This is a genomic window from Tardiphaga sp. OK246 (assembly GCF_900188215.1).
In the GTDB taxonomy this organism is placed as follows: domain Bacteria; phylum Pseudomonadota; class Alphaproteobacteria; order Rhizobiales; family Xanthobacteraceae; genus Tardiphaga; species Tardiphaga robiniae.
In genome coordinates this window covers 110,721-168,391 of record NZ_FZOX01000008.1, presented here as the reverse complement: position 1 = coordinate 168,391, position 57,671 = coordinate 110,721, and the positions used below count along the sequence as shown (strand labels likewise).

At 61.9% G+C, this 57,671-nt stretch carries 47 protein-coding genes (2 of these 47 cut by a window edge); 20 read left to right on the top strand and 27 right to left on the bottom strand.

The features are described 5' to 3' along the window. The 5 genes from CHC01_RS28600 to CHC01_RS28580 form a co-directional block, all read left to right on the top strand. A protein-coding gene (locus CHC01_RS28600; protein WP_089267848.1) for a TadG family pilus assembly protein crosses the window boundary here: on the top strand, positions 1-1,651 show its 3' portion. 8 nt of this gene lie to the left of the window's left edge; only the last 1,651 of its 1,659 coding nucleotides appear in the window; its start codon lies beyond the left edge, outside the window; the stop codon is at positions 1,649-1,651. 52 nt (positions 1,652-1,703) lie between these two features. Then, entirely contained in the window at positions 1,704-2,087 is a 384-nt protein-coding gene (locus tag CHC01_RS28595; protein WP_089267728.1) for a ribbon-helix-helix domain-containing protein, read from the top strand. Between the two features lie 114 nt (positions 2,088-2,201). Continuing rightward, positions 2,202-3,869, top strand: a complete 1,668-nt coding sequence (locus CHC01_RS28590; RefSeq protein ID WP_089267727.1) for a methyl-accepting chemotaxis protein — start codon at positions 2,202-2,204, stop codon at positions 3,867-3,869. A 55-nt stretch (positions 3,870-3,924) separates the two neighbouring features. Next, positions 3,925-4,554, top strand: coding sequence for an NUDIX hydrolase (locus tag CHC01_RS28585; RefSeq protein ID WP_089267726.1), 630 nt, complete (start codon positions 3,925-3,927; stop codon positions 4,552-4,554). 242 nt (positions 4,555-4,796) lie between these two features. Then, complete coding sequence (locus CHC01_RS28580; RefSeq protein WP_244558567.1) at positions 4,797-5,933, top strand: D-(-)-3-hydroxybutyrate oligomer hydrolase; 1,137 nt, start codon at positions 4,797-4,799, stop codon at positions 5,931-5,933. A gap of 56 nt (positions 5,934-5,989) precedes the next feature. On the opposite strand, the gene CHC01_RS28575 is transcribed toward CHC01_RS28580, so the two are convergent. The 5 genes from CHC01_RS28575 to CHC01_RS28555 all read right to left on the bottom strand — a co-directional run bounded on the left by CHC01_RS28575 (position 5,990) and on the right by CHC01_RS28555 (position 13,071). Beyond that, on the bottom strand, positions 5,990-6,775 hold the full coding sequence (locus tag CHC01_RS28575; RefSeq protein WP_089267724.1) for a DUF4167 domain-containing protein: 786 nt from the start codon (positions 6,773-6,775) through the stop codon (positions 5,990-5,992). Between the two features lie 478 nt (positions 6,776-7,253). Further along, entirely contained in the window at positions 7,254-8,144 is an 891-nt protein-coding gene (prmC, locus tag CHC01_RS28570; RefSeq protein WP_089267723.1) for a peptide chain release factor N(5)-glutamine methyltransferase, read from the bottom strand. Then, positions 8,141-9,226, bottom strand: coding sequence for a peptide chain release factor 1 (gene prfA, locus CHC01_RS28565; protein WP_089267722.1), 1,086 nt, complete (start codon positions 9,224-9,226; stop codon positions 8,141-8,143). The genes prmC and prfA overlap by 4 nt, the downstream gene beginning before the upstream one ends. Before the next feature lie 57 nt (positions 9,227-9,283). Beyond that, positions 9,284-11,551, bottom strand: a complete 2,268-nt coding sequence (gene ptsP / locus CHC01_RS28560) for a phosphoenolpyruvate--protein phosphotransferase (protein ID WP_089267721.1) — start codon at positions 11,549-11,551, stop codon at positions 9,284-9,286. A 266-nt stretch (positions 11,552-11,817) separates the two neighbouring features. After that, a complete protein-coding gene (locus CHC01_RS28555; RefSeq protein ID WP_089267720.1) occupies positions 11,818-13,071 on the bottom strand; it encodes an aspartate kinase in 1,254 nt (417 codons plus the stop codon). Between the two features lie 155 nt (positions 13,072-13,226). On the opposite strand from CHC01_RS28555, the gene CHC01_RS28550 reads away from it, so the two are divergent. Further along, positions 13,227-13,694, top strand: coding sequence for a PH domain-containing protein (locus CHC01_RS28550; RefSeq protein WP_089267719.1), 468 nt, complete (start codon positions 13,227-13,229; stop codon positions 13,692-13,694). A 15-nt stretch (positions 13,695-13,709) separates the two neighbouring features. After that, positions 13,710-14,468, top strand: a complete 759-nt coding sequence (gene ubiG, locus CHC01_RS28545) for a bifunctional 2-polyprenyl-6-hydroxyphenol methylase/3-demethylubiquinol 3-O-methyltransferase UbiG (RefSeq protein WP_089267718.1) — start codon at positions 13,710-13,712, stop codon at positions 14,466-14,468. A gap of 37 nt (positions 14,469-14,505) precedes the next feature. On the opposite strand, the gene CHC01_RS28540 is transcribed toward ubiG, so the two are convergent. Beyond that, positions 14,506-15,339, bottom strand: a complete 834-nt coding sequence (locus CHC01_RS28540) for an MBL fold metallo-hydrolase (RefSeq protein ID WP_089267717.1) — start codon at positions 15,337-15,339, stop codon at positions 14,506-14,508. A gap of 309 nt (positions 15,340-15,648) precedes the next feature. On the opposite strand from CHC01_RS28540, the gene CHC01_RS28535 reads away from it, so the two are divergent. The 6 genes from CHC01_RS28535 to CHC01_RS28505 all read left to right on the top strand — a co-directional run bounded on the left by CHC01_RS28535 (position 15,649) and on the right by CHC01_RS28505 (position 27,222). Then, complete coding sequence (locus tag CHC01_RS28535; RefSeq protein ID WP_141137192.1) at positions 15,649-16,482, top strand: LytTR family transcriptional regulator DNA-binding domain-containing protein; 834 nt, start codon at positions 15,649-15,651, stop codon at positions 16,480-16,482. Positions 16,483-16,760: 278 nt separating this feature from the next. Next, positions 16,761-22,913, top strand: coding sequence for an autotransporter-associated beta strand repeat-containing protein (locus CHC01_RS33355; RefSeq protein WP_210421720.1), 6,153 nt, complete (start codon positions 16,761-16,763; stop codon positions 22,911-22,913). A gap of 110 nt (positions 22,914-23,023) precedes the next feature. Beyond that, positions 23,024-23,923: an EamA family transporter gene (locus CHC01_RS28520; RefSeq protein WP_089267713.1), complete on the top strand. Its 900-nt coding sequence runs from the start codon at positions 23,024-23,026 to the stop codon at positions 23,921-23,923. A 91-nt stretch (positions 23,924-24,014) separates the two neighbouring features. Then, positions 24,015-24,776, top strand: a complete 762-nt coding sequence (locus tag CHC01_RS28515) for a thermonuclease family protein (RefSeq protein WP_176454735.1) — start codon at positions 24,015-24,017, stop codon at positions 24,774-24,776. Positions 24,777-24,895: 119 nt separating this feature from the next. Beyond that, on the top strand, positions 24,896-25,846 hold the full coding sequence (locus tag CHC01_RS28510) for an AAA family ATPase (protein ID WP_089267847.1): 951 nt from the start codon (positions 24,896-24,898) through the stop codon (positions 25,844-25,846). Positions 25,847-25,848: 2 nt separating this feature from the next. After that, a complete protein-coding gene (locus tag CHC01_RS28505) occupies positions 25,849-27,222 on the top strand; it encodes a vWA domain-containing protein (protein WP_089267711.1) in 1,374 nt (457 codons plus the stop codon). 9 nt (positions 27,223-27,231) lie between these two features. Here CHC01_RS28505 and CHC01_RS28500 read toward each other — a convergent pair whose 3' ends face one another. Both CHC01_RS28500 and CHC01_RS28495 read right to left on the bottom strand, forming a co-directional pair. After that, on the bottom strand, positions 27,232-28,974 hold the full coding sequence (locus CHC01_RS28500) for a cytochrome c biogenesis protein DipZ (protein ID WP_089267846.1): 1,743 nt from the start codon (positions 28,972-28,974) through the stop codon (positions 27,232-27,234). Positions 28,975-29,088: 114 nt separating this feature from the next. Beyond that, positions 29,089-29,511 (bottom strand): organic hydroperoxide resistance protein, encoded by a 423-nt coding sequence (locus CHC01_RS28495; RefSeq protein ID WP_089267710.1) that lies wholly within the window; start codon positions 29,509-29,511, stop codon positions 29,089-29,091. A 150-nt stretch (positions 29,512-29,661) separates the two neighbouring features. Here CHC01_RS28495 and CHC01_RS28490 point away from each other — a divergent pair, with 150 nt between their 5' ends. The 3 genes from CHC01_RS28490 to CHC01_RS28480 all read left to right on the top strand — a co-directional run bounded on the left by CHC01_RS28490 (position 29,662) and on the right by CHC01_RS28480 (position 33,095). Beyond that, entirely contained in the window at positions 29,662-30,132 is a 471-nt protein-coding gene (locus CHC01_RS28490) for a MarR family winged helix-turn-helix transcriptional regulator (protein WP_089267709.1), read from the top strand. A 93-nt stretch (positions 30,133-30,225) separates the two neighbouring features. Further along, the gene (locus CHC01_RS28485) at positions 30,226-31,437 is read left to right on the top strand and encodes an amidohydrolase family protein (RefSeq protein ID WP_089267708.1); all 1,212 of its coding nucleotides are present in this window, start codon (positions 30,226-30,228) and stop codon (positions 31,435-31,437) included. Between the two features lie 68 nt (positions 31,438-31,505). Next, a complete protein-coding gene (locus tag CHC01_RS28480) occupies positions 31,506-33,095 on the top strand; it encodes a gamma-glutamyltransferase family protein (RefSeq protein ID WP_089267707.1) in 1,590 nt (529 codons plus the stop codon). On the opposite strand, the gene CHC01_RS28475 is transcribed toward CHC01_RS28480, so the two are convergent. The 10 genes from CHC01_RS28475 to CHC01_RS28430 all read right to left on the bottom strand — a co-directional run bounded on the left by CHC01_RS28475 (position 33,096) and on the right by CHC01_RS28430 (position 43,729). After that, a complete protein-coding gene (locus CHC01_RS28475; protein WP_089267706.1) occupies positions 33,096-34,688 on the bottom strand; it encodes a class I adenylate-forming enzyme family protein in 1,593 nt (530 codons plus the stop codon). It abuts the gene before it with no gap. A 144-nt stretch (positions 34,689-34,832) separates the two neighbouring features. Next, complete coding sequence (gene dmeF, locus CHC01_RS28470; protein WP_089267705.1) at positions 34,833-35,753, bottom strand: CDF family Co(II)/Ni(II) efflux transporter DmeF; 921 nt, start codon at positions 35,751-35,753, stop codon at positions 34,833-34,835. A gap of 11 nt (positions 35,754-35,764) precedes the next feature. Beyond that, complete coding sequence (locus tag CHC01_RS28465) at positions 35,765-36,040, bottom strand: metal/formaldehyde-sensitive transcriptional repressor (protein WP_089267704.1); 276 nt, start codon at positions 36,038-36,040, stop codon at positions 35,765-35,767. A gap of 97 nt (positions 36,041-36,137) precedes the next feature. Next, entirely contained in the window at positions 36,138-37,673 is a 1,536-nt protein-coding gene (locus CHC01_RS28460; protein WP_089267703.1) for a SpoVR family protein, read from the bottom strand. Then, positions 37,670-38,941 carry a YeaH/YhbH family protein gene (locus CHC01_RS28455; protein WP_170849644.1) on the bottom strand — a complete coding sequence of 424 codons (1,272 nt, stop codon included), beginning with the start codon at positions 38,939-38,941 and terminating at the stop codon, positions 37,670-37,672. The genes CHC01_RS28460 and CHC01_RS28455 overlap by 4 nt, the downstream gene beginning before the upstream one ends. Before the next feature lie 25 nt (positions 38,942-38,966). Then, on the bottom strand, positions 38,967-40,910 hold the full coding sequence (locus tag CHC01_RS28450; protein WP_089267701.1) for a PrkA family serine protein kinase: 1,944 nt from the start codon (positions 40,908-40,910) through the stop codon (positions 38,967-38,969). A gap of 352 nt (positions 40,911-41,262) precedes the next feature. Continuing rightward, positions 41,263-41,721: a DUF1178 family protein gene (locus CHC01_RS28445; protein WP_089267700.1), complete on the bottom strand. Its 459-nt coding sequence runs from the start codon at positions 41,719-41,721 to the stop codon at positions 41,263-41,265. Next, positions 41,718-42,617 carry a carbon-nitrogen hydrolase family protein gene (locus CHC01_RS28440; protein ID WP_089267699.1) on the bottom strand — a complete coding sequence of 300 codons (900 nt, stop codon included), beginning with the start codon at positions 42,615-42,617 and terminating at the stop codon, positions 41,718-41,720. The genes CHC01_RS28445 and CHC01_RS28440 overlap by 4 nt, the downstream gene beginning before the upstream one ends. Further along, on the bottom strand, positions 42,614-42,889 hold the full coding sequence (grxC, locus tag CHC01_RS28435) for a glutaredoxin 3 (protein WP_068729362.1): 276 nt from the start codon (positions 42,887-42,889) through the stop codon (positions 42,614-42,616). The genes CHC01_RS28440 and grxC overlap by 4 nt, the downstream gene beginning before the upstream one ends. 30 nt (positions 42,890-42,919) lie before the next feature. Then, on the bottom strand, positions 42,920-43,729 hold the full coding sequence (locus CHC01_RS28430; protein ID WP_089267698.1) for a ComF family protein: 810 nt from the start codon (positions 43,727-43,729) through the stop codon (positions 42,920-42,922). A 77-nt stretch (positions 43,730-43,806) separates the two neighbouring features. Between CHC01_RS28430 and CHC01_RS28425 the strand changes: the two genes are divergently transcribed. Beyond that, positions 43,807-44,655: a methyltransferase domain-containing protein gene (locus CHC01_RS28425; RefSeq protein WP_089267697.1), complete on the top strand. Its 849-nt coding sequence runs from the start codon at positions 43,807-43,809 to the stop codon at positions 44,653-44,655. Here CHC01_RS28425 and CHC01_RS28420 read toward each other — a convergent pair. From CHC01_RS28420 to CHC01_RS28405, 4 genes are all read right to left on the bottom strand, one after another. After that, positions 44,652-45,050, bottom strand: a complete 399-nt coding sequence (locus CHC01_RS28420; RefSeq protein WP_176454734.1) for a (deoxy)nucleoside triphosphate pyrophosphohydrolase — start codon at positions 45,048-45,050, stop codon at positions 44,652-44,654. The genes CHC01_RS28425 and CHC01_RS28420 overlap by 4 nt on opposite strands. A 15-nt stretch (positions 45,051-45,065) precedes the next feature. After that, a complete protein-coding gene (locus CHC01_RS28415) occupies positions 45,066-45,560 on the bottom strand; it encodes a hypothetical protein (protein ID WP_089267695.1) in 495 nt (164 codons plus the stop codon). Then, a complete protein-coding gene (argJ, locus tag CHC01_RS28410; protein ID WP_089267694.1) occupies positions 45,557-46,804 on the bottom strand; it encodes a bifunctional glutamate N-acetyltransferase/amino-acid acetyltransferase ArgJ in 1,248 nt (415 codons plus the stop codon). The genes CHC01_RS28415 and argJ overlap by 4 nt, the downstream gene beginning before the upstream one ends. 148 nt (positions 46,805-46,952) lie before the next feature. Beyond that, entirely contained in the window at positions 46,953-47,255 is a 303-nt protein-coding gene (locus CHC01_RS28405; RefSeq protein WP_176454733.1) for a hypothetical protein, read from the bottom strand. Between the two features lie 200 nt (positions 47,256-47,455). Here CHC01_RS28405 and CHC01_RS28400 point away from each other — a divergent pair, with 200 nt between their 5' ends. Next, positions 47,456-47,932, top strand: coding sequence for a hypothetical protein (locus CHC01_RS28400; RefSeq protein ID WP_089267692.1), 477 nt, complete (start codon positions 47,456-47,458; stop codon positions 47,930-47,932). A gap of 1,097 nt (positions 47,933-49,029) precedes the next feature. On the opposite strand, the gene CHC01_RS28390 is transcribed toward CHC01_RS28400, so the two are convergent. The 5 genes from CHC01_RS28390 to CHC01_RS28370 form a co-directional block, all read right to left on the bottom strand. Beyond that, positions 49,030-50,031 (bottom strand): Bug family tripartite tricarboxylate transporter substrate binding protein, encoded by a 1,002-nt coding sequence (locus CHC01_RS28390; protein WP_089267690.1) that lies wholly within the window; start codon positions 50,029-50,031, stop codon positions 49,030-49,032. Positions 50,032-50,308: 277 nt separating this feature from the next. Beyond that, a complete protein-coding gene (locus CHC01_RS28385; RefSeq protein WP_089267689.1) occupies positions 50,309-51,559 on the bottom strand; it encodes an MFS transporter in 1,251 nt (416 codons plus the stop codon). A 187-nt stretch (positions 51,560-51,746) separates the two neighbouring features. Further along, positions 51,747-52,718: a TAXI family TRAP transporter solute-binding subunit gene (locus CHC01_RS28380; protein ID WP_068729346.1), complete on the bottom strand. Its 972-nt coding sequence runs from the start codon at positions 52,716-52,718 to the stop codon at positions 51,747-51,749. A gap of 39 nt (positions 52,719-52,757) precedes the next feature. Then, on the bottom strand, positions 52,758-53,729 hold the full coding sequence (locus tag CHC01_RS28375; protein WP_089267688.1) for a TAXI family TRAP transporter solute-binding subunit: 972 nt from the start codon (positions 53,727-53,729) through the stop codon (positions 52,758-52,760). 87 nt (positions 53,730-53,816) lie between these two features. Further along, on the bottom strand, positions 53,817-55,832 hold the full coding sequence (locus CHC01_RS28370) for a TRAP transporter permease (protein WP_089267687.1): 2,016 nt from the start codon (positions 55,830-55,832) through the stop codon (positions 53,817-53,819). A gap of 206 nt (positions 55,833-56,038) precedes the next feature. Here CHC01_RS28370 and CHC01_RS28365 point away from each other — a divergent pair, with 206 nt between their 5' ends. Continuing rightward, complete coding sequence (locus tag CHC01_RS28365) at positions 56,039-56,980, top strand: TAXI family TRAP transporter solute-binding subunit (RefSeq protein ID WP_089267686.1); 942 nt, start codon at positions 56,039-56,041, stop codon at positions 56,978-56,980. Between the two features lie 29 nt (positions 56,981-57,009). After that, positions 57,010-57,671, top strand: partial view of a tetratricopeptide repeat protein gene (locus CHC01_RS28360; protein ID WP_089267685.1) — the 5' portion only. It continues 340 nt past the right edge of the window; only the first 662 of its 1,002 coding nucleotides appear in the window; the start codon lies at positions 57,010-57,012; its stop codon lies off the right edge, out of view.

The following is a 57,671-nucleotide window of genomic DNA, read 5'->3' as shown; positions in this document are numbered from 1 at the left end:
ACTTCTCAAGAGGTTTCGCACCGACCAGCGCGGAAATATTGCCATCATGTCTGCGGGCGGCATGATCCTGGCCGTTTGTTGTGCTGCACTGGGTGTCGATATCGGAACCATTGCCGCCGATCGTCGCAAGACGCAGGCTGCCACGGATCTCGCCGCGATCGTTGCGGCCAGCAACTTAAGCAATGCGACAAACGCAGCAAAGGCGGCGGTCACCAGCAATAACTATCCAGCAAGCGCTCTGGTCGGTGTAGAACTCGGAACTTACACAACCAATTCCGCCGTCGCTGCGCAAAGCCGCTTTGTCACGCCAGCGACTGGAACAGCCAATGCGGCGCGGGTCAGTCTTCAGACGGCGACGCCCCTCTACTTCAGCCATTTCTTTACCGGCAGCAACAATTTCACCATCAAGACAACGGCGACCGCAACAACGACGGCCATCGCGTCGTTCTCGATCGGTTCGCGATTGGCATCGTTAAATGGCGGCTTGTTGAATAGTGTTCTCGGATCAATGCTGGGCACGACCCTGTCGCTGTCAGTCATGGACTACAATGCGCTTCTTGGCGCGCGCATCGATGCCTTTACCTTCCTCTCAGCGCTGGCGACGCGCGTCGGTCTGACCGGTGTGACTTACGACACGCTGCTGAATTCGAACATCAAGATCGGGGACGTTCTTGCCGCAGCGCTGAGCGCGCAGCAGGCTACCAATGGCAGCGGCACCGCGACCACCGCACTCTCGACGATATCGCAGGCTTCGGCATCCGTGACGACCAAGATTGCGCCTGGCAAGCTGATCGATGCGGGCCCCTACGCGAACCTGATTGTGGGCGTCAAGCCGAAAGACGGTGTGAGCATCTCGCTTTACGATTTGCTACAGGCAACAGCTGGAATCGCTAACGGCACCAACCAGATCGCCACATCCGTCAATTTAGGTCTGCCGGGCATTGCCAGCGCGTCACTGACGGCGACTATTGGCGCACGGCCACAGGGATCCGGCTGGATTGCCGTGGGCACGCAGGGCGTCAGTGTTCATACAGCTCAGACACGTGTGCTGCTATCCATCCAGTTGATCGGAAGTGGTTCGGCGTCGTTGGTCAATCTACCGGTTTATGTAGAGATCGCGTCGGGCACAGCGACGCTGAACAAGGTCAGTTGCGGCTATCCCAACGTCAATACATCGAGCGTCACGCTTGGCGTTACGCCGGGCATTGTCGATGCATGGATAGGTAACGTCACTGTAGCCGACCTCAACAATGTTGCGACCAAGCCGAATCCAGGGCCGGCACCGCTTGTGAATCTCCTGGGTATTCCAATTGTGACGGCAAAGGCCCATGCGGGCATGGGCAACACCACGCCGGTCAGCGTCAATTTCAGCTATTCGGATATCACGTCGCAGACGAAGAAGACCGTAAACACGACAAACTTCACGTCGTCCCTGACGGGCAGTCTGCTTGGCGACCTCAACATCAGTGTTCTTGGACTGGGTTTGGCGATCCCGGGTCTTGGTGGACTCGTCACCAGCATCATCAGCGGGGCAACCAGTTCAATCGATCAATTGCTGGCGGCAACGTTGGCAAGTCTCGGCGTCGGAATTGGACAGGCCGATGTGTGGGTATCCGGCATTCGCTGTGACGGTGCAGTGTTGGTGAACTGAATCAGTAACGCGTGAACTTCAATGCCAGCTTTAACAGAAGAGGACTGATAAAATGGGATACGAAGCCGCAATGAACCGCCCCAACGTTAACCGCAAGCGCTCGGTTGTCGTCTCGAAAAAACGCACTAGCGTCAGCCTGGAAGACAGCTTCTGGGCCAGCCTGCAAGCGATCGTTCGCATGGAAAATACCACTATCGAGCACTATATCGAGAAGATTGAGCGCAAGCGCGAAACACCAAATTTATCATCGAACCTGCGTATCGCTGTGCTCGAGTATTTTCAGCAGATTGCTGCACGCAGCTTGACAGCCGGTACGGCCGATCAACCGGCGGCGAGCAGCAATGCCAAGCTGCATGACAACCACAACCAGCTGGCTGAAAAGGTAGCGGCCTATTGGGGGCGTGAGGAATCACAGAATCAGCAGCTGGTCGACTAGGTCAGCTGCTCGAACCTTCCAGTTTATTTGATTTGAGGAAACGACGCGCAGTGCCGCGCGACGTCGTTCGTCGACTATTTTACGACAACGGCCGTTTTGGCCACGGAGCGACAGATGTTTAACCGACAGAGCAAGACCGATTTGCAGAATGCGTTGGCGCAAGCGACCGCCATCAGTCGCTCCCAGGCCATCATAGAATTCAATCTCGATGGCACGATCATCAAAGCGAATGAGAATTTTCTCAAGGCGCTCGGCTACACTCTCGATGAGATCAAGGGCAAGCACCACAGTATATTTGTGGAGCCTGCCGTACACGAGAGTGTCGCTTATCGGGAGTTCTGGGGTAACCTTAACAGGGGTGAATTTCAGGCAGGGCAGTTCAAGCGGGTCGCCAAAGGCGGCAGGGAGATCTGGATCGAGGCCTCCTATAACCCGATCATGGACAAGAGTGGTAAGCCGTTCAAAGTCATCAAATTCGCTACAGATATCACGGCGCAGAAACTCGAAAGCCTCGAAGCCTCCGGAAAAGTGATCGCGATCAGCCGTGCGCAGGCGGTCATCGAATTCAATCTTGACGGAACTATCATTACCGCAAACGAGAATTTCCTGAACACGCTTGGTTACGCGCTGTCCGAAATACAGGGGCGGCATCACAGCATGTTCGTGGAAGCCGGTGAACGCGATGGCGCAGCCTACCGGGACTTCTGGGCGCGGCTCGGCCGGGGTGAGTATCAGGCGGCCGAATACAAGCGCGTCGGCAAGGGTGGCAAGGAAATCTGGATTCTCGCGACCTATAATCCGATTCTCAATGATGCCGGCAAGCCGTTCAAGGTTGTGAAATTCGCGACCGACGTGACCCAACAAAAGTTGCGGGCCGCTGATAGCAACGGCCAGATGGCGGCTATTCGCAAGTCGCAGGCGGTCATCGAGTTTCGCATGGATGGCACCATCCTGACGGCAAACCAGAATTTCCTTGATACGGTCGGTTACACGATCGACGAAATCCGGGACCGGCATCACAGCATGTTTGTCGATCCGATAGAGCGATCTGGCGCGGCCTATGTGGAATTCTGGGCGAGCCTCAATCGCGGGACCTATCAGGCCGCAGAATACAGGCGCATCGGAAAGGGGGGGCGGGAGATCTGGATTCAGGCATCCTACAATCCGATTTTCGATCTGAATGGCAAGCCGTTTAAGGTGGTCAAATACGCTGCCGATATTACGGCGCAGGCCATGGCCCGCCTGAAAGCGGAGCGCGCTCGTTCCTTGATCGAGTCGGTCGCAGCCGGCAGCGAAGAGATGAATGCATCGATCCGCGAGATCTCCGAGACGATGGTGAAGTCCCGGCAGACGGCAGAATCCGCGGTGCAACAGGTGGAGACGGCGGACATCCAGGCGCAGCGGCTTACCTCGGCTGCACATGCCATGGGAGGCATCGTTGGGCTCATCGGCGACATCACCGGCCAGATCAATCTGCTCGCCCTCAATGCGACCATCGAATCGGCTCGCGCCGGTGAGGCGGGGCGGGGCTTTGCGGTGGTGGCCGCGGAGGTCAAGAATTTGGCCAACCAGGCCAAGCAGGCGACCGACAAGATCAGCAGCGAGATCGAGGCGCTGAACGGTATCTCCGGTGACGTGGTTGGCGCGCTGGTCTCGATCAAGCAGGCGATCGAACATGTTAACGAGTTCGTGACCTCGACGGCAGCGGCCGTCGAAGAGCAGAGCACTGTGACCAGTGATATGTCGGACAACATGCAGCGCGCGGCATCTGAACTGGCCTGATGCGCTGAATTTATCGGCTTTGTTGGATCATCCGTGACTGTGCTATCAATCGCGGATGATCCTGCCGTTCAATGCCGCCACCCGAACAATGATCGAGACTCGCCTAGCCGCATTCACGCGGATCGACGAGGGCCAGTACGCTTCGGGGCTGAAGCGTGCGGCGGTGGCCCTCGTGATGGTTGAAGCCGCGCCCGAATTGGAGACCTCGCTGTTGCTGACGTTACGCGCGTCCGGTCTGCGCGCTCACAGTAATCAATGGGCACCTCCTGGCGGTCGCTGCGATCCCGGCGAGACGCCCGTGCAGGCGGCAATCCGCGAGTTGCATGAAGAGCTCGGTCTGCAGCTCACGCGGGACGATGTCATCGGTGTCCTCGACGATTACCCGACCCGCTCCGGCTATCTGATCACGCCTGTCGTCATGTGGGCGCAAGACGGCGTTCAATTGATGCCGAACCCCGATGAGGTCGCCTCGGTTCATCGCATTGCGCTGTCGCAGATCGCGCGGCCGCAGGCGTTCGATTTCGTTGCCATTCCCGAGAGCGACCGGCGTCTGATCCGCTACAGCCATTTCGGCCACTTTATTCACGCGCCGACCGCCGCGCTGATCTATCAGTTCAGCGAAGTTCTTGCGGGGCGCACCACCCGTGTGGCCGAGCTGGAGCAGCCGGTCTTCGCGTGGAAGTGATTCTGCTCCCCGGCGCGACGTGTCAGCGCAGGCAGCGTCCGGCCTTGGAAAGACATTGTTCACCAAACTCATCCAACGTCATTTTAAGCGGGGTATGTTTGACCCGCCTAGGACGGGCGCGGGGCGGCGTCCCGCCTCATTCCTCTGCATGGCCGGCTATGCCGGCTGACATCTCGACAGGTCCCATGTCTCATTTGATTCGCACCTTTACTGCCACTGTCCCGCTCGCGGTATTTTTGTTCATGCCGGTCGGTTATGCGCTGGATTCCGCCCAATTACCGGCGGGCGTTGCCAATGCGATGGCGCAGGGCGCCTCGCCGCAGGCCGTCGCAGAATACCGACGCAAGCTTGCGGAATATCAGGAAGCGCGCGCGGCCTTCGATCAGGAGGCCGGTGCCTATTGGGATGCAATCTCTGAGAAGCGAAAAATCCGCAATGCCAAGCGCCGCGACCGCCAGCAGATCACGCTGAATGACTACGTGCTGGAACAGGCGCCGCTTTATGAAGGACCAAAACGTCCGGTGAATCCGGAGCCCGAGGATAGCGATCCGCGCGTCCGCAAGGATCTTCCGGTGGTGGCGGATTTCCTCGCGGCGGCGAGGGAGCAATTTCAGTTCGTGCCGCAGCGGCCTGCCAATGAGATGGAGTTCAAGCGCGCTTATGCTCGTGCCGCCCTGCAGGCCGGGCTGACACGCGACATTGCGGTACGCGTCTATTCCTTCGAGACCGGTGGCAATGGCGGCCATGACATGCAGTCGGGCCTGAACCCGTCACGTCCGGGGTCTCGCGCGATCTCCACCGCTATCGGCTACAATCAGCTGCTCACAGCCAATACGACGACGCTCGTTGCCGAACAGGGGCCTCAGATTTTGAAAGTTCTGACCGAGAAGGCATCGGCGCTCTCGGGCCCGCAGCGTAAGGCGATGGATCACAAGATTGCGGTCTTCAAGCGCATGCAGGCGACTGTGCGCACTGTTCCGCAAAATTGGAGCGCGCTTGAGAAGCTTGGCACGACCCCGCAGGGCTGGGCCATGCACGCGCTGGTGCTGGACATGGATATCGGCCCGCAATTGCAGGTCCACAAACTACTGACGTCAGTGAATTTTGCCCGCGCCCGCGGGTTTGATCGCCCGCTCAGCGCAGCCGAGCTTGAGATGATGAATCTCACTGGCGATGGCAACGGCTTCGATATGGTGACCATGCCGCTGGCGATGCGTGAACAGGTGCCGACGGCGAACTTCTTCCAGCGTGGCGGGTATGAGCGCAATCCGGTGGCGATCCGCCACAATACCGTGGCCAAGCTACTCGCAGTTACCAATGCGCGAATGGACAGCAACAGCAATCTGCCAGGCGCAAAAGAATTGGCCGCGGCTTTTTGAGCCACGGCCAATCTAAGTCTTGTGATGTGCGCTCTCTCGCCGGAGAGCGGCTGGGCTTATGAGTTGCCCGGATTGAAATCGTCGCTTGGTGCTTCTGCCGGCGCGCCAGCTGCAGCAACGTCGGGGCGAGGACCGTGCGGACGGCGGCGACGACGCGGCGGGAAGCGCTCTCCACCAGCATTCTGTTCGAAGCCGCCTGGAGCAGCACCCGGCTGAGGCTGCGCACCACCCGTGATGAAAGAAGGCAGACGATCGACACCATCGCCGACCGGCATCATCGGCTGCGGTTGGGGCTGATATTGCGGCTGGCCCTGCGGCTGATTCTGCTGACGGTGTTCGCGATTATTGTTCTCGCGGGGCTGATAGGGCTGTTCGCCGCGCTGCTGATAGGGCTGACCACCCTCACGCTGCGGAGGCTGCTCGCGCTGCGCAAAGGGCTGCTGTTGTACCGGCACGAAACCGGGCTCGGCACCGAAGTTCGAGTAGCTCTCGCTCTCGTCATCGTTGTCCTCAGGCGGCATCTCGTTTTCGGTGCGCGGTTGCGGCTGATTCTGCCGGAACTGCTCCTGCGCGGCGGCGATCAGGCGGAAATAGTGCTCGGCGTGCTGATAGTAGTTCTCGGCAGCAACGGGATCGCCGGAGCTGCGTGCATCGCGGGCGAGTTGGACGTACTTCTCTGCGACGTGGGAGGCGGTACCGCGGATCTTGATGTCGGGGCCATTCGATTCGAAGACCCGGGTCATCGGGTTCTGGCCGCGCCGATTGTTATTGTTGTTATTATTATTGTTGCGGTTGTTGTTGTTCCGCATCCGCTTGTTGTTGTTGTTCTGACCGTTTCGCATGTGTCGCCTTCAGTTATCGATCCAGAGTGTCACAGAGCTATGTTTCAAAGAGATGATTGCCGCAGCACATTGCGGGATGCGGACGCGTGAAGCGCCCGAATCGTCGTGCAGACCTTTGCTGCATCGATCTTGCCGTCATTCGCGTTCAACAAAGACGCGTTCCCCAACCGCCCGCTGACCATGCCAGCCGGACCAAATCACCCACCTGCCGAAACAAGGTCAGGCTTCTGTGCGTGAAGTTTAAAGCGCAATATCAGGCTTTCGTTCGCTTTGCGGTCGCGAGCAGCGCAGCTCTCTCAGCCATCGCGCTCAACCAAACCTGCCTGTTGGAACCTTTCACCCGGACGGGCTCTCTAGCGAGAATTCTGGCTTCCTGCCGTAAATCTACGGGGCGAGCCAACCCTGAACCGATGTTGTGACAGGAAGGTAGTCGCTCCCCGGGGATATTCCAAGTGGTTTTTTCTGTCGCAAGAAGGCTTTATCGGGGCTTTTTTTGTCCCGATACCGCCCTGCGAATGCCGCCCAGATCGGCTTTGGCCGGCCCCGGCAGGGTTAACCCGGACATCGTCATCAGACCGGCGACATCGTCGCTTTGGTCGTGGCCCACCTCGACCACCAGGAGGCCGCCGGGCACCAGCAACCGGGCGGCTTCGGGGGCGATGGTTCGATAGGCATTTAATCCGTCTTTTCCACCATCCAAGGCGCGAAGCGGGTCGTGGTCGCGCACCTCGATGTCGAGGCCGGCAATGTCGGCCGAGGGAATATAGGGCGGATTGGAGACGATCAGGTCGAAGCCGCCGGCCAGGGCTGAGGCATAGTCGCAGACAGCGAAATGGGCGCGCTCGATCAAGCCGAATTGCGCAGCGTTGGAGCGAGCCGTTCGCAGGGCGTCGAGATTGATATCGGTCGCAATGCCGGTGGCGTTGGTTAACTCCGAAAGCAGCGCCAGCAGGATTGCGCCGGAGCCTGTGCCGAGATCGGCGATCACAAGCGGACGGTCACGCGGACCTGTCGCATCGAGAAGTTCGAGCGCCGCCTCGACGAGGGTTTCGGTATCGGGACGGGGCACCAGCGTGTCGGGCGATAGCTGCAGCGGCAGACCCCAGAATTCTTTCATGCCTAGGACACGGGCCACGGGTTCGCCATCGATGCGGCGCTGTGCGAAGCGGGCAAGTAGGGCCGCTTCATTGGACGTCAAGATGCGATTCGCAGCCGAGATCAACCCGGTCAGATCGAGTCCGAGCGCGTCGCCTGTCAGCAAGCGCGCGTCGAGTTCAGCGGAATCGATGCTGTGGGTGCGGAGCAGAATGGTCAATGAGCGTCGTGCGTTCTCGACGCTCTGTCCGGCGAACATGTCGCCGGCGCTCACGCCGCGTCGCCCTGGGCAGCGAGTTGTGCAGCCTGATGCTCTGTCGTCAGCGCATCGACCAGTTCGCCCAACGCTTCGCCGGCAATCACCTGCGGCAGCTTGTAGAGCGTGAGATTGATGCGGTGGTCGGTGACGCGGCCCTGCGGGAAATTATAGGTGCGGATGCGCTCCGAGCGGTCACCGGAGCCGACCTTCTCCTTGCGCTCGGCCGAGCGGGCGGAATCGATACGCTGCTGCTCGGCGTCATAGATGCGCGAGCGCAGGATGTTCATCGCCGAAGCGCGGTTCTTATGTTGCGAGCGGCTGTCCTGCATCATCACCACGATGCCGGTCGGGATATGCGTGATGCGGATCGCTGATTCGGTCTTGTTGACGTGCTGGCCGCCGGCGCCCTGGGCGCGCATCGTGTCGATGCGCAGGTCGTCCTGCTTGATGTCGATATCCACTTCTTCGACTTCGGGCATGACAGCGACCGTTGCCGCCGACGTGTGAATGCGCCCCTGAGTTTCCGTATCGGGCACGCGCTGCACGCGGTGCACACCGGATTCGAATTTCAACTTGGCGAAAGCACCGCGGCCCTTCACCTCGGCGATGATTTCCTTGTAGCCACCCATGGTGCCTTCGGACGCCGAAATCACCTCGACCTTCCAGCCGGCCAGTGCCGCGAAGCGCTCATACATTCGGTACAGGTCGCCGGCGAACAGTGAAGCCTCGTCGCCGCCGGTGCCGGCACGGATTTCCAGCACCACGTTGCGCTCGTCCATCGCATCCTTCGGCAGCAGCGCCACGCGGATTTCCTGCGCCAGCGCCTCGATGCGTTCTTCCAGCGCCGGGCGCTCGGCCTGCGCCATCTCGCGCATCTCCGCATCGGTCGAAGTGTCGGCGATCATCGCATCGATATCTTTGAGCTCTGCAAGCGCGCCGCGATAGGTCTTCACCGCGTCGATCAGCGGATTGAGCTCGGACAGCTCGCGCGTCATCTTCACATAATTCTCGGCGCTGACCTGACCCATCAGTTGTGCCTCGAGCGAGGCATGATGGGCGAGGAGAACGTCGAGTTTTGTTTCGGGTAGCAGGGACATCGTGGAATCTCGGAGATCGCGGAAAGGGGAAAGCGCGCCGTGCGGGCAAGAGCCTCGCTACAACGACAGTCCCTCGGCCTCAGCGAATTCGGTGAGCTTCTGCCGAATCGAGACGCTGCCCGAGGGGGCGTCGAGCAGTTGTGTCATCAGCGCCTCGGCCTTTTTGGCATCGAGGTCGAGAATCATTGCCTTCACGGGGCCGTGCGCGGTGGCCGACAGCGACAGCGAGCGATAGCCCATGCCAATCAGCGCCAGCGCGCCGATCGGCTGCGAGGCCATCTCGCCGCACAGCGAGACGTGACGTTTGGCGGCGTCGCCCTTTTGCACGATCTCACGCAGTACGCGCAGGATCGGCGCCGACAGCGTATCGAAGCGTTCCGACACCTTGGCATTGCCGCGGTCGACAGCGAACAGGAACTGGAACAGGTCGTTGGAGCCGACCGAGACGAAGTCGACCTTCTTCAGGAGTTCGTCGAGCTGATAGACTAGCGCAGGCACCTCGATCATGGTGCCAACATCGATCCGCTCTGGCAGCGCATGGCCATGCTGGCGCAGATAAGTCAGCTCGCGTTCGATGATCGCCTTGGCCTGATCGAATTCGGCTACTTCAGAAATCATCGGGAACATGATGCGCAGCGCCCGCCCGCCGCCGGCGCGCAGCAACGCGCGGATCTGGCCGCGCAGCAGGCCGGGTCGATCGAGGCCAAGACGGATCGCGCGCCAGCCTAGCGCCGGGTTCTCCTCGACGATGGTCTCCATGTAGGGGAGCGCCTTGTCGCCGCCGATATCGAGGGTGCGGAACGTCACCGGCTTGGGGCCGGCAGCATCGAGCACCGCACGATACAGCGCCAGCTGATCGCTGGAGCGGGGCAGGCTTTCCCCGACCATGAATTGCAGTTCGGTGCGGAACAGGCCGATGCCCGCCGAGCCGGTATCGTCGATATGCGGCAGGTCGATGATCAGGCCGGCATTGATCAGCAGGTCAACCTTCTGGCCGTCCTTGGTTACGCAGGGAAGGTCGCGCAACGCTGAATACTGCGCCTGTCGCCGTGCGCGGAACCGCACGCGTTCGGCATAAGCGGATTCGATCTCGGCGGAGGGCCGAATATAGATCGAGCCCGAGGTGCCATCGACGATGACGGCGTCGCCTGGATCAGCAATGCCCGGCGCATTTGCGACTTCGCCGATCGCGGGAATGCCGAGCGCGCGTGCCACGATCGAGACATGCGAATTAGCCGTGCCTTCCTCCAGCACCAGGCCACGCAGCTTCTTGCGATCGTAGTCGAGGAGGGCGGCTGGGCCCATCGCGCGTGCGATCAGGATCGCATTGTCCGGCATCTGTTCGCGCGACGGCGCGTGATCCTGGCCGACCAGCTGCCGCATCAGGCGGTGGCCGAGATCTTCAAGATCGTGCAGGCGGTCGCGCAGATAGGGATCGGTGGAACGCAGCATGCGCGCACGAGTATCCGACTGCACGCGTTCGACGGCGGCTTCGGCGGTGAGGCCGGTGGCGACGGCTTCGTGCAGCTTGTGCGACCAGCCGTGGTCATTGGCGAACATGCGATAGGCTTCGAGCACATCGCGGTGCTCGCCGCCGTCGGCGACGTCGCCGCGTTCCAGCATGCGGTCGAGGTCCGAGCGCAGCTTGGTCAGCGCGGTGTCCAGCCGTTTGATTTCCTTCGGCAGGTCTTCGGCGATGTAATTGGTGATGACGACGCGCGGCTCGTGCAGCACTACATGTCCGAGCGCGATACCATCGGAAAGGATAGCGCCGGTCTTGTGCAGGGAATGCCGCGCAGCGGGCTCGGCGCCCGGCTGCGCCAGCGCCGATAGCTCGCCGGAGGCGATCATCTCGGCGAGTACCATTGCCGTTGTCTGCAGCGCCTCGACTTCCTCCTCGACATAAGTGCGCTTGGCGCGGTTCTGCACCACCAGCACGCCGAGCGTATTGCCGGCGCGCAGGATCGGCACGCCTAGGAACGAGTGATAGATCTCTTCGCCGGTCTCCGGGCGGAACGAGAACGCCGGATGGCTCTGGGCGTCGTTGAGATTCAGCGGTGTGGCTTCGGAGGCGACCAGGCCGACCAGGCCTTCATGGGAGCTCAGCACGGTCTGGTGGACGGCGTCGCGGTTGAGGCCTTCGGTGGCGTAGAGCTCGAGTGTATTGTCGACGCGCAGCACGTATGTCGAGCAGACTTCCGCCACCATATTGGCGGCGATCAGCACCACGATCTTGTCGAGGCGTTCCTGAGCGCTGACCTGCTCCGCCATCACTTCGCGGAGCCGTCTCAGCAAGACTCGGGGGCCACCCGACGCGCTCCGCATGTGCCGACACCCTCCCCACGAGGCCGACACCTGACAAAAGCCGTGCGCCGACGCTAAGCCTCAGAAAACAATAGAATTTGCACCGCCGCGCAACAAGAGGCGCAGCGACAGAACCGTATCAGATTGTCCGAAACGGCGCCCTCAGCCGCAACGGCTGCCCATGCAGGCCGTATAGCGAATTGAGGCTTGTTTTGCCAAGCAAAACACCTGCCAGACAAGAAACACACCGTTCACATCAAAATAACGGATGTTTCAGGAAAAATTTTCTACGCTTTGTCGAGACCATACAGCGTGTGCAGGGTGCGAACCGCCAGTTCCGTATAGGCTGTATCGATCAAGACCGAGAACTTGATCTCGGACGTGGTGATTGCCCGGATATTGATCTGGCGCTCGGAAAGGGCGGCGAATGCTTGCGCGGCGACGCCGGCATGGCTTCGCATGCCCGATCCAATCACCGAGACCTTGGCGACATCGGTTGCGCTATCGATGCGGGCATAGCCGATTTTGGCCTTGGCCGCCGTGATGGTCTCTTTGGCACGGGCATAGTCGGTGGCCGGGACGGTGAAGGTCAGGTCCGTGGTCTTGCCGTCTTCGGAGACGTTCTGGACGATCATGTCCACATTGATGTTGGCTTCGGCCAATGGCACGAAGATCGAGGCGGCGACGCCCGGCTTGTCCTCGATCTGGCGGACGGAAATCTGGGCCTCGTCCTTGGAAAAGGCGATTCCGGTAACGACGTGGCTTTCCATGATTTCCTCCTCGCTGCAGATCAGCGTGCCCGGCGGGGTGCCGTGCGGGTCGATGTCTTCGGGTTTGTCGAAACTTGAGCGCACGAAAATCGGCATATTGTGGGTCATGCCGAGTTCCACGGAGCGGACCTGCAACACCTTGGCGCCCTGCGACGCCAGTTCCAGCATTTCCTCGAACGCCACCTTGTTCATGCGTTGTGCCTTCGGCACGACGCGCGGATCGGTGGTGTAGACGCCATCCACGTCGGTATAGATGTCGCAGCGGTCAGCCTTGACGGCGGCGGCAATTGCCACTGCCGAGGTATCGGAGCCACCGCGGCCGAGCGTGGTGACGCGGCCGGTCTCGGCATGGATACCCTGGAATCCGGCGATGACGGCCACTTCCTTGCGCTCCTTGAAGCGCTTGATGAGCTTGTCACCGTCGATCTCGTCGATTCGGGCCGAGGCATGGGCGTCCGACGTCTTGATCGGGATCTGCCAGCCCTGCCAGGAGCGGGCCTGGATGCCGATGGTCTGCAGTGCGATCGCCAGCAGGCCGGCGGTCACGAGCTCACCGGACGCAACGATCGCGTCGTATTCCCGGGCGTCATGCATCGGCGACACTTCGGTGCACCAGGCCACCAGTTCGTTGGTTTTGCCTGACATCGCCGACACCACGACCGCGACCTCATGACCGGCATCGACCTCGCGTTTGACGTGCTGCGCGACGTTGCGGATGCGGTCGATGTTGGCGACGGACGTACCGCCGAATTTCATAACGAGCCGGCCCATGACGAGTGGTGCATTCCCTGACGACAGTGGGTAAAGATACCGCGCACTACGCACGCGGGCGAAAACGCGCGTATACATAGCGGCGAGGGTGGGGGCAAGCAACCCGGCTTCCTGGTCCCTTAGAACGCACCGAGACAGGGCATTTTGGACGGTTTATGGGGCGCTATATCGACGATATCCTGCAGCCGGGCGAGAAGGTGCTGTATTCCAGCAACTTGCACTGGGTGGTCTATGTCCCGGCCATCGCGGCCTGGATTGTCTCTGCGGCTTTGCTGGTCCTGACGCGTTACGCGATCAACGAAACCCTTGTTCTGCTCTGCCTGGCATCTTCGGCCGTAGTGGCCTTCGCGGCGCTGTACTGGTCGATGAAGGGCTGGTTCCAGCGCTGGACGACCGAGACGGATGTCACCACGCTGCGGGTCGTGCACAAGGAAGGCTTCATCACGCGCAAGACTTTCGAGATCAGTATCGACAAGGTCGCGAGCGTCAGCGTCAATCAGAGCATTCTGGGACGCATCTTGAATTATGGTGACATCGCCATCGAGAACATGGGTGACGATGAAGAGATCATCAAGATGATCGCGTCACCACTCGCATTTCGCAGCCACATCACAGCGCGATAGGACAACGGCTCCACAATGGCCATGCAATCCAGCTATTCCGATGCTTCCGCATCCTCCGTCGATGCCAGCGAAGTCGCGAAATTCTCGAAGCTGTCAGAGGAGTGGTGGGATCCGCGCGGCAAGATGGCGCCGCTGCACAAGATCAACCCGCTGCGCCTGACCTATATTCGCGACGCCGCCTGCCGCAAGTTCGATCGCAATGTTCGCAGCCTGAATTGCCTGAGCGGATTGCGCATGCTCGATATCGGTTGCGGGGCTGGTTTGCTGTGTGAGCCGTTCACGCGGCTCGGCGCACAGGTGATCGGCATCGATCCCTCCGCCACCAATATCGCCGCGGCCAAGTTGCACGCCGACAAAGGGCATCTGTCGATCGATTATCGGTGCACCACCGTCGAGGAGATGGACGTGCGTGAGCGCTTCGACATCGTGTTGGCGATGGAAGTGATCGAGCATGTGGTCGATGTTGGTGTTTTCCTCGATCGCTGCGCGTCGATGCTGAAGCCCGGTGGCCTGATGGTGGTCTCGACGCTAAATCGAAACTGGAAGAGCTTTGCGCTCGGCATCGTCGCCGCCGAATATGTGCTGCGCTGGCTGCCACGTGGGACCCATCAGTGGGACAAGTTCGTCACGCCGGACGAACTCGCGCATCATCTGTCGCGCAACAAGCTGGAAATCACCGAACAATCAGGCGTGGTCTACAATCCGCTCGGTGACCGCTGGACGCTGTCGTCCGATATGGACGTGAACTATATGGTGGTCGCGGAAGAGGTGTAGCGTTTCAGCTTCTGCCTGCTTCAGCCTCGCCGGCGCGTCAAACCCCGTTGAGAATAATCACCGTCGGTGCCTTGGGCAGCGCATTGAGTGATATCGTCAGCGTTTGGGCGCTGCGCTGGTCGATTTCGAAATCTTTTCCGATCTTTGTCATGAAGTCGCTGAGCGGTGTCATGAAGCGATGCATGGGCAGCACCACCGAGGCGCGCAGCCGCTTGGTGATCTCGGATACGCCGTCGAGGGACATTGTGTAGCTGCCATCGATCGGCACCATCACGATGTCGAGCCGGCCGATCGCGGCGAAGTGGCTCTCGTCGAGCTTGTGATGCAGATGGCCGAGATGGCCGATGCACAGGCCGGCAACCTCGAAGATGAAGATCGAATTGCCGTCCTTCACCATCTCGCCGCCGGCGTCATCGCCATAGTAGCGGCGGATGTCCGTCGTGACGTTGCGGATCAGCACGTCGCCGATGCGCTCATGGATCTGCGCCGGCTGTCCACTCTCGCCCCACCCATGCAATACCGTCTTGATGCGCGGGTCGGGATACAGCGTGTAGTGGGTGCTGTGGGCCCGGTTCATCGTCACCACATCCGGGATGCGATCGAGCTTGTAGATGCCGTTATAGTCGGTGGCGATGGTCACGCCGCCGGGTGTGTCGATGTAATAGGTGGAGTGCCCGGCATAGGTGATGGAGACTTCATCGGCCTTCGCAGCAGTCCGACGCAAACTGACTGGAATTGCGAGTGGTGGCCGTGTGGCCATTGCCAGACACTCACTGCCGCGCGGGGCATTTTGCGCGAGTGCTGGGGTAACAACCCAACTCATTGCCCAACAAGTCAGGGTGCCGAGGACGACAGGCAGAAATCGCAGCATGATCCGGCAGTCTCCGAATGCGCTTTGCTTCAATGTATCGCCAAAAGCGGACGCTGCAATGCTGGTTGTGGCGCCGGAGACTGCCCAAGATCGCGGCGCATCGCACAGTGTGGATGCCCGGGTGCCGCGATGGAATAGTCGCCATTCTGCAGGGATTGACACGTTGCCGAAGGTAATATGGTTGGGTAGATCTTGTGACCACTACCGTGAGCATTGCAGTTGTCATCCAATTCAGCCCAGCCCTGGGAATTCGTCAGCCGCGATGATCGTGTTGCGGCGTCGCAATCGGGCTGGGTGTTTGACACTGCGATGCTGCTGCTGACGCGACCACTTGATGCGGCGATTGCCGAGATACTCCAAGTCATAGGCGTGGAAGCCGAAGCAGATCGCGCATGGATGTTCGAATACGACGTCGACCATCTGCGCTTTCGCAACACCCATGAGTGGAGTCGCGGCGGAGTCGGATCCTTTGTGCAGGATTTGCAGCATGTGCCGGTCACAATGATCGGCTGGCTGCATCAACGGCTAGTCCTGGGGCAGGCTGTGATGGTCAATGACATCGAGGCACTGCCGCGCAGTGCCGGTGCGTTGCGCGCTGAGTTTATTCGGCAGAACAACAAAAGCGTACTCAGCGTGCCGGTGTTTCATGACGGCAGGCTCGCCGCCTGTATCGGTTTCGATGCGGTCGCAGCGCCGCGCCGGTGGTCAGATGAAATCGCTGATCTGTTTCGTTGTGCCGATCTCATCGCGGCGGCGCGCTATGGCCGGTCGCCGATCACTTCTGGTGAGGAAGATTCGCAGGCCGCGTATCCCGCACTGATCTACCTGCGCCGCGCGCATGGCATTCTCGGCACGCCATTGACCGAAATCGTCGGCCTGCGCTCCTCCAAAGACTATACCGAGGTGTGGCTGGTGGATGGCGCGATGGTGCTCGATCCAAGGCCGCTGACCCAGTGGCTGGGCCTGATCCCGCCCGGCTGGTTCGTTCGTATTCATCGCACGGCCGTCGTCAATCATCAGTTCGTGCGCGAGGTCGTGCGCCGGTCGAGCGGGGCATGGCAATTGCGCTTGCATGACTATGAAGACCATTGGCCGGTGTCGCGCGCTGGCCGAGCTGAGTTACGCGCGCATCTTGGCGTTTGAACGACACCAAGCGAGATGAATGCAAGCACGTTGACGACTCACATTCCGCGTGCCGATTGCTATCAATCGCGTGCCGATCACGACTTAACAAATCGTTAGCGACGTCATTGTGTTGAGTATTTTCCGCGTTGTGTGTTGCTGCATTTCAACACGCGAAAAACCTGTAGGGCGTTCGTCGAACCTATAGGTCGATTCGTCGATCTTTGATTGCGACTCGTCATGCGATCACGTGTCTCATGGAACTTCACTCGCGTGAATCTGCGAGCTGGAGTCGAATCGTGAAGCTCCCAGTATTTTTAGTCGTCAGCACAGCGCGCCGCAGCGGCTCGGGTACGAGCAGCGGCACCGGCGTGCGCCCTGCTAACACATTGATGTCGTCGACAGCCATGACGCTGTCGTTGCTGTTGCTTGTCGGCCCGGTGCTGGTGGTTGCGGCGATTGCCTCGTCGCAAGCGGTTCATGCGCAGGCCTCGGGCGTCGGTGGAAATGGCGGAGCACATGCAGTCAGCAATCCGAAAGCGGGCGGGGTCGGTGGTGTGATCGACCCCGCAAATGGTGGTGGCGGTGGTGGCGGCGGCGGCCGGGATGCTGACAAGAAACATCCGAAAGATGCCGACGTCGGCAATGGCGGTAAGGGTGGCAGCGGCGCGAATGCCAAAGGCGGAGGACTCGGCGGGCAGGGCGGCGCGCCGGGCTTCAATGGTGCTCAGCTCCAGGGCGGCGATATCCAGGGCGAGATGGGACAATACGGCCTGTTTCCCGAGAAGGGCAAAGGGGCCGATGGTACCAACTGGTTTCACGGAATGGGTCATGACGGCGGCAGCGGTGGCGGCGGAGGCGGCGGCGGCACCGGCGCGATCTTCAGCGGGTCATTCGTTCCCGGCAATCAGTTCATCGCAGGCGGCAGAGGCGGATACGGCGGCGTCGGTGCCAATGGTGGCGATGGCGTGTTGGCCTTTTATGGCACCTTCATGGAGCCCGGTTACGGCGGCGGGGGAGGCGGAGGGGGAGGCGGAGGGGGAGGCGGCATAGGTCTCTTCTCCAGCGGAGACGCTTTAGAAACGCTTGCACCGATGATCAGAGGTGGTCTCGGCGGTTGGGGCGGCGCCGGCGGCGGTGGAGGCACTGGCGCCCCCGATGCTATCGGCAATTACTGTCCCGGCGGACAGCCACCCTGCATCACCACTGCGACCGACGGCGGCATCGGAGGTGATGGCGGCAGTGGTGGCAATGGTGGCAACGGCGGCGCCGGCATCGTCGTCTCAAGAGCGCGCATGACGGTCGTAGAAGGCGGTGCATCGGTGCTTGGTGGAGCCGGCGGCGGCGGCGGGGCCGGTGGATCTGGCGGCCAGGGCGTTTCCGGCGGCAATGGTGGCAATGGCGGTGCTGGCGGTAGCGGCGGAGATGGCGTCGTGTTGACGAGCCCCGGCACCATACGCGTCGAGCGTGGCGGACTGGTGCAAGGCGGCGACGCGGGGGTCGGCGGCGCTGCCGGCCCGGGCGGCGGCGGCTGGGAGCTCGGCAATGGAAGCAACGGTCACGCCGGTGCGAATGGAGCGGCGGGAGTCGCCATCCTTGGGCAGAACGCCGGCATAACGGTCGTCGCGGCCGGGACGATCGAGGGCGGGCGAAACGTCGACGGATCGCGCGCTGCGGCGATTCTGTTCACCGGCGGTGGCAACAGGCTGGAGCTATGGTCCGGCGCGAACATTACAGGCGATGTCGTCGTCGGCCTGGATGCGAGCAATCCCAATATCTTTGCGTTGGGTGGCAATCAGAACGCGACGTTCGATCTCTCCGGATTGGGCACGAAGTATCGGGGCTTTTCGGTGCTGGAAAAAAATGGCGACGCCGTCTGGACGCTTTCGGGGATATCGGCATCCTTCGCCGGCGATTTGCGCGCCAATGCCGGCAGCCTGGCCTTTGCTGGTGGCGCCAGACTGACGACGGCCAATGGCTATGTCGGCTATGACAGCGGCACCGATGCCAATGTCACCGTCTCTGGCCCAGGCGCATCGTGGCTCAATGCCAATCTGTTCGTCGGCTATCGCGGCACCGGCTCGCTCCTGATTGCCGATGGCATGCATGTGACTGCAGCCACCGCTTCAATTGGCAACGATGCGTCTTATGTCGCGCATGGCACGGTGAAGGTCGATGGCATCGGGTCGGCGCTCGATGCCCAGACCCTGAAGATCGGCGCAGCGTCCGTCGGCGCGCTGACGGTGAGTAATGGGGGCGTTGCGAAAGCGCGTACGATTCAAGTAGGCGCCTCTGGTGTCAGCGGTGCGTTGAGTATCGGATCCGAGCCCGGGGCAGCGGCTCTGGCGCCTGGTGTTGTGACAGGCCCGATTGAACTCGCACAAAGCGGCACGCTCAATTTCAACCATACGAGCGGCGACTATCTCTTCAATAATCTCATCACCGGCAATGGCGCGATCAATGTGCTGTCAGGCACCACGATCCTGTCCGGCCGCAGTGCTGCTTTCACGGGCACCACGGAAATCCTGAGCGCAACGCTTGGCGCGACCGGACAACTCGGCGGCACGGTTAATGTCGATGCGGGCGGACGCCTCACCGGCAATGGCTCCGTCGGAGCTACCACGGTGCTCAATGGTGGCACTCTTGCGCCGGATGGCACGGGTCGTCTGACGGTGAACGGCAACCTGTCGATGCTCGCCGGCAGCGCCTTTGATTTCAATCTCGGCCATTTTTCGAACGGCGCAGCCTCGACGACGTCAGCGAGCGTCTTTGCAAATGGCGATGTTTCGCTCCACGACGTGACGTTCAATATCAGTGGTACGGGCGAGCCTGCGGTCGGTTACTATCGTATGATCAACTACACCGGCGGTTCGTCAATCTCCGGACTGACCATCGGCACGACGCCCCCGATCTCGGGACTGTTTCCCGTCACCTATTCGATCGACAGCTCGCGGCTCCATGTGGTCGATCTCATTGCTTCGCCCAACGGCACCGACATCCTTCAACGTTGGGATGATGCGTCGAGCGGCACCGCGGGTGGCAGCGGAACCTGGAATGCGCTCAACAACAATTGGTTTGATTTGGCCGGCGTTGCCAATACCCAGTGGGGATCCATTTATGGCGTCTTCAACGGCCCGGGCGGCACGGTCACGATAGATGGATCGCAGAAATTCTATGGGCTGCAATTCGTCGGCGGTCTCTACAACCTTGTTCAAGGCACTGGCGAACTGCGGCCAACCGCGCTGGGCGGTTCGGACGGTATTGGTGAGCTGCGTGTTCTGTCCGGCGAGACGGCGACGATTTCGGCTCCGATTGTAGGCGCCGGTGGTGTGAACAAGACGGGTGGCGGCACGCTCGTACTCGCTGGCGCCAGCACCTATGCTGGCGGCACGACCGTCAGCGGCGGCACGCTGCAGATTTCGTCGAATGCAAATCTCGGCGCTGCAACCGGCGGTCTCACCTTCGACAACGGCATCTTGCATACGACTGCAAACATCGCCTCGGCGCGGAACGTATCGTTACTCGGCATAGGCGAGATTGATACCGACGCCGCAACGGCGCTGGTGCTCGCCGGTACGGTGTCCGGCACCGGCAGCTTGATCAAGGCCGGCGACGGCACTCTGATGTTGGCCAATACCAACAGCTGGACTGGCGGCATGCTGCTCGAAGCTGGCACGCTGCAGCTTGGCGCTTCCGGTGCACTGCCCAACGGCAGTGACGTGATCGTCTATAGCGGCAAGCTCGATCTCAACGGTTACAACACCACGACGCATTCGCTGATCGGCTTCGGTGGCGAGATTGCACTCGCCAGCGCACAACTGACGCTCGATCAGGCAAGCGATACGGTCATCGCAAGTACAATCACGGGCGTGGGCGGCAGCCTCGTGAAATCCGGCAGCGGCACGCTGCTGTTGTCTGGAGCGAATACTTACACGGGCGGCACGACAGTTTCCGGCGGCGCCGTTGCAGTTCTCGCGGACGCCAATCTCGGTACGGGCACGCTGACGCTCTCGGGTGGCACGCTGCTGACGCTGGCCGATATCACGTCCGTGCGAAGTATTGTGCTTTCCGGCAGCGGCACAATCGAGACGCTGTTCGGTACGACATTCTCGGCTATGGGAGATGTCTCGGGCGCCGGCGCATTGACCAAGGATGGCTGGGGCACGTTGGTTCTGGCAGGCATCAGCTCTTTCAGCGGCGGCACGACGATCAATGCCGGCACGCTGCAGATCGGCAATGGCGGCACCGCCGGCACACTGTCCGGCAACGTCACGAACAATGGTATTCTGGCATTCAACCGATCCGATAATTTCTCCTATAACGACGTCATCTCCGGTCCCGGCGCTTTCATCCAGGTCGGCGCAGGCCTTACGGCGTTTAGCAATGACAACACCTACAGCGGCGGCACGTTGATCTCTGCCGGTACGCTGCAGCTCGGCACTGGCAGCACAGCGGGCTCTATCATTGGCGATGTCATCAATAATGGCACGTTCCAGATTTTCCGTTCCGATGTCTACACATTCGGTGGCACGATCACGGGAATCGGCATGTTCCGGCATGTCGGCACCGGCACGACGGTCCTGACGGCAGACAATACTTACAGCGGTGGCACGGAGATCACGCAGGGCATTCTGCAGATCGGTGATGGTGGTTTCACAGGATCGATCATCGGCAATGTCATCAACAATGGCGAACTTGTCGCGAAGCGCGACGGGCTGCTGACATTGGCGGGTGCCATCTCGGGCAGCGGTTCATTCACGCAGAGTGGCTTGGGCATTACGCGCCTCGACGGACTCAATAGCTATACGGGCGCCACCGACGTCAAGGCCGGAACGCTCAGCGTCAACGGCTCGATCGCCGCATCATCGCTGGTGAGCGTCGAACGCGGTGCGACGCTCGGCGGCAACGGCATCGTCAGCACCACACAGATCCAGGATGGCGGCATGCTGTCGCCCGGCAATTCGGTCGGGCTGCTGTCCGTACAAGGCAATCTGACGTTTGCCGCTGCTTCGAGCTACATGGTCGAGGTATCTGGCTCGGCGGCGGACCGGACCAATGTCACAGGCACCGCGTCGCTCAACAATGCAGGCGTTCGCGTCAGCTTCGATCCCGCGGCCTATGTACGTGAACGCTACACCATTTTGAATGCCCCAGGCGGCGGCATCGCAGGCAGGTTCAGCCCAAATATCGTCAGTGACGAGCCACCCTCGTTCATCACGACGCTGAGCTACGATGCTCAAAACGTCTATCTCAATGTTGATCTGAAGCTAACCGGTCTCAACATCAATCAGAACAATATCGCTTCGTCGCTGAATGCCTATTTCGGCAGCCATGGCGGCATCCCCTATGCGCTCGGCGCGATGGCGCCGGAAGATCTGACGCAATCGTCGGGCGAACTCTCGACCGGCGTGCAACAGAACACCGTGCAGGCCATGACGCAGTTCATGGGCGTGCTGACCGATCCCTTCGCTGCCAATCGCGGCCTCGCAACCGTGAACACAGCTTCGAATGCCTTCGCGGCGGCCGATCGTTCACTGACGCCCTGGCGCGACGCCCACGGTGCGATCACCAAAGCGCCACCTGTGGCGGTGAGCTTCGAAGCGCGCTGGAACGTCTGGGCTGCGGGCTTCGGTGGTGGTCAGGCGACCGACGGCAATACGGTCGTTGGTTCGCACAATAGCAGTAGCCGGATCGGCGGCATTGCCGTCGGTGCCGATACCTGGCTGTCGCCACAGACGCTTGCCGGCTTCGCCGTGGCTGGCGGCGGCACCAGCTTCGGCTTGTCGGATAATCTCGGTTCAGGACATTCGGACCTGTTCCAGATAGGTGGTTTCATCCGCCATCACCAAGGCCCCGCTTATATCACAGCTGCGCTCGCTTACGGATGGCAGAACGTCACTACGGAACGGCTGGTGACCATCGTCGATGCCGACCGGCTGCGCGCGAACTTCACCGCGCACGCTTTCTCGGCGCGCGCCGAAGCCGGTCATCGGAGCGTGCTGCCGTGGCTTGGCGGCGTGGGTTTGACGCCTTATGCCGCGGGCCAGGTCACGAATATCGACCTGCCGGCCTATGCAGAGGCGCTTGTCTCCGGCGGCAATGATTTTGCGCTCAGTTACACCGGACGCAACGTCACTGCCATGCGTAGCGAACTTGGCCTCCGCACCGACAAGTCCTTTGCGCTTGATGGCACGCTGCTCACGTTGCGTGGCCGCGCCGCTTGGGCGCATGATTTCAACCACGACCGCGTCGCGCAGGCGTCGTTCCAGTCGCTGCCCGGGGCTAGCTTCATCGTGAACGGCGCGGCGATGGCACCCGATGCTGCGCTGACCAGCGCGAGTGCGGAGGTCATGCTCGGCAGCGGGCTGTCGGTCGCGGCGACCTATGAGGGCGAGTTCTCCAACCTCACCCGCAGCCATGCCGGCAAGGGCGTCGTGCGCTTGGTCTGGTAAGCCACGTCCAAGGCGGTCGCTATCGCATCGCAGGCATGGGCGCTGGCCGCTTGACCCTGCGGCGTGACGCAGTCAGGTTCCGCGCCATCGCTCGCGGACCATCCTGCCTCATGTTCACCATTGCCTCGCTTTGGATCCCCTTCACTATCATCGCCTCGCTGGGGCAGGTGGCGCGCAATGCCATGCAGCGCTCGCTCACCGGACCGCTCGGTACCTGGGGCGCCACCAACATCCGTTTTCTGTTCGGCTTCCCGTTTTCGATCGTCTTTTTCGTGGTGATCATCCTGGCGACGGGCGACAAGGTGCCGTGGCCATCAGCCGAATTCTGGCCGTGGCTGCTACTCGGCGCGCTGAGCCAGATATTTGCGACGGGGCTCATGCTGGCAGCGATGAACGATCGCTCCTTTGTGGTGACTACGGCCTATCTCAAGACCGAGGCGATCCAGACCGCGATTTTCGGTTTTGTCTTTCTCGGCGATCAGTTGACGGTGCTGAAGGTCGCGGCGATCCTGATTGCCACCATCGGAGTCGTCGTCACGGCGCTGCGGCCCGGTGCCACGCGCAACATCGCCAGCATCCGGCCGACCGTCCTCGGACTGGTCGCGGCGGCGGCTTTCGCACTGTCGGCCGTCGGTTTTCGCGGTGCCATCATCACGGTGCCCGGTGTCAGCTTCGTCACGGCGGCATCCTATGCGCTGGTCTGGGCGCTGTTCGTGCAGACCTTGATCCTGACCATCTATCTGCTGGCCCGTGCACCCAAGGTGCTGAGCGACATCCTCGGCTTGTGGAAGCCATCGATGCTGGCCGGCTTCATGGGCGCAGCCGCCTCGCAATTCTGGTTCCTGGCCTTTGCACTTACGGCCGCCGCCAACGTGCGGACGCTGGCGCTGGTCGAGGTGCTGTTCGCGCAGGCTGTCGCCTATTATTCGTTCAAGCAGCCCCTTTCGGCACGCGAATTGTCGGGGATTGCGCTGATTGTCGTCGGCGTAGCGATGCTGATTGCGGTGTGACGGCGCAGTGCGCGTGATGTCTCTTTCGTGGGCGCGCCTGCTGCGATAGGACTGATCGCAGTCCTCCCGTGCCGATCCCGAGACCAGATTGATGCGCATCCTGTCCCTGCTCTTCCTGCTGCTTGTCGCCAACCCGGCCTCGGCGGTCGAAGCCATCGTCAAGGACGGCGACACCATCCAGATCGGCAATGTCGCCTACAAGCTCGCCGGCCTGGACGCACCGGAGGTGGATCAGCCCTGTGTCGATGAGCATGCCGACAACTGGGCCTGCGGCGTCGAGGCAAGGGACCAGCTGGTGAAACTGATCGGCAAGCGCGAGGTTCGCTGCGAGGATCTTGGCGAGGACAAGATCTACAAGAACCGCCGCGCCGGTCTCTGCAGTGTCGTTGGCGAGACGGGTAGCCTCAATCAGGCGGTGATCCGATCAGGCTATGCGGTGAGCATCGAACCGTCGGACAAGGCAAGCGCCAAAACCAGCTTCAGGCCAGATGAGACGGCTGCCAAGGACAAGCGCCAGGGTCTGTGGCGCGGGTGCTTCGTGACACCTGCGGAGTTCCGCAGCAAGACCGCCGAGAGCCCATTGCTCGGCTCGGCCTGTCGGAGCGACAAGGACAAGGAGTTGCGCGCGGCGCTATTTCCCGCCGATCTCGCGATGCCGGCGGGCTGCAATATCCGGGCGAAACAGGTCCGCCGCGCCAAGTTTACCGGCCATGTCGGTGTCTATCTCATCCCCCAGTGCCAGAATTATGCGACCCAGCCGAAACCGGACCGCTGGTTCTGCAGCGAGGATGACGCCCGCGCCGCGGGTTACCGCAAGGCGCTCAACTGTCAGGCCCCCAGTCGCCGCAACTGAGCGATGAGCCGGTGGCGCTGGACGCCGCCGGCTGAACCACGTAGCAAATCAGGACGCCGGAATGAGCCGGGCGAGCACGCCACAGCTTATTCCAGTATGCGAAATCCGGAGTGAAGCGCGTGGCCGAGAGCACCAGTTCGTCAGCATCGATCGAAGCCGTTGAGCGCAGCCTGGCTTCCGCCGGCTATATCGCCAGCCGGCAGATCGCTACCGCCGTCTATCTCGCCGAGAAAATCGAGAAGCCGATCCTGGTCGAAGGTCCCGCCGGTGTGGGCAAGACCGAACTTGCCAAGGCGATCGCTGCCTCGCGTGGTCTCGAGATGATCCGCATGCAGTGTTACGAGGGCCTCGACGAGGCCAAGGCACTGTATGAGTGGAAATATGCCAAGCAGCTGCTCTACACCCAGATCCTGAAGGACAAGCTCGGCGAAGTGCTGGGCGGCGCCGATACGCTCGCCAAGGCGCTCGACCAGCTGCACGATTTCGGCGACGTGTTCTTCTCCAAGGAGTTCGTCGAGCCGCGCCCGTTGCTGCGCGCGCTGGAACAGCCGATGGGCTGCGTGCTTCTCATCGACGAGATCGACAAGTCCGACGCCGAATTCGAATCGCTGCTGCTCGAAATCCTGTCCGACTTCCAGGTCACGATCCCCGAACTTGGCACCGTCGTAGCCATCGTACCGCCGACCGTGATCCTGACCTCGAACGGCGAACGTGATCTTGGCGATGCGTTGAAGCGCCGCTGTCTGCATCTGCATATCGGCTTTCCCGAGCCCAAGCTCGAAGAGCGCATCGTCGAAACCCGCGTGCCCGGTGTTTCCGCGACACTTCGCAAGCAGCTTGTCGGTTTCGTCAATCAGGTTCGCACGCTGGACCTGAAGAAGCTGCCGTCGGTCAGCGAGACCATCGACTGGGCCAAGGTGCTCGTGCTGCTCGGTGCGTCCGAACTCGGCCACGAGATGGTCAAGGATACGCTCAACGTGCTGCTGAAATACGAAGGCGATATCGAAGCGACACTGTCGCAGGTCTCGGGTTTCGTTGCCAAGGCCGACCGGCAGGGCGTGTTCGGTTAGCCATGCGCGATACGCTGCATCGGTTCTTTCGAGCGGCGCGCGGCGCCGGTGTCAGGATTTCGCCTGCCGAAAGTATCGATGCGATGCGTGCCGCCGCCGAAGTGGGCCCCGCCGATCGCGCCATCCTGCGCGATGCGCTGCTGCTGACCATGGCGAAGTCCGGCGAGGAGAAGGCGGCGCTCGCTGCCTGTTTCGATGCGTTCTTCACCCATCCTGATTTCGACGCGCCGTCCGCGGCAAATGACGACGACGAGACTGGCGAGGGGGCAAGCGAGAGCGGGACCGACGCTGCGGCAGGCACCCCGTCGGCACAGGATTCGACCGAACTCGGTTCGCTCGCGCAGATGCTGCTGTCGCAGGACCGCGCGGCGATTGCTGCAGCCCTGTCGAATGCTTCGAATGCCGCCGGCCTGACCGACATTCGTGTCTTCACCCAGCGGGGGCTGTTTGCCAGTCGGGTGCTCGAGCAGCTCGGGATCGCACAACTGCGCGACGACATCGACGCGCTCGCGACCCGCAATCCAGCAGATGCGGAACGGCTTGCAACGGCGCTTGGCAGCCTGCGCGAGACCGTCAGCGAAATGGTCGCGCAGGCGCTGCTGCTCTATGGCCGGGAGGAGAAAGAGGCGTTGCGCAATGAGATACTGCGCAATGCGCCGATGGCGCGGCTGGAACAGCGGCAGATCGCGCAGATGCGCGTTCTGATCCGGCAGATCGCGCGGCGGCTGCGCGAGCGCTTCAGCAAGCCGCGCAAGCGCCAGCGCCGCGGCCATCTCGACGTCCGCCGCACCATCCGCCGAAATGCTGCATGGGGTGGCGTGCCGTTCATGACGGCATGGAAGCGCCGTCACCGTGACAAGCCGAAGATTGTGGCGATCTGCGACGTCTCGGGTTCCGTGGCGCAGGTCTCCGACTTCTTCCTGTTGCTGATCCACAGCCTGCATGAAGTGGTGTCCGATGTGCGCTCCTTCGCTTTTTCCGGCAACTTGATCGAAGTCAGTGAAGTCCTGGAGAAGAACAAGCCTGAAGAGGCGATGAAGCAGATCATGTTGTCGGTTGGCTACGGCTCGTCCGACTATGGTCGCTCCTTCGTCGATTTCGAGAAGGGTTTCATGAGTGCGATCACGGCGCAGACCACGGTCATTGTGCTCGGCGATGCCCGCAGCAACAATCTCGATCCGCGCGCCGACATCCTGCGCCGTATCGGCGAGCGCTCGAAGCGGCTGGTCTGGCTCAATCCGGAAGGACGGATGGGCTGGGGCTTCGGCGATTCCGAAATGCCGCGCTACGCGACCTTCTGCAATGTCGTGCGCCAATGCGCGACGGCGCAGCAACTCGAGCGCGCCGTCGCCGATATCGTGGCAACCTATCAATAGCTGCCGCCATCAGCCGAAGGTGAAGGCATAGGCCCGCACGCCCGGATCGAGGAATTCGATTCCGAATGTGCGGTCGGTCACATCGCCAACTTGCCGCAGCAATTGATACAGTTTGGCATCCGTCACGGTGCCATCTCCCTCGGCATCGGTATCGGTGCCGTGGCTGGCGCCGGGTGCTGCGCCATTGATGGTGACGCGGAAGCGCACCGGCTTGCCGTCCGGCGATGGCCCAAGAACCAGATGCAGGTCGCGGGCGTGGAAACGATAGGCGATGCGCCCAGACGCCTCATTGAGCTGCGCATATTCGCGGCCGATGGTCCATGTGCCGCCCAGCGTCCAGCGGTTCAGTGGTAGCATGTCGATGCCGCGATAGACGCTCGGCACGTCTTCCCGTGCGCCGCCGGGCGAGGTGAAGCCGGTGGCCTGCGTATAGCCGAGATAGGTTTCCGACGACCGGAGTTGGACTTCGTCCGCCGCAACCTGCGTGCCTTCGGCTGTCACCGTTGCAGCGTCGTCGGTTGGCTTGTGGCCGGCCTCGGCGAGCAATTGCTGGATCACCTTTTCCGACGTCGCATAGTTGCCCTCGCCGATTGCCTGATGACGGATGCGACCATCAGCACCGACGAAGTAGAGGGCAGGCCAAGCATTGTTGCTGAAGGCGCGCCAGATCCGGAAGTCGTTGTCGATCGCGACGGGATAGCCGACGCCAAGCTTCGTCGTTGCGGTGCTGACATTGCCGACGTTCTTCTCGAAGGCGAATTCCGGCGTGTGCACGCCGATCACGACGAGGCCCTGATCGCGATACTTCTCGGCCCAGGCACGCACATGCGGCAGCACGCGCAGGCAGTTGATGCAGGAATAGGTCCAGAAATTCACCAGCACGACCTTGCCCTGCAGGTCTTCAGCCTTCAGCGGCGACGTGTTGAGCCATTGCCTGCTGCCCATGATCGATGCGAGCGGACCAGACAGTGATGCATGGGGTGTGGCATTGCCGATGGACGTTCCGGCCTGCGCGGCTGGTGCGGGCTGGAGCGTGTCGATCAGCTTGCTTTCAAACGCCGTCGTTGACGGCAGTGATAGTTGCGTCAGCAGGCGCGTATCCAGCCCGACCCAGATCGCGATGGCGCCGAGCACTACCGCGCCACCCAGCGCGCGACGCACGCCGTCGCTCCATGGCATCAGCTCGCGCGCCTTGACGAGCAAACGTCCGCCCAGCAGCATGCCGGCGGCAAGTGATGTGGCCGCACCAAGACCATAGGCAAGCAACAGCAACACGGTGTCGATTCCCGGCCCGTGCAGTGCCGCGCCGGTGAGGATCAGGCCCAGCACCGGTCCGGCACAGGGTGCCCAGACGAGGCCCGTCGCTATGCCGAGCAGCAGCGAAGCGACCGGTGTGCGGTTTGCGTTTGCATCATTCTGGCCGGCCCAGTCGGACAACTTCACACCGAGTAGTACTAGCGGCGCCATCAGCCGCGTGGCCAGAGTCGGCAACAGCAGTGCCAGGCCGAATAGCGTCATTGCGATGAGGGCGATGGTTCTGCCATAGCGATTTGCCTCGATCGCCCAGTTGCCGGCGACAGAGGCGAGACTGGCGGCCACCGCGAAAGTCAGTGTGAGGCCGATCAGCAAGGGCAATCCGCTGCGGCGAAACGGCTGGTCCGCGCGGGCGAGAATGATCGGCAGGATTGGGAAGATGCAGGGCGATGCGATGGTGAGCAGGCCGGCGGTATAAGCGAGGATGAAGAGCGTCACGGTGATCTCCAGAAAACGCACGAGTGAAATCGGCGGGTCACCAAGGCGGGCGCCGTTATCGGAGCGATGATCCGCGGACCGTGGGCGGTCCGCGGAGGAATTGTGAGAGACGGGCTAAATCAGGTTGATCGCGACATTGATGTTGCCGCGCGTTGCCTTGGAGTAAGGGCAGATCTGATGCGCGGCATCGACCACCTGGCGAGCGACGTCCGGTGCGAGGCCGGGCAGGCTGACATTGAGGCGGGCCTGCAGGAAGAAATCACCACCGGTGGTGCCGAGATCGACTTCGGTGTCGACGGCGACGTTGGCCGGCAGCTTGACCTTCAGATTGCTGGCGGCGCGCCCCATGGCGCCGATGAAACAGGCCGACCAGCCGGCCGCGAACATCTGCTCGGGATTGGTGCCGGCGCCGGCCGAGCCCGGAGGCGACAGCTTGACCTCGAGCCGGCCGTCAGAGCTGCGCGACGCGCCATCGCGGCCGCCGGTGGTGTGGGTCTGGGCGGTATAGAGAACCTTTTCAATGGTGGTCGTGGTCATGATCGTAGCTCCTATTTATATCGTACACGATTTAATCGAGTGCGGTATAAATAACGGCTCCGATCCTTCTGTCAACTCTTCCGATTTAATCGCATCCGATATATATGGATGCGACAGGTCACGTTCTCGTGTCCTGACGGGAGTGCGAACATGTCATCAAGCAAGCTAAAATCGGTCAAATCCGAGCAGGCCGGGCCGAAACTGTCGGATTTCCTTTGCTTTTCGATCTACTCGGCCAATCTGGCTTATGGCCGGGCCTACAAGCCGATCCTCGAAAAGCTCGGTCTGACCTATACCCAGTACATCGCCATCGTGGCGCTGTGGGAGGAGGACGGGCAGACGGTGGGCAGTCTCGGCGAAAAGCTGTTTCTGGAGTCGAACACGCTGACGCCGATCCTGAAGAAGCTGGAGGTCATGGGCTATCTGCGCCGGCAGCGCGATCCCGGGGATGAACGGCAGGTGGTGATCAGCCTGACCGACGAAGGCCGGCGGTTGCGCGAGAAGGGCCTGACCATGAATCTCGTCAAAGCGTCGGGGCTCGAGCCGGACGAGTTCAAGAAAATGCAGCAGGGCGTCGCCACGCTGCGCGATAACCTGATCAAGGCTGCGCGCGAAAGCTGATCCGCACATCGGCCATGCAGTGGCCGGCATGCGGATGCATGCTGCGCCGTCCTCCTGTAACCTCACGGCAGAAGATCAGTCCGAGAGGTTGGCGTGAGCGACATCGACAAAATTTTTACGCGGGCGAAATTCGCCGACGGTAGCTTCAACACGATTGCCGTCAGCGGCGGCCATATCATCTCGGTCACATCCGGTAGTAATCCCGCACCGACAACCGCAGAGACCGTCGATCTCGGCGGCACGCTTGTGATCCCGTCCTTCGTCGAAGGTCACATCCATCTCGACACCAGTTTCTACGGCGACGTCTGGCGGCCGCATGTGCCGTATTCGAACGGCTTCAACGTACAGGAACGTGTCGCCATCCAGGCAGACAACATGGCCAAGGCCACGCCGATGGCTGAGCGGGCGCGGAACCAGCTGGAGCTTTGCCTCGGCCACGGCAGCACGCGGATGCGCAGCCATGTGATGGTCGACGGTTCGGTCGGTCTCAAATCGCTGGAGACCATCCTCGCCGTGCGCGAGGCGCATCGCGACGTCATCGACATCCAGCTTGTCGCCTTCCCGCAAAGCGGCATCCTGCGCAGTCCGGGCACGCCGGATCTGCTCGATGCGGCTTTCGATCTCGGCGCGAACGTGATCGGCGGCCTCGATCCCGGTGGCTTCGACCGCGATGTCGAGAAACATCTCGATGTCGTGTTCGGCATCGCCGAGCGCCGCGGCGTTGATGTCGATATCCATCTGCACGATCCCTCGATGCTCGGCATTTTCGAGATAGAACAGATTTGCTCGCGCACGCAGGCGCTGGGCATGCAGGGCCACGTCGCCGTCAGCCACGCTTATTCGCTCGGCGATGTCGCTCCTGATGTCGTGCAGCGAACAGCCGAGTTGCTGGCAGCGAGCGGCGTCGCCATCATGACCAATGCGCCGGGTGCGCGGCCGTTTCCACCGGTGAAGCTGTTGCGCGCTGCCGGCGTCACGGTGTTCGGCGGCTGCGACAACATCCGCGACTCGTGGTGGCCCTATGGCGACGGCGACATGCTCGGCCGGGCCATGATGATCGGCTATCGCTCTGGCTTCAACACCGACGAAGATCTGATGCTGGCCTTCGACATCGTCACGGTCGGTGGTGCGAAAGCGCTGCGGCTGGAAGATCACGGCCTCCGCGTCGGCGCCAAGGCCGACTTCGTCGCCATCGATGCACCGCACGTGCCGCAGGCCGTGGTCGATCTGCCAAGGCGCCGCGCGGTCTACAAGAACGGCCGACTGGTTGCGCGGGACGGCGAGATTGTCGCCCGAAAAGCTTGAATCATCGGCTGGACGCGTTACGACTGCGCCAAACAAAGCTGGCATGCCACGAGTTCTGGAGACGACGAATGCTTGAAACACCGCGCGCGCGACGGGGCATGGTTACCTCGCCGCATCACTTGGCGTCGCAGGCCGGTCTCGATGTGCTCAAGGACGGCGGGACCGCTGTGGAAGCGGCGATCGCCGTAGCGGCGGCGCTCGCAGTGGTCTATCCGCACATGACCGGCATCGGCGGCGACGGCTTTTGGCTGATCGCCGAGCCCGGTAAGGCGCCGATCACGGTGGATGCCTGCGGTCGCGCCGGCGCAGCGGTGGACCTTGCTTACTATGCGTCGAAGGGCGCTTCGGCGATTCCGTTCCGCGGACCGCTCGCTGCCAACACCGTCGCCGGGACCGTGTCCGGCTGGCAGAAGGCGCTGGATGTTTCGAAGCATTGGCAGAAGCCGCTGTCGCGCGAACGCCTGCTCGACAGCGCAATCTATTATGCCGAGAACGGCATCGTCGTCACGCGCAGCCAATCCGAACTGACGTCTGAGAAATTCGCGGAGCTGAAGGACCAGCCGAATTTCGCCGGGACTTTCATGCCGAACGGGCAGGCGCCGGCCGAAGGCGATATCATGAAACTGCCGGCGCTCGGCGCGACGCTGAAGCGTCTGGCCGTCGAGGGCTTCGAGAGTTTCTACAACGGCAAGCTGGCCGACACGATCGCCGCTGACCTCGCCAGGGTCGCATCGCCCGTCACCGCGGCCGATCTGCAGAACCATCAAGCCAGCGAACGTCCGCCGCTATCGACCACCGTGCGCGGCGCGCAGCTGTTCAACATGGCGCCGCCGACGCAGGGCCTGTCGTCGCTGATGATCCTCGCGATGTTCGATCGCCTTGGTGTCACCCAGGCCGAAGGTTTCGATCACATCCACGGTCTGATCGAGGCCACCAAGCAGGCCTTCATCGTGCGTGACGAGCATGTCGGCGATCCCGATCACATGACGGTGGATCCGGCGTCATTCCTCGACGATGCGAAGCTTGACGAACTGGCGCGCCATATCGATCGCAAGATTGCGCTGCCGTGGCCGCATGTGCGCAAGCCCGGCGATACCATCTGGCTCGGCGTCATCGACGAACAGGGCCGTTCGGTGTCGTTCATCCAGTCGGTCTATTTCGAGTTCGGCTCCGGCGTCGTGCTGCCGGAAACCGGCATCTGCTGGCAAAATCGCGGCGCCTCGTTCCGTCTGCAGGAGAGCGGCTGGAATGCGCTGAAGCCGAACCGCAAGCCCTTCCACACGCTCAATCCGGCGATGGCGATCTTCGATGACGGTCGCCGCATGGTTTATGGCAATATGGGCGGCGAGGGGCAGCCACAGACGCAGTCTGCGGTGTTCTCGCGCTACGGCATGTTCGGCATGCCGCTACAGCAGGCGGTGACGGCGCCGCGCTGGCTGCTCGGCAAGACCTGGGGCGACGAGAGCGTCACGCTGAAGGTCGAGGATCGCTTCGATCCCGCGTTGATCGAGCAGCTTCGGGATGCCGGTCACGTGGTCGAGGTGCTTGGCAGCTATACCGGTACCATGGGCCATGCCGGCGCCATCGTGCTGCACGCCAACGGCGTGCTCGAAGGGGCGACCGATCCGCGCTCGGATGGTGCTGTCGCCGCTTGGTGATCAGCTCGCCATCATCTTGCGTAGCTCGGTCTTGAGGATCTTGCCGTTAGCGTTGCGCGGCAATGGCTCCTTCAGGAAGGTGATGGTGTCCGGCACCTTGTAATCGGACAGCCGCTCCGCACAGTATTTGCGGATGTCGGCCTCGTTGCCGCCATCGGGGCTATAGATGAAGGCGTGTACGCGTTCGCCCAGCACTGGATCCGGCTTGCCCACCACTGCGCTTTCGACGATGGCGGGATGATGTGACATCACGTTTTCGACCTCGGTGCAGTAGATCTTGAAGCCGGCGCGATTGATCATGTCCTTCTTGCGGTCGACCACATAGACATAGCCGTCCGCATCCATGCGGCCGATATCGCCGGAGCGCCAATAGCCGCCGACGAAGCCGGTGCGCGTCGCATCCGGGTTGTCCCAATAGCCCGGCACGACCATAGCGCCGGCAATCAGCAATTCGCCGTCCTGGCCGGCCGGCACCTCGTGGCCGTCATCATCAGCAACCACGATATGCGCGCCGGTTACCGGGCGTCCGGCCGAATTGATCTTGCTGATGGGCGAGCCGGGCGGAAACATCGTCGCGGGTGAGGTGGTTTCGGTCGAGCCATAGGCATTGCAGAGATTGAGCTTCGGCAGCACCTGCGCAAGGCGCGTGATGGTCGCTTCCGGCATCGGCGCCCCGCCGAAGCCGGCGATGCGCCAGGCCGTGAGGTCGTGGGTCTCGAAGTCCGGCTGCAGCAGGCAGAGATTGTACATCGCGGGCACCATTAGTGTGTAGGTCATGCGCTCGCGTGCCGCGACAGCGAGAAACTCCGGTGCCTTGAAGGTCGGCAGGATCACCGTCGTTCCGGCGACATTGATGGTCGCAAGGATCAATGCCACAAGCCCGGTGACATGCGATGCTGGCACCGCCAGCATGGTGACGTCACCGTCGTGCAGGCCATAGCCATGCTGGAAGTTGAGCAGCGAATGGATGATGCTCGCATGGGTGAGCATCGCGCCTTTCGGGTTGCCAGTGGTGCCTGACGTATAGAGCAGAAAAGCGGTGTCTTCCTGATGGAGTTCGGGAAGCGCAGCGGCAGGCGCATCTTTCGTCAGCTCCGCAAACGATGGCGCACGGCCGCTGCCGACCACCCACTGATTACGCAAGTTCGCACGTGGTGCGGGCAGGTTGGCCTCGCAGTCGGCGTCATAGACGAGCGCTGAAGCCCCACACTGCTGCAACACATGGTCGATCTCGGGGGCGCGTTGCCGCGTATTGAGCGGGACGACGATCATGCCGGCGCGGACGGCGCCGAGCGCGCAGAAGATGAATTCCAGGCAGTTGCCGAGCAGCATCGCGATGCGTTCGCCCCTTTTGAAGCTGGAGGCGATCAGATTGCGAGCGATATTCTCCGCGACGCGGTCGAGCTCCGCATAGGTGACGCGTCTTTCGCCGAGCACCAGCGCAACGCCATCGGGCTTCCGCGCGACTGCGGCGCGCAGCATGGCGTCGAGGGTCGGCGGGCGATCGGAGAAACAGGTGACGACGCGTTCGCCGTAGAGAACTTCATGGCGGGTGGCCGGCGTTGAGGTGTCCGGCGCGATCTGTCCTTGCATGTCCGTCCCAGACGTTTTTTGCGCGCCGCAATCGGCACGCCCCGCCATTTGGCTGGCGATGATGACGTCAGGTTAATCAGCCAAGCGGCGAATGCCAACCCGCTTCGCCGCATGGCTCGTAACGCGGAAGATGTGCGTCCGGCGCTAGCGCGCTTCCACAGTCACGTGCTGCAATTCATGCACGGCCGTGAGGCGCTGCCGCACCGTCTCTGTGCTCGCTCCGCCGGCAAAGCCGACGATCGCAGCATGCGCACTGGGGCCGACGCGCCAGACGTGGAGGTCGAAGATGCGGGCGTCGCCGGGGCGCTCGACCTCATCGCGGATTTCCTGTTCCAGATGCGGATCTGACGTGTCGAGCAACACGGCCGCCGTATCGTGCAGCAGATTCCACGCCCAGACGGCGATGACGATGCCGCCGACAATACCCATCACAGGATCTAGCCACACCCAGCCAAGATAGCGGCCGGCTATCAGCGCGACGATAGCTAGCACCGAGGTCAGCGCATCGGCCAGCACATGCATGAAGGCGGAGCGCATGTTGTTGTCGCGATGATGTGCGCCGTGGTGATGGTCGTGGTCGTGATGATCGTGGCCATGGTGATGATGCCCACCGCTCAGCAGAAACGCGCTGGCGATATTCACGATTAAACCGATGACGGCGATCACCGTGGCTTCGCCGAAAGCGACTGCGGACGGATTGAATAGCCGCTGCACGGATTCGACGGCGATGCCGAGGGCGATGATCGCCAGCACCAACGCGGAGGCAAAGCCGGCGAGATCGCCGACCTTACCTGTGCCGAAAGTAAAGCGGCGGTTATGTGCGTTGCGGCGTGCATAAGCATAGGCGCCCGCAGCAATGGCGAGCGCCACGGCATGGGTCGCCATGTGGAAGCCGTCAGCCAGCAGCGCCATCGAGTTGAAGACTGTGCCCGCAATGATCTCGCCGACCATCATCAGCGCCGTAAGGACGACCACCCACAGTGTGCGGCGGGTGTTCTCGTCATGATTGTCGCCCAGAAACATGTGCTCGTGGGACAGGTGGTCGATGTCGGAGTGGGTGCGCATGCTGCCCGTCCTTATTTCGCGTAGCGCCGGATAGCGGCGACGAGTTCTTCGGCGCCGGCCGCCCGGTCGTCGGCGCTGAGACCGGGATGGGCGACATGCTCGCGGACATGGTCCTCGATCAGTTCATCCATCAGCCCGCTCACGGCGCCGCGCACGCCTGCGACCTGATGCAGAATCGTGGCGCAGCCGGCGTCTTCGGTGATGGCCTTCTCGATGGCGGCCATTTGGCCGGCGAGCCGACGTACCCGGGCGAGCAGCTTGGTCTTGTTAGCGGCGAGATGCGACATAGGATAGTCCCCTACCCTATATTTCCTCCAAACGAAAGCCCCTGCCCGGCGACAAGCCGGGCAGGGGAGTTTGCGGGAGGAAACGGAGAGGGATCGATCAGGCGGCCGCAGCCATCATGCGAGGATGGGCGACATGTTCCTTGAGCACCAGGCCGGAGGCATCGACCTCGGCAAGCGAGACGTCGTAGCTCCAGAGATCGGCGAGATGCTGCAGCACCCGCTTGGCGTCGGGCTCATTAAGCAGGGCGCCATTGAGCACCGAATGCTTCAGCATCAACCGGCGATCGCCGGCGAGGTCGACGTCCACCACTTCGATATTCGCATCGATCAGGCCGACGTCGTACTGACGCGCCAGCACACGTCGGACGCGGCGATAGCCACGCTCGTCATGGATGGCGTCGACGCGGATGCCTTCCGACACCGCGGGATCGTCATGCAGGTGGAACATCCGCATGTGGCGCATCAGTCGTGGGCTCAGGAACTGGCTGACGAAGCTCTCGTCGCGGTAGTTGGCCCAGATATCGCGCAGCACCGCCATTGCGTCGCCTTTGCCGGCGATATCGGGAAACCACGCGCGGTCTTCGTCGGTCGGATCGGTAACGATTTTTTCGATGTCCTGCATCATTGCGAAGCCGAGCGCATAGGGGTTGAAGCCCGAGAAGCGCCGGTCATCGTAATTCGGCTGGAACACGACATTGGTGTGCGACTGCAGGAATTCCAGGAAGTTGCCGTCCGAGATCTGTCCGGTCTGATGCAGCCGGCTCATGATGCGATAGTGCACGTAAGTGGCCGTGCCTTCGTTCATCACCTTGGTCTGACCTTGCGGGTAGAAGTATTGCGAGATGTGCCGAACGATGCGGATGAGTTCGCGCTGCCAGATCTTCAGGCGCGGTGCGGATTTCTCCAGAAAGTACAGCAGGTTTTCCTGCGGCAGGCCGAGCAGAGCGCGTCGTCGCTCCGCGCTGAGCAGTGAGGCACTCTTTGTACGCCCCGTCGGCACCGTGCGCCATAGATCGTTGAACGAGGTTTCTTCGTGATTGCGGCGTTCTTTGGCGCGCTTTTCCTCGGCTCGCAAATCGAGTGATTTCTTACCGGGATAGCGATCGACGCCGTGCGACATCAACGCATGAGCGGCGTCGAGCGTCTGCTCCACCGCTGCGCGGCCATGCTTTTCCTCGCACTGCGCCACGTAGCCCTTGGCAAAATCGAGATAGTCGAGAATGCCGTCGGCGTCGGTCCACTGCTTGAACAAATAATTGTTCTTGAAGAAGTGATTATGGCCGAAAGCGGCGTGGGCGATTACCAGCGTCTGCATCGTCGCCGTGTTTTCCTCCATCAGGTAGGAAATGCATGGCGACGAGTTAATGACGATCTCATAGGCTAAACCCATCAGGCCCTTGCGATACGACGCTTCCTGATGGGCGAATTGTTTGCCGAACGACCAGTGCTTGTAATACAGCGGCATGCCTACGGACGAGTAAGCGTCCAGCATCTGTTCGGCGGTGATGACCTCGATCTGGTTCGGGTAGACGTTGAGGCCGAGCTCCTTTTCGGCAATCTCCTCGCAGGCATCGTGGATGCGCTGCAATGTGGTGAAGTCCCAGTCTGCGCCTTCGTAGAGACGGTCTGTCATGGAGCCACCCTCTCCTTGGCCTGGCGACGTTGAAACAGGTCGTGGAACACCGGAAAGATCTCGCTGCGGTCGTTGACCTTGCGCATCGACAGCGGTGCACCTTCCGCGCGCAGCCGCTGATACAGCGTCCACAGTGAGGATTCCGACATTTCGAATGGGTGGCTGCCGCTCTCGCCCACTTCCAGATAGGCGAAGAACTGCGTCACCGGCAGGATCATGTCCTTGAGCAGGCGACCGGAGAGATCCCCGTCGGCATAGGAGTTGTCGCCGTCCGAGGCCTGTGCGGCATAGATATTCCAGTCGGCGGGGCGATAGCGTGACTGCACGATCTCATGCATGGCCTGCAGTGCGCTGGAAACCAGCGTGCCGCCCGACGCGGGGCCGTGGAAGAAGGTTTGCTCGTCGACTTCCTCGGCACGGTCGGTGTGACGGATGAAGACGATTTCGACCTTGCGATAGCGACGCGTCAGGAAGACATAGAGCAGCATGTAGAACCGCTTGGCGAGATCCTTCATGTGCTCGGACATCGAGCCGGAGACGTCCATCAGGCAGAACATCACCGCCTGCGCCACCGGCTTCGGCACGTTCTCGAAGCGGCGATAGCGGATGTCGATGGGATCGATGAACGGAATCCGCCGCATCTTGGATTTCAGCCGCGTGATCTCTGCCAGCAATTCGGGGCGGCGCTCGTCACTGCAATGCTCCAGTTCAGCTTCCAACTGTGCAATGGCCTCGGGTCGCGGTCGCTGCAGTGCAACCCGTCGTGCCATGGCCAAGCGTACGGTGCGGCTGACCGAGATATTGGCAGGCGAACCGGACGTCGTATATCCGGCGCGGCGCAGGCCTTCGTTTTCGACTTCGGCCAGCTTGCGCTTGGAAAGATCCGGCAGTTCCAGGTCGTCGAGGAAAATGTCAACGAACTCCTCCCGGCTGAGCACAAACCGGAATGCATCCTCGCCGTCGCCTTCACCGGCATCGTTCGATCTGCCGCTCTTCGATTGCGGCCGCTGAAGGTAATCACCTTCCACGAATTTCACGTTGCCGGGCAACACCCGGTCGCGAATGCCGCCTTCGCGATAAAAGCGGGGCTCGTTCATCCCGTCGAGCGGGATGGACACTTCGCCACCTTCCAGGACGTCTTTGATGTCGCGGTCCTGGGAGGCTTTCTTGACGGCTCCCTGAACCAGAGCTTTCGCGCGTCGCAAGAACCGCTGGCGGTTCTCAAGACTCTTGCTGCTCGGGTTCAGGCGTCTATCGACGATATGCATGGCCACGTTATGTTGGCTCCTTGCGTCAGCCGGCCTGTTTCACGCGCATATACCATTCGACGAGACGGCGAACCTGGCGCTCGGTGTAACCGCGAACGATCATCCGCGCGACGAAGTCGTCATGCTTTTTCTCGGTCTCGCCGTCCTTCTTCGATCCGAAGGAGATCACCGGAAGCAGATCTTCAACTTGAGAGAAGATGCGCTTTTCGATGACTTCCCTGATCTTCTCATAACTCGTCCAGGTCGGATTCTTTCCACCGTTCTGTGCTCGCGAGCGAAGCGAGAACTTCACGACTTCGTTGCGGAAGTCCTTGGGGTTGGCGATTCCGGCCGGCTTTTCGATCTTGCTCAGCTCCTGATTGAGCAATTCGCGATCGAGCAATTGTCCGGTGTCAGGATCCTTGAAGTCCTGATCCTCGATCCAGGCATCGGCATAGTCGACGTAACGATCGAATAGGTTCTGGCCGTAGTCCGAATAGGATTCCAGATACGCTTTCTGGATTTCGTGACCGATGAACTCCGCATAACGCGGCACCAGCTCGGCCTTGATGAATTCGAGATAGCGTTTTTCGACTTCATCAGGCATCTGCTCCCTGCGGATTGCCTGCTCCAGCGTATACATCAGGTGTACGGGATCCGCCCCAATCTCCGACGTGTCGTGATTGTAGGTTGCGGCCAGAACTTTGAACGCGAAGCGAGTCGAGGCACCGTCCATGCCTTCATCAACACCGGCGGCGTCCTTGTATTCCTGAACGCTGCGGGCCTTCGGATCCGACTCTTTCAGGCTTTCGCCGTCATAGACCCGCATCTTGGCGAAGGTGGTCGAGTTTTCGTGCTTGCGCAGCCGCGACATCACGGAGAAGCGTGCCAGGGTTTCCAACGTCGCCGGTGCGCAAGGTGCGGTGGCGAGTTCGGAGCCCTGAATGAGCTTCTCGTAGATCTTCTGTTCTTCGGTGACGCGCAGGCAGTACGGCACCTTGATGACGCAGATGCGATCGATGAAGGCTTCGTTGTTCTTGTTGGCCTTGAAGCTCTGCCACTCGGACTCGTTGGAGTGAGCGAGAATCACGCCGGTGAACGGAATTGCGCCGATGTTTTCGGTGCCGATATAGTTGCCTTCCTGCGTCGCCGTCAGCAGCGGATGCAGCATCTTGATTGGCGCCTTGAACATTTCGACGAATTCAAGCACGCCCTGATTGGCGCGGTTGAGGCCACCGGAATAGCTGTAGGCGTCGGGATCGTTTTGGGCGAAGATTTCGAGTTTGCGGATATCCACCTTGCCGACCAGCGAGGAGATGTCCTGGTTGTTCTCGTCACCGGGTTCGGTCTTGGCGATGGCGATCTGGCGCAATCGCGACGGCTGGATGCGGGCGACACGGAATTGCGAGATGTCGCCGCCGAAAGCTTCGAGCCGCTTGTAGCACCACGGACTCATGAGGCCCGTAAGCCGCCGGCGCGGAATGCCGTATTTCTCTTCGATCATCGGGCCGAGCGTGTCGGGATCAAACAGGCTGAGCGGGCTTTCATAAACCGGAGAGAGTTCGTCGCCAGCTTTCAGCACATAGATGGGATGGACTTCCATCAAGGCCTTGAGGCGCTCGGCAAGCGATGATTTGCCGCCGCCGACCGGGCCGAGCAGATAGAGAATCTGCTTGCGCTCTTCGAGGCCCTGCGCCGCATGTCGGAAGAAGGCGACGATGCGTTCGATCGTATCTTCCATGCCGTGAAAGCCGGCAAAGGCTGGATAGCTACGGATGGTACGATTCAAAAAAATACGGCCAAGGCGTGGATCCTTGGCCGTGTCTATCATTTGAGGCTCGCCGATCGCCGCCAGTAGGCGTTCCGCCGCGTTCGCATATCGCATCGGGTCCCCTCTGCAGGATTCCAGATACTCGGACATCGACATGTCCGTCTCACTTCGGGCTTCGTAACTTCTAGCGAACGCATTGAACAGAGAATCGTTGTACATGATCCCTCTCTCCTTGCTGGTCGGCCGTCCTGTTGGTCGCGATGCTCCTAAGGTGGTAACGGAACGCGTCTTTCCGATCGCGACTCAACATCAGCACTATAGCCTTCAGGACACATCCAGGTCCGAAATCGCGCAATGCGATCTGAGTGCAGCGCGCGACTCATATTCAGGCACTTGCTTATAAGTTAGGCGAGTTTTGCCATGTCTCAAGGGCTAACAAAGCGATTGTGCACGCCTGTGACTCGAACGCCACAAAGTTGCCGTATGTGGGAAGCTTTCGGAATCATGTACCGACGGCGCAGTTTGGATGAGTCGAAACGCGCACAAGAATGCTGGTGAGCGGAGGTTGCGCTCAGTTCCGATCGCTGGGCAGGACAGGCAGCGGAGTCACCTCGATACCTTCATCGATCAGCGACCGTGCTTCATCCGGCGTCGCTTCGCCGTAGATCGGACGATGTTCGATGTCGCCATAATGCATCTTGCGAGCTTCGGTCGGGAAGCTTTCACCGACATTGTCCGCGTTTTTGGTAACGTGATCGCGCAGTTCTTTCAGCTTGGCGCGCAGTTCGGCTTCCTGCGGCGCCATCATCAGCGGGGCTGTGGTCTCGGAACCGGCGTCAGGGGCGGGTGCCGGGCGATTCTTGCTCTTGCCCACGATACGCGGGGCCATAATGGCCTTTTCGACCTTCACCGATCCGCAATTCGGGCAATTCACCAGCTTGCGCTTCACCTGGGAGTCATAGGCGCCGGAACTCTGGAACCAGCTTTCGAAAGCATGGCCCTTCTCGCAGCGTAGGTCGTAACGGATCATGTCGCTTGCCGGACAAGGTGCAGATAGTCTGGGCCCGATTTGGGATCGCTGACGCTGAAACGGCGGCCGTGCTGCAGGGACGGCACGGTCTTGCGCGCTTCCGTCACCTTCGCAGGATCGATCTTGGCCAGAATGAAGCCCGGCTCGACGCCCGTCGCTTCGGCCAGAACCACGCCCCATGGGTCGATAATCAGCGAGTGTCCATATGTCGCACGCTTGTTCTCATGCACGCCGCCCTGGGCTGCCGCAAAGACGAAGCAGCCGGTCTCGATGGCGCGGGCGCGCAGCAGCGTGTGCCAATGAGCTTCGCCGGTCTTCTGGGTGAACGCCGAGGGCACGGTGAGGAAAGACGCGCCGCTTTCGGCCAATGCGCGATAAAGCGCCGGGAAGCGGACGTCGTAGCAGATGGTCAGACCGATGCGGCCCCAGGGGAGATCCGAGATGACGGCGGTCTCGCCCGGCTGATAATTCGCGGATTCGCGATAGCTCTCTCCGTTCGGCAGGTCGATGTCGAACATGTGGATCTTGTCGTAGCTCGCCAAGACATTGCCGTCCGGTCCAATCAGGAACGAGCGATTGGCGGCGCGTTCCGGGTTGGCCAGCACGGCCAGCGATCCGATATGCAGGTAGATCTTCAACTCCGCGGCGAGCGCGCGATAGGCCTTCAGCGAGAGGTCGTCTTCTTCCGGGCGCAGATGTTCGAACAGCGCCGTGCGATTGAGCTGCATCATGTTGCTCACTTCCGGCGTGAGCACATAGTCAGCGCTGGCGAGCACGGCTTCGCGGATCAGGTGCCGGCCCTGTTCGAGGCTCGCCTCCGGCAGCAGGCCGGTGCGCATCTGCACCATGGCGGCGGTGAAGGTCTGGGGCTCGGACGTTGGGGATGTCTGGCTCATGAGGTGGCCTTCTCGCCTGCGATCATGGCGTCAAATTTGCCTTCGCGGTCCAATGCATAGAGATCGTCACAGCCGCCGATCAGGGTGCCATCGATGAAGATCTGCGGGAAGGTGGCGCCTGGATAGGTGCGGTCGAACATTTCCTGCCGCAGCTTCGGATCGGTCGCAGTGTCGAAATGGGTGAATGCAGCTTTCTTGCGCTGGAGCAGCGAGATCGCGGCGCTGCAATAGCCGCAGCCGGGGCGGGTGTAGATTTCAATCGCGGCGGCCATCGGGTGCTCCAGTTGCAGGGAAGTGCCTGATTATATGGGGACCTTGTGGGCCTCCACAACCCGCGCAAAGACCAGCACATCGACCTGGGCCGCCTTGGCGCGCAGCAGCGCCCGTGCGCAGGCGTCGGTCGTGGCACCCGAGGTCAGCACGTCGTCGACCAAAATGACGCGGCGGCCCTGGATTTCAGCCCAGCGTTCAGGCGGGACCTTGAAGGCGCCCTGGACATTGCTAGCGCGCTCGGTGCGCGACAGGCCGATCTGGTGCTCGGTCGGGCGTATTCGCCGCAAGGCGTCGCGGGATATCGCAACGCCGCTCTGCCGGCCGATTGCCCGCGCCAGCGCGCCGGACTGGTTGAAGCGCCGGCTGAAGCCGCGCCGCCAATGCAGCGGCACCGGCACCAGAATATCGGCATCCGCGAGCAATTCCTTCCCCGCCCGCGCCATCCAGCGACCCATGATTGGCGCGAGGTCTGTCCGGTCATGATATTTCAACTGATGCACCAGCGTGCGGGCGACATCGTCATAGCGCACGGCTGCGCGGGCCCGCTGATAGGCCGGCGGATCGGCAATCGCCTGCATCGACAGGATGCCCGGGCCGGGATCGTAGACGAAGGGGATGCCGAGCCGGCTGCAGAACGGCGGCGCGATGAAGGAGAGCTGGCCCCAGCAGGCCGCACAGACGCCTTCGCCGGCGACGGGCTCCCGGCAGGCGACGCAGAGCGTCGGCAGCGCGATGTCGAGCGCAAGACGGGCGGTTTGCGTCCATGCAGACCGGCAAAGCTTCAGCGCGCCGCGCAATTGCGCGGGGAGGGACCACGACACTGTCGCCTCTGCGTCCATGGGTTGAAGGCTAGAGCCCTCCTGCGCCGATCTCAAGCGCGATTGCCAGATCCCCGGTCTTCGGCGTACCAAGCCGCATGGCCCAGACCTCCAATACCGCACCTATTCTGTTCGACCGCGCTCTGTTGCGGGCGCGGCAGACGCGTGCGTTGCGACTGGGGGCCGAGAATTTCCTGCTGGATCGTGTCATCGCCGACATGGATGAGCGATTGCAGGCGGTGTTGCGCCAGTTCGACAATGCCGCTGACGTCGCGACGCCGGGCAACCGTCTGCGCGATGTTGTGGCCGGGCGTGTCGGCCATCTCACACATGCCGACGTGCCCGATGTCGAAAGCGATGGTCTCAATCTCGCGCCGGCGTCGCTCGATCTCGTCATCTCCGCGCTCGGGCTGCACTTCGTTAACGATCTGCCGGGCGTCATGGCGCAGATCCGCCGCGCGCTGAAGCCTGACGGCCTGCTGCTGGCCGCAATGCTCGGCGGCGACACGCTGACCGAGCTGCGGCAGTCCTTCGCCGCGGCGGAAGCCGAACGCGAAGGCGGCATCTCGCCGCGCGTCGCACCAATGGCCGATCTGCGCGATGTCGGCGCGCTTCTGCAGCGGGCGGGATTTGCGCTGCCGGTGACCGATGTGGATCGCGTCGTGGTGCGCTACGACAGTGCCTTCGGTCTGATGCAGGATCTGCGCAGGATGGGCGCCACCAATGTGCTGGTCGAGCGCCGCCGGGCGCCGCTGCGCCGCGCGACGCTGCTGCGCATGGCGCAGATCTACAGCGAGCGCTTTGCCGATCCCGACGGCCGCATTCGCGCGACCTTCGACATCATCTGGCTGTCCGGCTGGGCGCCGCATGAGAGCCAGCAGAAGCCATTGAAGCCGGGCTCGGCGAAAGCAAGTCTCGCCGACGCGGTGAAGGGGCTGAAGCCCTAGAGCAGATCGATCAGATGCGGGATCAGCGGGATATCCGCGGCCGGCATCGGATAGTCGCGCAGCTTGTTGGGGCGTACCCAGGCGAGGTTCTGACCTTCCCTGGAGATCGCGAGGCCTTCCCAGCGCCGGCAGATATAGAGCGGCATCAACAGATGGAAGTCCTCATAGGCATGGCTGGCGAAAGTCAGTGGCGCAAGGCAGGCTTCCTTCACGGAGATCCCGAGCTCCTCGTGCAGCTCGCGGATCAGCGCCGCTTCCGGCCGTTCGCCGGGCTCCAGCTTGCCGCCGGGAAATTCCCACAGGCCGGCCAGCGCCTTGCCTTGCGGCCGCTGTGCAATCAGCACGCGGCCGTCAGGATCAATCAAAGCGCAGGCGACGACGAGAACCATTTTCATCGGATATATCTCATTTCAAGAGACTAGCGCTGCGCAGCTTGGAATCTCGCCCGGAGGCTGGCGCGTGAACGTCGGGTCATTGTCCTTGCGCGCAATGCCCGCAGCGGGCTTGATGCGGATATCGACAATCAATGGCTTCGTACCGCGCGGAAATCTCAGCGTATAGCCGAGCGTATCCGTGCCGTCGAACCCCGGGCGGGACCGATACACAACCTCGACGCCTTCGATTTCCATCGGCATGCAGTGCTTGGCGCCACCGAACAACACATTGCTCGGTTTGACCAGGCCGCTGCGCAGGCAGACGAAACCATGAGCGGGTGCGGTGTCGAGCTGAACCTGCGGAATGCCGACGCTCTTGCAGGCATTGTTCCAGCGTGCGCCAATGCCGATACCCACTTCCTTGTTGCTCTCGGTCGCGCGCCGCATGCGCCCGACCGGCAGGTCCTTGGCCAAGGCCTCCGTCGAAAAGACGATCGCCGCCAGACCGATGCCCGCGGCGATCCTCTTCACGACCGATAGTCGCCGTTGATCGCGATATATTCCTTGGTGAGGTCGCAGGTCAGCACGCGGTCGCGCGCTTTGCCGAGGCCGAGCGCCACCTTGATCTGGATTTTCTGCTCTTTCATCGTCTTCGAGACCTCGGCCTCGTTATAGGACGGGTCGCGCGCGCCGGACTTGGCGACGCGGATGCCGTTGAACGAGATCGACAGCTTGTCGCGATTGGCCGGCTGGCCGGCCTTGCCGACGGCCATCACCACGCGTCCCCAATTGGCGTCTTCACCGGCAACGGCAGTCTTCACCAGCGGCGAATTGGCGATCGACATGGCGATCTTGCGGGCCGAGGCCTTGGTGGTTGCGCCTTCAACGATGATCTCGATCAGCTTGCGGGCGCCTTCGCCGTCACGGGCGACCTGTTCGGCGAGGTCGGCGAGCAGCGTCTGCAGCGCCTTCACGAATGGCTTTAGCCTGACGTCGCTGGCCTTGGTGATCTTCGGTGCGCCCTGGGCCGCCGCGGCACCGGTGGCGAACATCATAAGGGTGTCGGAGGTCGAAGTGTCGCCATCGACCGTCACGGCATTGAACGTGTCATCGACGCCCGCCTTGAGCAGCGCCTGCAAGGCCGGCGCGCTGATCGGCGCGTCGGTGAAGACGAAGGACAGCATGGTCGCCATGTCCGGTGCGATCATGCCCGAGCCCTTGGCGATGCCGTTGATGGTGACTTTGGCCTTGCCGAGTTTCACAGTGGCCGTCGCGACCTTCGGGAAGGTGTCGGTGGTCATGATCGCCTTGGCGGCGTCCATCCAGCCCTCGGGCGTCGCGCTATCGGCCAGCGTGGCGAGAACACCGTCGAACTTGGTGGCGTCGAGCGGCTCGCCGATCACGCCGGTCGAGGCGAGGAAGATCTCGTTCGGCTTGCAGCCGACGGCCTTGGACGCGATGTCGCCGGTCAGCTTGGTCGATGCCTTGCCGGTCTTGCCGGTGAAGGCATTGGCATTGCCGGAATTGACCACGAGCGCCTGCGCCTTGCCGCCCTTCAGCACGGCGCGGCACCATTCCACCGGAGCGGACGGACACTTCGACGTTGTGAAGACGCCGGCGGCCGTCGTGCCCTTGTCCATCACCGCGAGCAGCACATCGGTGCGGCCGGTATAGCGGATGCCGGCAGCGGCCGTGGCGAGGCGCACGCCTGCAATCGCGGGCAGTTCGGGAACAGCGGTCGGGGCGAGGGGGGAGACGGGCAGCGACTTGGCCATGAGTGCTTTCAGCTTTCGTAAAAAGATGAAGCGCTCTGTATCACCTCTGCCACCGTGGTGGGAGAGGGCTTCATGGCGAAGGGAGCAATGTCATGTCTCCGTCATGCGGCACCCGTCCGGTTGCGCATGATCCTGTCCGAAACCGGGGCTAGCCCGGGCCGAACTTGAACTTCCCATCATCTTCGAGGAACGGACCGCTGCGCATATAGAGCTGGCCGTTCTCGCCGATGAAGAAGAGCGTGTTCTTCGGCACTTTCTTGGCGCCCTTCAGCAGGAATTTGGCATTGTTGGTGCCCATCTTGTACGCGAAGGTCTTGCCTGACGCGTCGTAGCCATAGCCCATGTCGGGCGAGAGCACCCAGGGTGTCGGTGCCTGAGCCAGCGCAGGGCCGGCCAGGGCCGATGTCACCAGCGCCGTGGCGCATAGCATCGTAAAGGCTCGAGCGGTCATCCCAAATTCTCCGAAACGTGTTTTTGAAAGTACATCGCGGCTGCGCGGTTGTCTTGAACAAATCACGAACGGTGACAGCCCGTCAATACGACACGCGGTCGCGACAGAGTTTGTTATTTCGCAAGCGCGGTCTGGCGACTATCTTTCGCTTTCGGGCTAAGCCGGTCCACGATGAATGCGGCGATGGGGATGATTCGACAATGCGAGCGATCGTGAAAAGTCTTTTGGTTGTTGGCGCGGTGGTATTGGCGCCCGGTCTTGCTGCGGCGGATGATTTCAAGCTCAGCAACAACCAGCGCATCTCCTGCGGGCGTGGGCTTGCCGCAGGCAAGCTGAGTACGGCGACCTGCCGCTCTTATGCCTATCTGTTCAATGCGAAGACCTCGGAATATTTCCGTTGCTCGGTGTCGCTATCGATGACGCGTGATGCCAAGGAAGTCATCAACGTCCAGAGCGATGGTGCCTGCGTGAAGAAGCCGCGCGTGTTCGACACCGACTCCAGCTATTCCTTCGATGCCACGGAAACCGAGCCGCCGAACACCAATTCGTTCTTCGGCAATGGTGGTTTTGCCATGTGGGTCAGCGACAACACCCAGCAGAAAATTCGTGGCTGTGTCACGATTCCCTCGGGCCTCGGCTCGGACGTGTCGCGCTGCATCGACATGAAGTTCGAGTAGACGGTCTTCCTTTTCCCTCCCCCTTGCGGGGAGGGGGGCCGGCCGCTTGGCCGGTCGGGTGGGGGTGCCACAAGCGGCGCTCTCACGTGGGGCACCCCCACCCCGGCCTCCACTTCGTCGATGCTACGCATCGCCTCGTTCGGCCGACCCTCCCCGCCTAGCGAAGCTTCGCTTCGCGCGGGGGGAGGGATGCCACAAACGCCTGCGCGTCATTCACAGATTCAACTGTCAAACAGCCACTGCTCTTCAGACATGCGTCATCGCCCCCATTGTTTGCGGCGCGGGGGCGCCGTCGTGCTTCGCATTCCCGCCCCCTTGCGAGAGGGCGTGCGGAACGCCGGGTGCCCGTTGCACCCTTGGGCCTGATGCGAATGCGGTCTTCCGCAGGTTAGTGTGCATCAGGACTTTCGGAGGCGCCGAGCGATTGCCCGGCGTTCCGCATGCGGTGTTTTTTCGGTTGCTTGCACATCTGCCATGGCGAACGGTCCCATCACCAAAATTAATGTCCCAGGGCGGAGGGACAGGGTAGCCGCAAAGCACTTGGCCGAACGCGTTTCGAGTTGGTCGTCCGTCACACTGTCCAGGGGGTTGTCCATCCGAAGGTCGGCCGTCTCCTTGCCAGTGGTAGTGCTGGCGCAGAGCCGTCCTGCCCGAAGACAGACGTTCCCCCATGAACCGCGTGACGCCGCATCTCCGGCGTCCACCGCATCCCACCCCGCGAACGTGACGATCGCGATCGCCCCTCTCGGTGGGGCAGGACGGAGGGGAATATAATCAAGATAGGGATGCTGTCAACGGGAGATAGGAAAAAATGTTTGGGTGCGTTCCCTCCACTGTCATTCCGGGGCGCGGGCGGCACTTGCCGGACGCGAACCCGAAATCCCGACCTGTTCAGCGCCAAACACTTCGAGATTCCGGGCTCAGTCCGGCCCGCTACGCGGTCCGTCCTGCCCCGGAATGACGAATGTAAAGCAGGCGCCAACCACCCAAAAGACAAAAAGGGCACGCGCTTCAGCGCGTGCCCTTTGATGTGTTGAGCTCAAGAAGAGAGCAAGACAGGCAGGCGCGTCTAACGCCCTGCCAACCCTGCGCTGCCCTTACTCCGGCTTGATGCCGGCGAACTGGGCGACCTTGCCCCACTTCTCGATTTCAGACTGCACATAGGCATCCATGTCGGCTGGCGAACCGCCGGTCGGATCGGCGCCGAGCTTGATCAGGCGGGCAGTGCCGTCGGCCGACTTGATGAACTTATCGGTCGAGGCATTGAGCTTGGCGATGATCTCCTTCGGCGTCTTCGCCGGGGCTGCGATGGTGAACCAGGAGGCGGCGTCGTAGCCGTCCACGCCGGATTCGGCGATGGTCGGAATGTCCTTCATCGGCTCCCAGCGCTTGCTGGTGGAGACGGCGAGTGCACGGATCTGGTTGCTCTCGGCGAAAGGCTGCGCCGCCGGCAGGTTGTCGATCATCACATGGACGCGGCCGCCGATCAGGTCGGTGAGCGCGGGGGCGCTGCCCTTGTAGGGCACGTGGGTCAGCTTCACGCCGGTCATCGACTTGAACAGTTCAGTCGACAGATGCGCGGTCGAACCGAGGCCCGGCGTGCCGTAGAAATATTCATCCGGCTTGGCCTTGGCGAGTTCGATGAACTCCTTGACGCTCTTGGCCGGCAGCGAATTGGTCACCGAGAACAGGTTCGGCACCTTGGCGATCACGATCACCGACGCCAGATCCTTCACCGGATCATAGGTCATGTTCTTGAACACGAACTTGTTGATCGCGTGGGTGCCGGGCGTGCCGACCAGGAAGGTGTAGCCGTCGCCTTCGGCCTTGGCGACGAAGTCAGCGGCGATGTTGCCGCCGGCACCGGCCTTGTTCTCGACGATGAACTGCTGGCCCATCTCTTCGGACATCTTCTGCGCGACGACGCGCGCCAGAATGTCGGTGGTGCCGCCGGCCGCGAACGGAACGATGAACTTCACCGGCTTGGTGGGCCACTCGGCTGCGCTGGCGCGGCGCGACAGGATCGGCAGGGTGCCGAGGGCAGCCGCGCCGCCGAGGATCACGGAGCGGCGGGACGGGAAGCGGATCGATGATGACATCTCGAAGAGTCCTTTTGCATGTCGGACAGGCCGCGCGGCTGCGACGCACGATCTGATTGAGGGTGTTTAAGACATTGACGGGAGGCCGGGATCAAGTGGGAACCGGCACGGCTGGGGCAACGAACCCGACGGTCCGCTCCTGCGACTCATCTGCGCAACCGGCAGGTCTTCTCAGCTTCTCCCGATCAGGCGTTTCCATGGACAACATGCATGGGAACGTACTGGGTGGATGGTACTATGTTGCACTGCGAGTTGCTACCGCAATGCAATACCATCCTTAAGCATTTGGTACTAACGGCTGATGACGTGCGTCGGAAGGTCGCGTCTCCGGCATGGCGACAATGAACAGGATGAGGCCGATCCCCGCCAAAGCGGCCAGCGCCAGGAATGCCGTGCTGTAGCCGGCCTTCACAACGATCATGCCGGCAATGGCCGTGCTGAGAGCGCCGCCCAATCCCGCGGCGGTGGCGATTGCGCCCTGGCTGATATTGAAGTGGCCGGTGCCATAAGTGAGGTCTGCGACCACGAGCGGAAAGATCGCGCCGAAGATTCCGGCGCCGATGCCGTCGAGAGTCTGCACGCCGACCAGCCAGTAGGGATTATCGGAGAGCGGATACAGGGCGCCGCGCAGCGCCAGCACGGCGAGCGCGCAGGCGAAGATCGGTTTGCGGCCCCAGACATCGGCCTTGCGGCCGACCAGCATGGCGACCGGCACCATCACCAATTGTGCCGCGACGATGCAGACCGACATCAGCGTGGTGCCGAGCTCGTTGTTCACCAGTGCGAGTTTCTGGCCGACCAGCGGCAGCATCGCCGCATTGGAGAAATGAAACAGCACGGTGGCGGCGGCAAATATCAGGAGCGGCTTGCAGGTCAGCAGCACCTGAAAGCCGGAAGGCCGGTCGGCGGCATCGTGATCGTGCATTTCGTCGAGATCGCCGAGGCCGCGGGCCATCTGATGATCGATGGCATTAGCGGGGATCGCCAGCGTCGCGAGGATGCTCGCCACAGCCATCGCGGCCATCAGCCAGAACACGACGATCGGCCCGAAGGCATAGGCGAAGATGCCGGCCAGCGTCGCCGCCGTCGCATTGCCGGCATGGTTGAACGCCTCGTTGCGGCCGATCCGGCGGGCAAAGGCTTTGGGGCCGACAATGCCGAGGGTGATCGCCGCCAGTGCCGGCGCGAAGACGGCCGCGGCGACACCGGTCAGCGCCTGTGTCGTCGCGACGAACAGGAAACCGGGATAGAGCGGCAGCGCGATCGAGCCGAGCGTGACGATGACGGCGGCAAGAATGACGATGGCGCGCTTGGCCTTGGTCTTGTCGATCAGGGCGCCGGCAGGGGTCTGCGCGACGATGCCAGCGAGGGCGGCGACCGACATCACGATGCCGATGGAGGCCTCGTCCCATTTCTGGACCGTCAGCAGATAGATCGCGAGATAGGGCCCGAGCCCATCTCGGACATCGGCGAGAAAGAAGTTCAGCGCGTCGAGCGGATGTTTGATCCTGTTGGCGTCGTCGTGCACGCGCGGCCCTCACGGCACGGCAGTGCCCGGCAGGCAACGGCGGTTGAGTGATCCGGTTCCGCGGTATTCGGCGTGTATGGATCCCCGCCTGCGCGGGGATGACAGGAGAGTGGGTTGTTACTCCCTCAAACAGAAGCCGCGACACTTGCGTGCCGCGGCTCAAAGTCTCGTCGCGTGATGGCCGGTCTTATTTCCCGATACCCTTTTCCTTGAAGTATTTCAGCGCGCCCGGATGGAACGGCACCGGGGAGCGCTCCTGCACCTGGTTGTCGAGCGAGAAGCTCTCGGCCTCCTTGTGCACGGCGACGATGTCGGCCTTCTTCTCCACCAGCGTCTTGACGATGTTGTAGGCGTCGTCGTCACTCATCTTGTTGCCGGTGACGATGATGTTCCAGACTTCGGTATTGGCGTTGTCCTTGTCCATGCCGGGATAGATGCTCTTGCTGATGGTCGAGGGCGAATACAGCTTGCCGTATTTCTCGTTCATCTTGGCGGCGAGGTCGGCGTGGTCGACGAACTTGATTTTCATGCCGGGTGTGGCAGCGAGATCGGTGACGGCGGCAGTGGGGACGCCGCCGACCCAGAAGAAGGCGTCGATCTTGCGGTCCTTGATGGCGTTGACGGACTCAGCCACGCCGAGACGCTCGCGCTTCATGTCCTTGTCCTTGTCGAGACCGGCGGCCTCGATGACGCGGAACGCCATCACTTCGGTGGCACCGCCCGGCGAGCCCGTGGAGACGCGCTTGCCCTTGAGATCCGACATCTTCTCGATGCCGGCGCCCTCGATGGTCACGATATGCATGCGGTTCGGATAGACCACCAGCAGGGTCTGCAGCGGGACTTTGCCGCTCTTGAACTTGTCCTGGCCGTTCAGTGCGTCGAGCGCGGCGTCGGCCATGCTGAAGCCGAGCTCGCTCTGGCCCGAGGCGATCAGCTTGAGGTTATCGACCGAGCCGCCGGTGACTTCCGCGGTGGCCTGGGTGTTCGGCAGCGCCTTCGACAGCACATTGGCGATGGCGCCGCCGAGCGGATAATACACGCCGCCGGTGCCGCCGGTGCCGATCGCCATGGTCTTCTGCTGCGCGATGGCCGCGCCTGCAAGGCCGGCAGTGGCGACCAGCGCCACGGCAATCGATGTCTTTCTGAAACGCTTGAACATGGTTGTCCTCTCCTCCAGTTTTGATTGATGTCGCGGTGACTATTTCACCGCGCCGACTTCCTTGAGATATTTCAGCGTGCCGGGGTGATAGGGCGCCGGCGACTGCGCTGGTGTCTGCGTGGCGAGATTGATGTTCTCCGCCTCTTTATGGACGGCGACGAGATCGGCCTTGTTCTCGAAGATCGTCTTTGTGATCGCATAGGCCGTGTCGTCCGACATCTTGTCGGTGGCCATGATCTGATTCCAGGCGGCGAAGCCACGGCTGTCGGTGGTCTGGCCCGGATAGCTGCCGGCCTTGATCACGCTGGGTGCGAAGATCTGGCCGTATTTTTTCACGATCGGCTCTAACAGGTAGTCGATGTCGATCAGCTTGATCGTGACGCCGGGCGTTGCGGCAAGGTCGACGACGGCGGCGGTCGGCACGCCGCCGCCCCAGAAGAAGGCATCGATCTTGCGATCCTTGAGCGCGGACGCGGATTCCGCGACCGACAGACGTTCGCGCTTGACGTCCTTGTCCTTGTCGAGGCCCGCGGCTTCGAGCAGGCGGAAGGTCTGCGCCTCGGTGGCGCTGCCCGGCGCGCCGCCCGAGATGCGCTTGCCTTTAAGATCGGCGAATTTCTCGATGCCGGTGCCGGCGATGGTCACCACATGGACCGGGCTGGAATAGACGGCGACGATGGTGCGCAGCGGAACGGGCTTCTTGAACTTGTTCTCGCCCTTCACGGCGTCGGACGCGACGTCGCCAGTCATGAAACCGAGATCGGCCTGACCGGTCTCCAGCAGCTTGATGTTGTCGACGCTGCCGCCGGTGACTTCGCCGGTGGCCTGGGTATGCGGCAGTTTCTTCGACAACAGGTTCGCGAGACCGCCGCCGAGCGGATAGAAGATGCCACCGGTCCCGCCGGTCGCAATGGCGATGGTCGTGTCTTCCGCAGAAGCGCCGGTCGCCGCGCAGGCGATGCCGAGCAGTGCAAGGCTGAACGCCCTGTGTCTGAAAGCTGTCCATCTCATCGCGTCACTCCCTGAAGTCGGCGGCGCCGCTTATCTGCGGCGTCCGCTGTCATGCGATAACTTGACGTTATTCGTTTCTGTCGTTGGTCATGCCGGCGCCGGTTGCGTCCTCGTCCTTGCCTGCCAGAGCAGCACGCCGAGGCCGATGATGAGGCCGGGCACGAATGTGTAGCTGATGTCGCGACCGATGATCGACTCGATGATCGCCTCGATCAGGCTCGGGAACACCAGCAGTAATCCCGATAGCAGAAGCAGGCCGCGCTCGATCGGTGTATTTTGTCGCAGTGCCCAGTTCTGCGCGACGGCGGCGAGTGCCAGCAGTCCCAGCGTGGTCTTGAAGGTGATCTCGACGATATCCACCCACGAGCCGCCCTTCGGAATGTTCAGCAGCAGGCCGACGCCCTGCGGGTCGCAGACGAAGACGAATGGCACCAGGAAGGCCGGCAGTGTGTATTTCCACGACTGCAGCGTGGTCTTGTAGGGATCGCCGCCGGTGATGGCCGCCGCCGCGAAGGGCGACAGCGCGGTGGGCGGCGAGACTTCCGAGAGCACGGCGTAATAGAAGATGAACATGTGTGCGGCATAATCAGGTACACCGAGCTTGATCAGCGCGGGTGCTGCGATCACCGCGCAGATGATGTAGGACGCGGTGACCGGCACCGCGAGGCCGATGATCCAGACGATCAGGGCCGTATAGATCGCCGTCAGCAGCAGGCTGCCGCCCGCATAGGAAATCACGATCGACGAGAATTTCAGGCCGAGGCCGGTGAGCGTGACGACGCCGACCACGATGCCGGCGCAGGCGCAGGTCGTGGCAGCATTGAGCGCGCCGATCGAGCCATCGGCCAGCGCCTTCACCAGTTTCTTCGGCACCAGCGCGGTATCCTTGCGCAGGAAACTGAGCACGAAGGTGACGAGCGTGGCGTAGAACACCGACAGTGACGGCGAGTAGCCGATGATCATGAAAACGACGACGGCGAGCAGAGAGATGAAGTGGAACCCGTAACGCTTCATCATCACGCCGAGGCTGAGCTCGGGCCTGACATTGACATTGTGGGCGCCGAACCGCTTGGCGTCGATCTCGACCATGATCAGCAGCGACAGGTAGTAGAGACAGGTCGGGATGGTCGCCATCCAGATCACGTCGAGATAGCTGATCTTGAGGAATTCAGCGATCAGGAACGCGGCGGCGCCGAGCACCGGCGGTGACAGGATCGCGCCGAGACCGCCTGCGGCCAGCAGGCCGCCGGCAGCGTTCTTCTCGAAACCGGCCTTGGCCAGCATGGGGGCGGCGACGGTGCCGATCATCACCGTGGTGGCGACGCCGGAGCCCGAGGGGCCGCCGAGCAGGAACGAGGACAGCACCACGGTGCGGCCCGCGGCGTTCGACTTGTTCCCCATCAAGGACAGCGAGAAATCGATGAAGAATTTTCCTGCGCCGGACATCGAGAGGAACGCGCCATAGATCGTGAACAAGATGATCAGCGTCGCCGACACGTCGACTGCGACGCCGAAGATGCCCTCCAGCGTGATGAAGAGATGGCCGACGAGGCGCGGCAGGTCATAGCCGCGATGGGTCCACGGCGCCGGCAGATGCGGGCCGAGCATCGCATAGGCAATGAAGAAAACGGACACGACCGGCATGATCAGGCCGGTGGTACGGCGCGTCGCTTCCAGCAGCAGCACGATGAAGACGATGCCGACGATGACATCCATATGATCCGGCAGCGTAGCGCGGTCGGTGAAATCGTCGCCGCCCCACAGCGCATAGGCAATGGTGCCGATGGCGACGATGCCCGGCACGATGTCCCACCAGCGCACGCGGTTGCGGAAGCGCGCAGCGACGGGGAATAGCAGGAAGCTGAGGATCAGCGTGAAGGCGACATGGACGTAACGCAGTTCCTGCGTCGGCACGATCGCGTAGGCGGCATAGAGATGAAACAGGCTCATCACCACGGCGATGCCGGTGGAGATCGTTCCGGCCCAGCCCAGCAGGCGATTTGTTGCGCCTTCATCGGCTTCGATGAAGGCTTCAGCCTTCGCCAATGCCTCGTCGGAGACGGCAACGGTGTCATCGCTCGCGTTTGATTTCTGGTCAGCCATGTTTCATCCCCCGGGATATCTCCCGCAGCCGGCTTTGCCGGCCTTATTATTCTGAGTGCGGCGCATTCATGCCGTTTTACCCGGCTGGCGCAAGGGCTTACCGGTGAAACTTTCGTCGCGGCAACGGCGTTCGCTATTGCGACGCCGTTGACCGCATGAGGGCTGCGGTTCACTTTCGCGGCCTGAATGACAGGAATAAAATGAGTATGAGGAAGCGTCTGATAGCCGCCATGACGACTGTGGTCGTCATGTGCAGCGCAGCGGCACGCGCCGAGCCGTCGATCACGCTGCTGACCGGCAATACGTCCGGGATCTATTTTCCGCTCGGCGTGTCGATCGCGATGATCTATGCGGATATTCCCGGCGCGAAAGTTCAGGTGCAGACAACCGACGGTTCGGTCGAGAATCTCTCGCGGCTGCAGCAAGGCACCGGGCAGGTGGGTTTTGCGCTTGGCGATGCCCTGAAGGACGCCTGGGCCGGCAATGCCACGGCGGGCTTTGACGGCAAGCAGGATCGGCTGCGGGTGATCGGCGCGCTCTATCCGAATTACATCCAGATCGTTGCCACCAAAGAGAGCGGGATCAGGACGCTGAGCGATCTCAATGGCCGGAGCCTCTCGGTCGGCGAGCGTAGATCGGGCACCGAGCTGAATGCGCGCGCCATTCTGGGTGCTGCGGGGCTGCGCTATGAGAATCTCGGCGAGATCAGGTATTTCTCCTTTGCCGAATCCACCACGATGATGATCGAGAAGAAGCTCGATGCGACGCTGCAGTCTGCCGGTCTCGGTGTCACGTCGATCAAGGAACTCAGCGAAGCCACGGATATCGTCATCGTGCCAGTGCCGCCGCCCCTGGTGAAAAAGATCGGTGCGCCATACAAGCCAGACACCATTCCGGCCCGGACCTATGTCAGCCAGGACAAATCCGTGCCGACTGCATCGGTGATGAACTATCTGGTGACGAGCAATGCCGTGCCGGATGAACTCGTCTATCAGATGACCAAGCGCCTGTTCGACGGCCTCGACGAACTCGCCATCGCGCACCGTGCCGGCCACGAGATCAAGCTGGCGAGCGCCGTGAGTAAAAACCCGGTGCCGCTGCATCCCGGCGCGTTGCGCTACTATCGGGAGCGGGGCCTGATCAGGTAGAGTGGTCCGGCTGGCTTGCTGGGGCTTTCATGGGTCATTCGTTTCGGACGTTGGTTCTGTGTGCCGCTCTTGCGGCGCCATCGCTGCCCTATGCGGCTGTCCGGGCGCAGGGTGCGGCCGAGGCCGCTGCCACCTGCGCGAATGACGACACCTTGCCGCCCGAGCAGATGCTCGGCATCTGCGGCCTGGTGATCGGCTCGACGGCGGCATTGCCGGACCGCGTTCATGCCCTGATCGTGCGCGCAGGGCTGCAACTCAGGCTGGAACAGGTCGACCTCGCCGTTGCGGATGGCGATCTGGCGATTCAGCTCGATCCCCTCTCGGCCGCAGCGCTCGAAGCCCGCGGCAAGGCGCTTGCGGCCGGCAAGAAATTCGATCGTGCGCTTGATGACTTCGACCGCGCGATCAAGCTGCGGCCGAACGAGGCTCAATTATTTGCGAGCCGCGCCGCGACTTTCGCATCGATGCACGAAAATCGCCTCGCGGTCCGCGACTATACCGAAGCTGTTCGCCTCGATCCCAATCGGGTGCAGAGCCTGCTCGACCGGGCCGCCTCCTATGCCAAGGTCAAGCGCTTCGATCTGGTCATCGACGACCAGAGCGACATCATTCGTCTGGAGCCGACCGCGGAACATTATGATGCGCGCGGTCAGTCCTATGCGCGCAACAATGCCTATACCCGCGCGATTGC

Excerpts from the sequence above, each read along its gene's own strand:
- CHC01_RS28505 (WP_089267711.1), top strand. The coding sequence starts at position 25,849 with ATGCGCGATACGCTGCATCGGTTCTTTCGAGCGGCGCGCGGCGCCGGT.
- prfA (WP_089267722.1), bottom strand. The coding sequence starts at position 9,226 with ATGTCCCTGCTACCCGAAACAAAACTCGACGTTCTCCTCGCCCATCAT.
- CHC01_RS28515 (WP_176454735.1), top strand. The coding sequence starts at position 24,015 with ATGCGCATCCTGTCCCTGCTCTTCCTGCTGCTTGTCGCCAACCCGGCC.
- CHC01_RS28365 (WP_089267686.1), top strand. The coding sequence starts at position 56,039 with ATGAGGAAGCGTCTGATAGCCGCCATGACGACTGTGGTCGTCATGTGC.
- CHC01_RS28495 (WP_089267710.1), bottom strand. The coding sequence starts at position 29,511 with ATGACCACGACCACCATTGAAAAGGTTCTCTATACCGCCCAGACCCAC.
- CHC01_RS28445 (WP_089267700.1), bottom strand. The coding sequence starts at position 41,721 with ATGATCCGTTACGACCTACGCTGCGAGAAGGGCCATGCTTTCGAAAGC.
- CHC01_RS28520 (WP_089267713.1), top strand. The coding sequence starts at position 23,024 with ATGTTCACCATTGCCTCGCTTTGGATCCCCTTCACTATCATCGCCTCG.
- CHC01_RS28465 (WP_089267704.1), bottom strand. The coding sequence starts at position 36,040 with ATGTCGCATCTCGCCGCTAACAAGACCAAGCTGCTCGCCCGGGTACGT.
- ubiG (WP_089267718.1), top strand. The coding sequence starts at position 13,710 with ATGGCCATGCAATCCAGCTATTCCGATGCTTCCGCATCCTCCGTCGAT.
- CHC01_RS28555 (WP_089267720.1), bottom strand. The coding sequence starts at position 13,071 with ATGGGCCGGCTCGTTATGAAATTCGGCGGTACGTCCGTCGCCAACATC.
- argJ (WP_089267694.1), bottom strand. The coding sequence starts at position 46,804 with ATGGCCAAGTCGCTGCCCGTCTCCCCCCTCGCCCCGACCGCTGTTCCC.
- CHC01_RS28375 (WP_089267688.1), bottom strand. The coding sequence starts at position 53,729 with ATGAGATGGACAGCTTTCAGACACAGGGCGTTCAGCCTTGCACTGCTC.
- CHC01_RS28460 (WP_089267703.1), bottom strand. The coding sequence starts at position 37,673 with ATGACAGACCGTCTCTACGAAGGCGCAGACTGGGACTTCACCACATTG.
- CHC01_RS28475 (WP_089267706.1), bottom strand. The coding sequence starts at position 34,688 with ATGCAAGGACAGATCGCGCCGGACACCTCAACGCCGGCCACCCGCCAT.
- CHC01_RS28425 (WP_089267697.1), top strand. The coding sequence starts at position 43,807 with ATGGCCCAGACCTCCAATACCGCACCTATTCTGTTCGACCGCGCTCTG.
- CHC01_RS28400 (WP_089267692.1), top strand. The coding sequence starts at position 47,456 with ATGCGAGCGATCGTGAAAAGTCTTTTGGTTGTTGGCGCGGTGGTATTG.
- ptsP (WP_089267721.1), bottom strand. The coding sequence starts at position 11,551 with ATGCGGAGCGCGTCGGGTGGCCCCCGAGTCTTGCTGAGACGGCTCCGC.
- CHC01_RS28390 (WP_089267690.1), bottom strand. The coding sequence starts at position 50,031 with ATGTCATCATCGATCCGCTTCCCGTCCCGCCGCTCCGTGATCCTCGGC.
- CHC01_RS28420 (WP_176454734.1), bottom strand. The coding sequence starts at position 45,050 with ATGAAAATGGTTCTCGTCGTCGCCTGCGCTTTGATTGATCCTGACGGC.
- CHC01_RS28540 (WP_089267717.1), bottom strand. The coding sequence starts at position 15,339 with ATGCTGCGATTTCTGCCTGTCGTCCTCGGCACCCTGACTTGTTGGGCA.
- CHC01_RS28455 (WP_170849644.1), bottom strand. The coding sequence starts at position 38,941 with ATGCATATCGTCGATAGACGCCTGAACCCGAGCAGCAAGAGTCTTGAG.
- dmeF (WP_089267705.1), bottom strand. The coding sequence starts at position 35,753 with ATGCGCACCCACTCCGACATCGACCACCTGTCCCACGAGCACATGTTT.
- CHC01_RS28370 (WP_089267687.1), bottom strand. The coding sequence starts at position 55,832 with ATGGCTGACCAGAAATCAAACGCGAGCGATGACACCGTTGCCGTCTCC.
- CHC01_RS28580 (WP_244558567.1), top strand. The coding sequence starts at position 4,797 with ATGCCGGTCGGTTATGCGCTGGATTCCGCCCAATTACCGGCGGGCGTT.
- CHC01_RS28405 (WP_176454733.1), bottom strand. The coding sequence starts at position 47,255 with ATGACCGCTCGAGCCTTTACGATGCTATGCGCCACGGCGCTGGTGACA.
- CHC01_RS28575 (WP_089267724.1), bottom strand. The coding sequence starts at position 6,775 with ATGCGAAACGGTCAGAACAACAACAACAAGCGGATGCGGAACAACAAC.
- CHC01_RS28595 (WP_089267728.1), top strand. The coding sequence starts at position 1,704 with ATGGGATACGAAGCCGCAATGAACCGCCCCAACGTTAACCGCAAGCGC.
- grxC (WP_068729362.1), bottom strand. The coding sequence starts at position 42,889 with ATGGCCGCCGCGATTGAAATCTACACCCGCCCCGGCTGCGGCTATTGC.
- CHC01_RS28585 (WP_089267726.1), top strand. The coding sequence starts at position 3,925 with ATGATCCTGCCGTTCAATGCCGCCACCCGAACAATGATCGAGACTCGC.
- CHC01_RS28490 (WP_089267709.1), top strand. The coding sequence starts at position 29,662 with ATGTCATCAAGCAAGCTAAAATCGGTCAAATCCGAGCAGGCCGGGCCG.
- CHC01_RS28450 (WP_089267701.1), bottom strand. The coding sequence starts at position 40,910 with ATGTACAACGATTCTCTGTTCAATGCGTTCGCTAGAAGTTACGAAGCC.
- CHC01_RS28535 (WP_141137192.1), top strand. The coding sequence starts at position 15,649 with ATGCTGCTGCTGACGCGACCACTTGATGCGGCGATTGCCGAGATACTC.
- CHC01_RS28550 (WP_089267719.1), top strand. The coding sequence starts at position 13,227 with ATGGGGCGCTATATCGACGATATCCTGCAGCCGGGCGAGAAGGTGCTG.
- CHC01_RS28480 (WP_089267707.1), top strand. The coding sequence starts at position 31,506 with ATGCTTGAAACACCGCGCGCGCGACGGGGCATGGTTACCTCGCCGCAT.
- CHC01_RS28440 (WP_089267699.1), bottom strand. The coding sequence starts at position 42,617 with ATGAGCCAGACATCCCCAACGTCCGAGCCCCAGACCTTCACCGCCGCC.
- CHC01_RS28590 (WP_089267727.1), top strand. The coding sequence starts at position 2,202 with ATGTTTAACCGACAGAGCAAGACCGATTTGCAGAATGCGTTGGCGCAA.
- CHC01_RS28430 (WP_089267698.1), bottom strand. The coding sequence starts at position 43,729 with ATGGACGCAGAGGCGACAGTGTCGTGGTCCCTCCCCGCGCAATTGCGC.
- CHC01_RS28380 (WP_068729346.1), bottom strand. The coding sequence starts at position 52,718 with ATGTTCAAGCGTTTCAGAAAGACATCGATTGCCGTGGCGCTGGTCGCC.